This is a genomic window from Pontibacillus sp. ABV4_188, from assembly GCF_056311905.1.
The window spans coordinates 4032722-4079816 of the sequence record NZ_CM149975.1; the positions used below are offsets into that span (position 1 = coordinate 4032722).

Sequence of the window (47095 nt, forward strand, 5' to 3'; positions counted from 1 at the left end):
TACTTAACTTCTTAAAAATATCATAATTTCCCCAGTATTTTTTATGTTGTTTAAACTTATTCCCCCTTAAATAAATATCAAAATCCGAAATTAACTATAAAATAGCAATCATAGGTTCCCTTAGTAATTGATCAATCTTTCTTAAGCGTTGCCTTATTATCGTACTTTACTCGTAAAAAATGTTGAAACATCCGTCGATTTATTTGTATTTTCATTCTAACAATTTTCTTAATAGAATGTGGATACTAACTCTTGTTTCAAATATCATCATCCATTAAGTAAAATGGTTTTGGGGTAGCACATCTGTCGCATCGTTTTATTAACTCACTAATTTGGTGATTACAATTAGGACAACTCATTGGATATAAATCCTTTTTCCAAGGAGGAGTATTATTATTAAATAATTCCCAGCTTGTATAAACCCCAGCTTCTAGATTTCTGTTGAAAGTACACTTTCCTTCCCAATTAAATAAAGCTAAGTTATTTCCCTGTCCATGATTACTTAAAAATTTAATACCATCAAACTTACCTACCATTTTAGACACATCAGCAACAAATCGGGGAATATAATACTCAGGTTTCCAAGTATTTGTTCTTTTTGAGTCCTGATCTATTACCTTTTATAAATTAACGCAGCAATGCAGTACACTTGATTATGCATTTGAACGCTTTTTACGATGTGGGGACCATAGATGGAAGAATAAGAAAACCTACCCAAATTGGTAGGTTTTCTTATTATATGCCCTGTTAGGTATCTATTACACTGAGGCTCCGTATGATAGCGGCAAACTTTGTATCTGAAGTTCTCAATATCTCACCAATAACCTATCTCTGTGGTTATTATAAGGCAGAAAAGTTAAAATCTCGTCTAACTTTTAACCCAAACTATCTTATTGATCCCTCAGCATTCTATTGCATTTCTCAATAATTTTATTTTTTACATTTAATACCATTCATGGAGGGAGATACTTCTTTCATTGTCCTACTCCAATTAATCATTAACTAAAGAGGCCTCTGCTCCATCATCCTTATAAGAAACTTTTCCATTTTCTATTTTATATACTTCATCGCACAACAGATTTATATCATCTTTGTTATGAGAGGTTAATAATATTGTTTTTCCTTCCATTTTTAAGTTCAAAATAATACTTCGAACATCTACTACCCCTTTTTCATCTAAACCGTTAAATGGTTCATCAAGAATAATCACATCAGGATTTTCCATAATGGCCTGTGCAATGGATAACCTCTGTTTCATTCCTAATGAATACTTCTTCACTGGATTTTTATTCTCAGGATCTAATCCTAACAGTTCTATATATTTTTTCACTTCATCAATGCCTATTTTTTTTTGAATCTTAGCTAAGTCTATTAGGTTTTTAAACCCGGATAAATTCTCTAAAAAACTTGGTTGTTCAATTACCATACCCAAATTAATTGGAAAAGAAATATCTTCGTGCAATTTATCTCCATTAACCCTAACCTCACCGGTGTTGGGTATGACAAGCCCAGCAATAACTCTCAATAACATCGTTTTCCCGCTGCCGTTTGTTCCAACAAAGCCATATGTATTACCACTATCCAAACTTAAGTTAATATCTTCTAAAATACTAATACCTTTATATTTTTTACTAATATTTTTTAATTCAATACTCATAACAAATCTGTCCTCTCAATTTTTTTGAAAATAATTACACCCAACACAAAATCCACAAATACCATACCCAACATACGAAGAATACTTTGATAGACATCAGTATAATCAATACCCATTCCTATGGGTAATACGAATAAATATTTGAAGACTGAGTCATTAATAAACGTTGATATGATAATGAAACCACTTGTTATCATAAATGATTGGTTAGTCTCCATGAATAAAGAGAGAGAGACTTGTATGGACGCAATCATAGTATATAATAAATATATAATAATTATTGATATGAAAAAATCAGGAGTATATAGTTTTCTCGTACTACCATTAGAAATAATAGTCGCTATAACAAACAATAGAGTTAGCATGGAACAAAATGAAAAAACTGAAAAATAAACTCCTATAATAAATTCTTTAGCTAGCTTCTTTCTGTAATGTAACCTTATAATGAAACTCCCTGAGTTTTCTCCTATGATGTCAGAGAAGTAATCAGAAATGATTACTAGTGAAAGTATGGCTGGCAAGAAGAATTTAGCCCGGTCGAAAAACGATAAAAACGGGTTGTTGCCAAGAAGACTGTTTATCAAATAACGATCAGGGACTTCTATTAAGGCGGCAATAAATAAAGCAAATAGTATTACCCCTGATATCATCAGTCTTTTGAAAGGAATTCTAATGAGATTCATAAGAAACAAACTCTCTTTTTAAACTTTGGTTATGGGCTTTGATGTAGACGAGTAAATTAATCATTAACAAAATGAATAAACGGAAAAACAAATTTTTATCACTGAAAACCCAAGTTAAAATAAAAGGAAAATCTCCAAGAAAGTTCTCGTATAAAACAAAGCTCTCTACGACAATCGTTAAATAAATGACAGTTATGATATTTACATGACTTAAACTACTAAATTGCTTTAGTAATAGGATGAATCCATTAACCACAAGTAATCCTACTATCTGAACTAATAATAAAAGTAAAAAGTAATTAAAGGATTTAATAACGAAAAGTGAATAGATGTGGTTAAAACAAAGAATACAAATTGTGAAGTTAATAGTCATAAAAGCTGCAGCGTGAACTCCAGCCTTTTTGTATTGTCTAATAAAAATCTTATCACGGTATTTCAGTCTATAATTATAATAAGCATAATCTTCTTTCCCTAATAAATAGAGACCAACCAAATAAAAAGGTAGTAATTCCATAATATAATAACTAGCACCTTCAAAATTATTAATGTAATCGGTGGGTCCTATATTGAATTGATAAAAAAGTACACTTCTTAAGAATATATATACACAGTAGAACAGATAAAGAAATACGATCTTTGTATACTTCCTCATATGAGATCCCTTTCTTTATAATATCCAATTAAAAATAGAACAGAAGAACCAAGTAGCCATGCTGATAAACTCATCAGTACATGATTTACATTTATTGGATCAACCATAGCATACCTGGAGAAAGGTTGAATAATAGTCGTTATATCAAAATGAGGCTTGATAAAGTATAAAGCTACCCCTTGAACTGTAACGATAATAAAAGGAACCGCAATAACTAAAAAGTTATTTTGATAGTTCACTATCATACTCAATGATAGTGCTAATACAGACAATATCCCCCCGATTATAGAATTGAGTAATATGTATAGGAATTCATAAAGGTATATGTTGTTATGGAAAATCCCTTCTAAGAAAGCACCATGATCTGGCTGTATAAATGTTCCCCCTATAATAAAGTTGTTGGGATAAATGAACATAACCAAAAAATAATTAATTGTTAAAAACACAAGAATTGTAGTGAACCCAGCAACAAAACTTATAATAAGTTTTGATAAGTAGTAAGAAATTCTATTTCCTCTACTGATTAAATACTCGCGGTATTTGCTCTTCTTTTCAAAGTAATATTGTAGTCCAAAAGGTAATATCGCTAGAAACGGGAAAAACAGAAAATAAACTCCTCTAACTGCACTGTGACTATTCTCTAAAAACAAATACCAATAGGCACTCATCTCCGCATTTACATCAAAGAAGGCAGTTTGAGACCAATAGGTATACACAGTGTCTAATAACATTAATAGTAACAATAGTAGATAATAGTATTTATTCACTCTACTATTCAACCATTTCCCAAAATCATATTTGATATATAAGCTTAGTGCTTTATTCATATAAATCCCCTTATCTAATTGTTTAGGCTAACTAGTTTTATATAGCAATCGGTTTACTTTGTAAATAGAATTGGAACCTACTATACTAGTAGATTCCAATTTTTTAAAAATAATTATTATTTTGGTGACCAATAACCACTAGATTCCACTGTCACTGTAGTATTTATTGGATTTTTAACATTCAATGTAATCTTATCTCCAATTCCGGCTGAGGAAGAAGGGTTGTCATACATGCCCTCTTTCGTAATAGTATGACCACTATAATTTCCTCCCCAACTGCCTTCAATCCAGTGCTGAACGGAATCATAGTGAGAACCGACATAATGAACGTTCATGTAGTAACTACTATCATAGGTTGTCTTGTTTAAAGTAGAAATTTCACTAGCGTTTGACCATCTTTTTAGATTCGTACTCCAATCTCCAGCAAAAGCTGTGGTAGAAGAACCTAGAATCAATGCAGCACTCAAAACGCCAACTGCTAATCTTGAACTTTTTTTCTTCAAAGTATAAAACTCCTTTTTTCATTTTTTTAATAGGCCTATTAATTTATGTATACAAAAAAAAAGTTTATTACATTATATTACATTAGTAAACATGTTTTTCTATATTTTTGTAAAATTATATACAAAGTGTAAATATTACCTATGTAAGCGTTTGGTAATTTCCCTACACCGCTTAATAAAATACGTTTACACACTAATATTAAGAGCAACAAAAAAACACTCACAAAATGAGTGCCTAATTTCATCTATATTTATTAATACCAATTACATCTAATGTAATCAGAAAACAAAGAAACTCTTTCCTGTTGCTATTCTGCAAGAAAGGTTACAAAAGGTCTCAAACCAAAAAAATGAATTACAACGAAAGAAAAATGAACTTAACGCCTTTCCCCTCTGCATATAATCTAAAGATAAATTGAACAGTTTCTGCTTCCTTACGATTAATCACAAGTTCTTTTTCAGACTCTATAATGATCCCGCAAGAATTGGTAAGGGTTTTATTAGAAAAGTACATTCAAGTATATCAACAGTCATCTAGAGAAAGGAAAAAGTAGCTAATTCAGCTCCTGCTAAACACTGTGACCATAAAACAATCTTATGGTTGCTCTCGCACTATTGATAAAGTTGAACTTGATTTCGACTTTTCCGATGTTAACCTTTCTAAGACGTTTACTCTAATTCATAATTTTTATTTCGAAGAGCTTAAAAAAGAAGAAATACCCGTAGCTAACCCTAGTTCAAGCGATCATTTACCGCCTTATCTCCAGCATTTTTTGCCTCTATTTATGGTACGGTTCACCTCGATTAATCCTAAATGCACGATAAATCTGTTCTAATAACACGAGGCGCATCAACTGATGAGGTAGAGTCATTTTAGAAAAGGATAAGGCAAAGTCAGAACGATTCATGACCTCATCACTTAACCCTAAAGACCCTCCTATAATAAAGGTCACTTTGCTTTTCCCGTAAGTAGCAAGCTGGTCTAACTCTTTGGCTAATTTTTCTGAGGTGAGCATTTTCCCTTCAATCTCAAGCGTAACGACATGGGCGTCGGGATTGACCTTAGCCAGAATCCGATCTCCTTCTTTTTGCTTCACTTCTTCCATCTGCGCTTCACTTAAGTTTTCTGGAGCTTTCTCATCTGGTACTTCGATTAAATCAATAGAGGCATAGGAACCTAGTCGTTTCTCATACTCTTGAATCCCTTGTTTTAAGTATTTTTCTTTAAGTTTTCCAACAGAAATAATAGTGATCTTCATCGCTTTACTCCTTCATTCCATTTCTTATTTGTATCGTATCATGAAACGGCGTAAGAGTATAAAAAACCCCAAAGCCTTAATGAGCTTTGGGGGGGGAATTTACTTATTCATAGAGGAAAAGAAGTCTGCTAGTGGGTCATCTTCGTCAAACTCCACTTTTTCTTCCTTCTTATGAATCTCCTCTTGCAAGTGATCAAGATTGATATCATCAAGATCATCATCTGTTGTCCAGTTTACCTCAGTGGTGGATGCCGCTTCATTCGCTTGCCAATTGCGTTGATCATGTGGCAAAGCTTCACTCTGACCAGAGGCTATCGATTGGGACTTTGTTTGAATAGCGGCCTCTACTTGTTCTTGGAGTTCTAACACATCATCAAAATCATAAGCATTGTTGTGTAACGATGCATATAAAGAGGTAGCGCGAATAGGGTCCATAAGCAGCTGATAGAGAATACTTCCGATTAAAGCCTCAGAATGCTCGTGCTTAAGCCAATTGCGCTGCTCTTTCGTTAATGATTTTGGTAAAGAAACTGTTACCGTCTCTTTCTCCCTCGAACGTGTCTCTGATACGCCTTGTAATACATACTGAGCGATTCGACTGGAGAAGTTTCGCTTTTCTGTTTCCTTCAGATGTTGGAGTTGTTTTAAAACGTAATCTGGTGTATCTGAGGGAATGCGAAACGTAATTGCCTGGCCTCGTTGAACACCCTTTTTAGAATCTCCCATGAAATCTCCCTATCTACTTAGCAGAAGTTGCTTCTTGTTTTTGCTTCTCCTGTTTTTTATCTTTGTTCGTCTTTCGCACGAAATCTGACACTAGCTTGTAATATGCATTGGCCATCATCCAGATGCTCTCGTTTTCGTCTTCAAAGAATTCAATATTAAATCCATCAAGACTATTATTCAGCGATTTTAAGTACTCTTTTAATACGGCAGAACCGCCTCCAACAAAATAGCAGATCTCAGATTGAGAGTTTCGTTGCCATACGTTACGAAGGTAGCGATATTGTTTTTTGGCTAATTCTAAAAGGATGCGGTCTGTAATATCATGAACGCTTGTCCGACTTCCTTTTACCATGATGTGATGGCGATCATTTTTACGCGTAATGATATCTACAACATCGCGACGACTATCTAACTCTACTCCATGTTTTGTACGGATTTCGTCCCGAATGGCTTCTAATGACTCTGCTACACCTAGATTGAATCCTTGAGCTTTATCGTCATCGACGTTGCGGTTACGAATCACAGCAATATCTGTTGATAGACCACCAATATCCTGAATCAGGATTTGTTTATCAATTAAATCTTTATTAATGACATTTAAATCATTATCCATTACTAGATTCACAAATGCCGCAAATCCTTCTGGATAGACTTTCACTTCGTCAAACTTGATATTGACTTTCATCCCTTGATATTTAGGCGTTACAAGGAATTCTACTTGGTGCACCGACCCTAGTAGTTGAGAGCGGTAGCCTACGTCTTTACCTTCTTTTACTTCTCTAAGGGGTAATCCAGTTCCAAGCGTGTAATTAGCTTCTACTACATTACGATTATTTCCATGGTGCTTCCGTGAGCCATCTTCTCTTGACACTGCATCAAGTGCTAAGGAAGCAAATAGCATCACAAGGGTTTGGTCTTCTTCAGATTTACTACTTCCTGGGTCTAGCTCAGTAGGGTTACTCCCTTTCGTTGCTAGATTACCTACACGATAAATCGCATTATTATCCTTTAGTGCAGGTGAATGCACCCGGATATGTAGGTTATCCACCGGATTTTTTTCGTCCAATTCTTCTATTCCAATTACAGGACGATCTTCAATATCTCGAGCGATAACATTTGGAATGTAAAGCTCCGAATCTAATTTACCAAACAATGCCTTAAGGGCATCATTACCAACATCTACAGCAGCAATTCTTGAATTTGTCATGAAACTAGCTCCCCTTCTTTTTTTGAAGTTAATGACTAGAGTCTCTCTTCCGTTAATTAAAAGATATAGAAGATTTAAACAACAGTCAATGTCTTCTTTTGTCGACAATTCTGTGTACATGTGTACATTTTTTTGTTTACATGTATACGCAATATGTACACATAGCTTTATACCAGTATGTTTACGCGTTTGTACACATGTAAACAATATTGTGTACTTTATGTTTACAGTTTTGTATACATGCTTTCTAATTTGTATACAAGTAAACATATTTGTATACAAACTAAAAAAAGAGAGAAGATGAACCACCTCTCTCTCCATTTCATATCTATTCGTTTAACGTATTCAAATTGTGACCACGTTTACAATTTTGAAAGATCTCCATTTTGGATCCATCCTCTAGCTTGAAGAGCCAATACGAGGTGTCGAATACCAACCATATAAGCAGCTTCACGCATTTCACAGCCTTTATTTTCTTTCATTTTATATACACGCTTAAAGGCAGCAATCATTTTTTCTTCAAGCTCATTATTTACCCTTTCTTCCTTCCAGTAGTAGTTCATTGTATTCTGTACCCATTCAAAATACGATACCGTTACACCACCAGCGTTACATAAGATATCTGGGATTATAAAAGTCCCCTTTTCCTCTAGGATCTTGTTCCCTTCTGGAGTTGTTGGCCCGTTAGCTGCTTCTGCTACAATCTTTGCTTGTATAGAAGGAGCCGTTTCGCTTGTAATTTGATTTTCTAATGCGGCTGGCACAAGAATGTCTACAGGAAGAGCAAACATCTCTTCATTTGAGATAGATTCGCACTCTTTGAAGTCGGCAATGACATTCCCCTCCCCTATGAATTCTAATAAGGCTGGTATGTTCAATCCATCTTCCTTATAGATTCCGCCTGATACATCCGTAACAGCTACAACTTTAACACCAGAATCATGCAAGAATTTCGCCGTTGCGCTCCCTACATTTCCAAATCCCTGCAGGGCAGCCGTAGCCCTAGATAAGTCTATATTTAAAGCGTTTGCCGCTTCTCGTATGTGAATAACAACACCTCGCCCTGTGGCATCCAAACGTCCTTCAGAACCTCCTATAATAATAGGCTTTCCTGTAATAAGCCCTGGTATATTATAGCCTCGAAGTTTGTCGTATTCGTCAATCATCCAAGCCATAATTTCAGGAGTTGTGTTCATATCAGGGGCAGGGATATCCTTTTCAGGGCCAATGACTGGCGTTATTTTTCGGATGTAGCTTCTGCTTAACTCTTCTAATTCTCTTTGATTCAGGTCTTTTGGATTTACAATGACGCCTCCCTTTCCACCTCCAAGTGGTAATTCAATAATAGCTGACTTAAGAGACATCCAAATAGAAAGAGCTTTTACTTCATCCAAGGTAACGGAAGGGTGAAAACGAATTCCTCCCTTACAAGGGCCTAGTACATCCAAATGCTGAGAACGGTATCCAGTGTAATTCTCAACGGATCCATCCTCTTTTCGTATAGGGATGGAGACTTCCATCACTCTCATGGGTTTCTTTAATATGTGGTATATACTTTCATCCAAGCCTAACTGCTTTACTGATTCATTTAGTAATTGTTTTACGATTTTATAAGGATTTTGATCATGCGTAGCGATATCTGCTTCTGCTTTATGCTTTTCCATAGCTTTCCCTACCTCTCGTACGTTTACATACTCCTAATGTGTCACTGAAACTGCTTCGTTATGTAAGATCCGTTATATTTCTTTACTCATTTGGAAAGATAAGAACACTATTGTTAAAGAAGGGACATCTTCAATATGAGTAAAGTAAGCATGAGCTTTATATTAAGACTAAAGTTAGACAAACAGACGGCTTCTTTTGGACAAATTGCAACTGTTATTAGCTCAAACAGTGGGGATTTAGTTGCTATAGACGTTATAAAGGAAAACAAAAATACGACCGTTCGAGATTTAAGTATTAACGTTAATCAAGAAAATACTCAAGATCTTATTATAAGCGAATTAAGAAAGTTAGATGGAATTTCTATTCAACATACAACAGATCAAACGTTCCTGGCCCACTCCGGAGGTAAAATACATGTCGTTCCTAAAATCAAAATTGATAACCGAGACGATATGTCTAGAGTTTACACACCGGAAGTCGCCAGAGTATGCGAGGCCATTAATCAGGACGTGGAACTTGCTCACGAGTATACAGTTAAGAAGAATTGTGTCGCTGTCATTTCAGATGGAACAGCCGTACTTGGTCTGGGGAAAATCAAGCCAGAGGCCGCCATGCCTGTTATGGAAGGCAAAGCTATGCTCTTTAAACAGTTTGCTGATATTGATGCTTACCCTATTTGCTTAGACACACAAGACCCTGAAGAGATTATTACCATCGTTAAAGCCCTCAGACCTACATTTGGCGGAATTAATTTAGAAGACATTGCTTCTCCAAACTGTTTCTCCATTGAACAACGTCTTAAGCAGGAATTAAATATCCCTGTATTTCATGACGATCAACACGGGACAGCAATTGTTGCACTTGCAGGCTTATTAAACGCTCTTACACTTGTTTCTAAACCTATTGAGACTTGTAAGATCATCGTGTGTGGTATTGGGGCTGCTGGGATGGCAATCACGAATATGCTCTTAAAAGCTGGCGCTACTAATATCATCGGTGTTGACGTTGAGGGGGCCCTTCATTGCCGTAAAAAGTATGACAGACCCGGATGGAACGAATTCGCTAATAAAACAAATCCAAACCAAGAAGAAGGAGAATTATGCGAGGTTATTAAAGAAGCCGATGTGTTTATTGGCGTGTCTGCCCCTGGACTTTTAACGCAAGCTGACATTAAACAAATGGCTACGTCACCTATTGTTTTTGCCCTAGCTAATCCAGACCCTGAAATTCGACCTGAAGAGGCTAAACCCTATGCAGCCGTCATTGCTACAGGAAGATCTGATTATCCCAATCAAGTGAATAACGTCTTGTGTTTTCCAGGTATCTTTAGAGGAGCATTGGACTGCCGTGCTAAAGAGATTAATGATGAAATGAAGCTTGCCGCAGCTAAAGCCATTGCTTCCACCATTCAAGAAGATGAGTTAGACGCAGAGTATATCATTCCAAGTGTTTTCAACAAAGAAGTAGTACCTACTATTCGACAAGCAGTCATAAACGCCGCGATTACAACAGGAGTAGCCCAAATCGAGCTTGATTGAAACCACTGAAAGGAGAACACATATGAAAGAAGATGAGAAAAAACAACAGCAGGATGCAGAGGAGGCTATAGGGAAAAAAGACATTGAATATTTAGCGTTCCGTGGTGGCCCCTTCACCGCCACACTCCCCCTCGTGTTCTTTATTGTTTGGGCCATTTCTTTAAGCGTAACAAAGTTAGTAACAGAGGAGGCCCTTGTTTTAGGTATGGTCATTGGTGTAGCGCTTGGACTTTTTTTCTGTAAATCTATTTGGAAAGATTACGCTCAAGGGCTCGTCGAAGGTATGGCCCAACCAATCGGTATTATTGCAGTGATTGCTTGGTTTTGGGCGGGAATGTTTGCTAAACTCCTTGCAGCAGGAGGGCTAGTAGAAGGACTAATATGGGTTGGATTTGAAACAGGACTTGAGGGTGGGTATATCACAGGACTGACTTTCCTATTAGCTGGTGTTTTCTCAACAGCGGTTGGAACAGGATATGGAACCGTTGCGACGTTTGGTATTCTGATGTTCCCTGCTGGTATTATATTGGGAGCTGATCCGGTTATACTGCTAGCTGCAATATTAAGCGGAGCTGTGTTCGGCGATAACTTAGCCCCTGTTTCAGATACTACAATTGTATCTGCTACAACCCAAGAAGCTGATGTCCCAGGTGTCGTTCGGTCTCGCTTTAAGTACTCCATCACGGCAGCTATACCGGCTCTTATTTTATTCGTAATCTTTGGAGGTGGAGAGCAGTCAGGAAATGAAGAGGCCTTTAAGCAACTACAAGAGCAAGTTACTCCTACAGGATTACTCATGCTCATTCCATTTGCTATCGTATTAACCCTTGCTCTTTCAGGGCGTCATTTATTAACCTCCTTAACGATTGGCATTGTGTCATCTATACTCATGATCATTGTAATAGGTGTACCGCTTCGCAAGGTTTTACACATTTATCGTAATGATGCAGGGGAAGCCGCGATTGGGGGAGCATTAATGAATGGGATAGGGGGATATTTTAACATGGCAATCCTTATACTCTTTATATTGGCAGCGGCTCACCTAATGGAACTGGCAGGTACCATGGAAGCCATAAAGAATTTCTTCCTTAAGGTCATTAATGGCGTCGTGAAACGAGCTGAACTCTCGATTTTCGCCATTGTTGCTTTTTTAAATGTTTTTATTACCATTAATACGGCCGCAGAAATTACAGCAGGCCCTTTTGTAAGGAAAATTGGTAAAGAATTTAATATCCACCCTTATAGAAGAGCAAACTTCCTCGACACTGTATCTTCTTCTCTAGGGTATATCTTCCCCTGGAGCGGGGGCGTATTACTTGCATGGGCAACAATTAAAGGGGCAGCGAAGGATTATGATTTCTTACCAGTGGTTGGACCCACAGAAGTATTCCCTTTCGTTTTTCAAGGGTGGTTTCTGTTACTGGTCATGTTCATATCAGCCATAACGGGCTGGGGGCTCAGGTATACAGGGAAAAACGGTGAAGAAATAAAACCAGAAAAATGACAAACGAGGATTCCTAATTAGGAGTCCTCGTTTGTCATTCACATTGTTCTTTAACGATCATATGCAGAGATTTATCCACAGCCACATTTCAAATTTTAAGAGGGTGTGTTTCATATCCTTCATCACCTGGAATTAAAAATGAACCATGTTGCAGTATTAGTATATTAGACATATACCCTCCTTACTTTAATTTAATTTATAGTACATTATATGTATGTTATTAAATATATTATTAAAAAAATTATTAGTTTGGATTAAATTATTTTAAATGCTTTTACACCTAGCCCTTAAGAATTATGTCTAAAGGAACACAAAAAAGCCGCCCGTTTCTTTTAAAGAAACGAGCGGCTTTTTACCATAATTAATTAAAATTGTATGACTATTCAAACTTATCAACATAATTATCCACAGCCCTCTTCTCTTAACAGCATTCACAAGAAAAGGAAGTGAATAACAAGTTATTCACAAAGTTATCCACATATACACAGAAACATTCCCTTATTTGGTGGAAGAACCTGCGTTCGCTACTATATATGTAGCTAATCCACTGCAATACTCACAGGTTGTGGATAAATCGTTTGATCCTTCTATCTTATCTAAATTAGGGAACGTTTCACATTCATCCACAATTACATCAATGCCACGGTCGACATGGTCCTGACAGACAAACAATTTCATATTTACACCCCGCTCTCTAAAACATAGGAAAAGCAGGAACTGGTTGTTCCCGCTTCTTTTAATAACTTTGATTGGATAACTTCATCGTTACATCTTGCTTTTGGCCATCTCGATAAAACGTCACCGACATTTCATCACCAACGTTTTTATTCTTATATAAATGCTTTCGTAAATCAACAATACTTAAAATTTCTTTGCCATCTAGCTCTGTGATAACATCATATTGTTGAAGTCCAATCTGATCAGCTGGGGAAGCAGTTTCAACGTTATCAATGACAACGCCCCCCTTAACATCACTAGGAAGACCTAAAATTTCTTTTTGTTGAGAACGAGGAACTTCCGATAACGACACGGCTCCAATTCCCATAAACGGTCTTGTAACCTCACCATCTTCTTCAATATCCTCCATAATCGGGACAGCATTATTAATCGGGATAGCAAAACCAATTCCCTCAACAGCTGACTTGGCAATTTTCATGGAATTGATACCGATCAATTGACCTTTAATATTAATGAGTGCTCCCCCACTATTTCCAGGATTGATCGCTGCATCTGTTTGCATGACTTCAGCTTGCCAGTCCATTCGTCCATCTCCGTTAAAATCTTGCGGAATAGCTCGCTGTTTTCCACTTATAATCCCTTTCGTCACAGACCCAGCAAACATTAACCCAAGTGGACTACCAATAGCCATAGCTGGTTCCCCTACTTTAACCTTTGAGGAATCGCCAATATCTATAACTTTATTTACTTTAGATCCATCCACTGTTAATACCGCTAAGTCTGTATATGGATCAGCCCCAACTAGTTCTGCTTCAATACGGGCTCCATCAATTAAGGAAACCTCTATTCGGTCAGCTCCCTGCACAACATGGTTATTCGTTACAATATAAGCCTTGTCTTTTTCCCTTTTATAAATGACTCCTGATCCTGTTCCTGCCTCTCCGCCACTAGATGGTTGTTGCTGAAATAAGCCGGAAGATTCACGTATTTTAACAACGCCTACAACCGCTTCTTGGACCTCGCTCACAACTTCTGTTACTTGGGTTGTAACATCAAGGTTTACGCTGTCCGTAGTGGGTGTCTCTTCCTCTTCATTTGCTTGAACCTGGTCATCATTATCTTGTGACGAAAGATCATATGGCAAGATATTCGATTGAATGAGTGCGGGCAACGCCAGCACGATTAACACAGCACCCAAAATTAGACCCACAAAAGTTGGCATAATCCATCCCGGACGCTTGTGTCTGTTACTAGAAGAGGTTTGATCATCATAATAGCCCATTGAACCCTCAATCCTTTCTGAACCAGTCTACATCGTATACTAGTCCCCCGTTACCTCACTACACATTTCTTAAACGTCATTCAGCGTATAAATCGGTGTAGCATGGTTTGGGTCTGTATCAAATAAGTCAATTGTATCCCCTAAAGGTATACCGCGTTCTGTTAACATGTTCCCAACAGACATACGGGCGAGGTCTTTCATGTTATTATCTTGACTTAAATGGGCTAAATAAATACGTTTTGTTGAGTTTCCAATAATATCTGTTAAAGCAAGTGCACTATCCTCATTAGAAACGTGCCCTTTATCCCCTAAGATGCGACGTTTGACATTCCAAGGATAACGTCCCATTCGTAGCATTTCTACATCATGATTCGACTCGAATATATAAGCATCAGCATCTTCTACTGTCTTCTTCATTCTTTCTGAAACATACCCAGTATCCGTCACTAATGCTACCTTCTTTCCGTTATGACGGAATACATAAAACATAGGCTCAGCCGCATCATGTGATACACCGAAAGACTCCACTTCTAAATCTCCAAACGCTTTGACTGTTTCCATTTGGAAGTCAAACTTTTGGTCAGTCGTTAGCTTTCCAATGTGGCCTTCCATAGCCTTCCATGTTTTTTCGTTAGCATAGATTGGTAAGTTGTAACGTCTAGCTACTATACCTAGTCCCTTAATGTGATCACTGTGTTCATGAGTGACAAGGATTCCATTTAGGTCGTTAGGGTCTAGATCAACTTGCGACATAACTCGCTCTAATTGTTTTCCGCTTAACCCTGCATCCACTAATAATTTTTGTTTTTCCGTACCTATATAAAAAGCATTGCCGGTACTTCCTGATGCCAGGACGCTAAAGTGCATACTCATGATTCTCCACCCCGTATTGGTTGTTCCAGATCACTCTTTTTTTCGTTCATTTGCTTTAAAAATTCATCTTCTTCTTTAGCAATATATTGTCCTTCTAGTCCATTCACAAAGTAATTGCGGTTTTCATTTACGTGTATATTCCATGTAGGAGAGAAACTCTGCACACCATTACCTACTTCTTGAAGGGGTACTAATGTAAAATATCCTATATCGAATTCGGTAACAGTATCTTGATTATAAATTTTATTCTTATTAAACAACGTGCTAATCGCTTGAATCGGTTTGATCAATTCCTGTTCTTCACCTCTACTTTTAACTTCATCCAAACGCGTTTGCAAGTAACCTTGAATACCGGTCTTCTCCTCATTTAAGGATACTAGGACAACCCCGCTTTCATTAAAGTAAATCGGACTCTCCTCATGGAGCTGGAAGAATATTAACACATTCCACTTTTCATTGTATCCCCAGTATTCATACTCATCTCCAAAAAGAATTTCTTCCTTCACAATACTAGAGATCTTACTATCATCAGATTCTAAATCAATTTCCACAGGTTCTTTAAACTTCGAAGTCAATATTTTACCGTTCTCTCCAATTGTTGAGATTTGATTCTCTCTTTCCTCTAATTTTTCTTCGTCTTCTTCGTTAAAGTCGTACCTTTTTGCAGATATCCGCGTCTTTTTTGGGGAATCTTTAGGTATATTTTGAAGTTGAATATCTTCTGCTTCCAGCTGCTCTTCTATACTTGTATCAGGCAAAAGCACATATTGTGCTTGCTCAGTCTTGTTTATGAATTGATTTACCAAAAAGACATCTAATATTAAGAAGCATAGAATAAAAAGTGTTTTAATTTGACCCCACTGCATTATTCATTGCCCCCTCAAAATCGATTTCTTTCCATTCTCCGCCCTCTTTAATAAACCAAGCAGGTGTCATATATATAACAAGGAAACTTTTCACTTTCATTGTATATCCAATCTTAATATCCTCAATTAAATATACAGATCGGTCTCTGTTCTCTTCAATATAAGATAGAACATCTCTCCCTGAGGGGAGTGACTTTTGTTCAGAACCTAAATTATACTTCACACGAACTAAAGGTCTTCTGTATTCTATTAAATCCTGATTGCTCCACATCTGTGTAATATGACCCAACTCATTTTGGTCTAGCACAGGGTAACCATTTTTATAATCTCTAAAGTCAATCGTATTGTCACTCGAATCAATATTAAACAACCTGTAAGATTCATCGGTCCAACCGTTATGGTCATTTATATCATCTATGCTTTGCTTAATAATATCTCCGCGTGACAAAGGTTGAGAGTCTTCTGATTGGAATTGCTGAAATCTCATATGCATATCGCCCGGACCAATTTGCAACAATCGATTATCACTATTATAAAAGGTACCATTAGTCGTTGCATTCCTCTTAACTAGCTGAGGGTTATTAAACAAAATATTCTTCATCGTATCTACTTCAATATTCCCGCCTTGTAGTTGTTCCTTAGGCAAGGTTACTTGAGCTTCAGGTAAATAGATAGGTACTTCACGATCTTCAAACGCATTAAAGTATTCCCTTTGGACTTCAGAATCCACCAAGTATTTATCGACATTGTCATAAACGTTATAACGCAGCATTGCTCTCACTTGAATATTTGAATTGTCATCTGATACAAAATAAACATAGTTATTGGATTCGTTAGGAGCTAAAGAAATAAATATACGGTCTACAATAAACGAAGAATCAAGTATTTCTTCAATCTCCTCATTTAATGTAAACGTATTAGCTAATGTACTTAGCGGGATACCAGTGGGATAAATGATTTCTATAGCAGAATCTTTTTCTATCCCACTTCCCCTTTCTATTTCACTAAAATCCGTTAATGGCCAAGTTAAAATATTGTCATATAACGTCTTCGATTTACTCCATTCATCTAATGTAAAGTGCCTTCCATTCTGGTGAAATAAAAGGAGTTCGGGATTAATAATAGACGTTAAACTTTGTTGCATACCATTCGTTAACTTCGTTTCAACTTCTAAAATGTTCTCGCCGTTATTCAATTCATCGTATTCAGGCTGATATGTCCAAAGAGCGAACGTAACCAGTAAGCTAATGGTTACGAGGAGCCCTAACACGATCGACTTTAAGTACTCCCACATCATTCCTCATCCCCTTGCGGTTGTTTCAGTAAAGGAAGTGTGAAAGTAACCTTAGTCCCTTCTCCTTCTTTACTATCGGCCCATACTTCGCCACCATGTGCATCAATCATTTCCCTGGAAATTGCTAAACCAAGCCCAGTACCACCTAAGTTACGAGATCGAGCTCGATCCACCCGATAGAAGCGTTCAAATATCTTTTCTAACTTCTCTTTAGGGATACCGACGCCTTCATCAGAGATAGATACATGGAGCTTTTGTTGCTGCTTCTTCACCTCTAAATGGAAAGTAATCGTTCCTCCTTCTGGAGAATACTTAATCGCATTAGAGATGATGTTATCTAACACTTGAGTCATCTTATCCTTATCGATCCAAACTAGCACTTCTTTGTCTGGTAAATGATGCTTAAAGTTAATGTGATCATCTTGATTGATTTCAAAACGTTCGGCTACTGTTTTAAAGAATCCAATAAAGTTGACTTTCTCTTTATGCAATTTGTAATCTTTATTATCCATTTTGGATAACTGAAGCAGATCGTTAACAAGACGAATCATTCGCTCTGTTTCATTTTGAGTAACGTCTAAGAAGCGTGGAGCAATCTCTTTGTCTTCCCAGGCGCCTTCGGTTAATGTTTCCAAATAACTCTTCATTGTCGTTAGAGGCGTCCGCAATTCGTGGGATACGTTTGCCACAAATTCTCTTCGTTCCCGCTCAATCTTCTCTTGTTCAGTCACATCGCTTAGCACAGTGATGTACCCATTCATTTCTTCCATTTCATATTGAACCACAGTAAAACTCGCCTTTAGTAAAAGTTGTTGATCGCCCTCACTAAAGTCGATAATAATAGATTCCTTGTCATGTAAGTCTGCAATGTTATCAAGACGGTCGTTGATACTTAGAACGCTTAAAAGCGACTCTCCTTGAACATCTTCAATCTCTTGGCCAAGTAACCTTGAAGCCGGTTCATTCATGAGAATGATTGCCCCAGTGTGGTCTGTCGCAATAACTCCTTCTGTCATATTTGATAATACGGAACTAAGCTTCCGCCTCTCACCTTCAGTAGTAGCTTGGGCAATTTTTAATTTGTCATTTAGCTCATTAAAAGAAACAGCAAGCTGTCCAATTTCATCCCTTCCATACACATTAACCTTTTGGGAAAAATCTCCCGCTCCCATAATCTTGGCATGCTTTCGCATTTCTGTAATAGGCTTTGTTATGGTTCTCGCTATGACAATCCCTAACAAGACGGAAATCGAAACGCCTAAAAACGTACCATTAGCAAAAATTCTGTTAATGTCTTGGAGTTGCCCATATACACCTTCAAGAGAAGCTTTAATATAAATAGCCCCAATAACTACTTCTTGTTGCTCATTTTGAGCCTGATCTTGCTCATTTTCCTCTTGGTATATAGGATAGGTCCTCACCATAATACGATGACCTTTTTGGTCTACTTTGGCATCGGGTTCCATTACCCTTCCAAGCAAGAGCGTACGTTGTATTTCAGGGAGAGGTAACCTTTTCCCTACTTTACTTTGATCAGAATCCTCCGTTGCCCCTAATACACGACTCTTACTATTCACCACAAGAAGTTCTGTTATATTCTCCGCATTAAAATCGTTTAGAATGGACTGTACTTCCTCTTCTAAGGTTTGACCATCTTCTGATGTCTGACCATCTCCTGAGCGTTCCTTTGAGAAGGCTTGCTCCAGTTGTATATTCAATATATCAATGTTATTTGTAATAGACTCTTCAAAATTCTCGTTCAACTTTTGCTCAAGCTGCTGTGAGAAATAGGCACCGATTACTTGGATCGGAAACAAAAGCAAAAGAGTAATAATGATAATAAACTTCAAACGAATGGATTGAAAAAACCCCACCTTCTTCATATCCAATTACTCCTGTTCAGGATTTCGCAGGTAGTATCCTACACCCCGGCGTGTTACAATCCACATCGGCGTACTCGGGTTCTCTTCAATCTTCTCGCGCAGCCTTCTTACCGTTACGTCTACTGTACGAACATCACCATAATAATCATATCCCCATACAGTCTCTAAGAGATGTTCACGCGTCATCACCTGTCCAATATTTTTGGCTAAGTAGTGAAGAAGTTCAAATTCTCGATGAGTCAGCTCAATCTGTTCCCCATCTCTTGTTACTGTATAGGCATCAGGATGAATAACAAGCTTCCCAATTTGAATGTCATTATTTGCTCTGCCACTTTCTTCAACTGGCTGCTGCTGGCGTCGAAGATTCGCCTTAACACGGGCAATAACTTCGCGATTACTAAATGGCTTGGTTACATAATCATCCGCTCCAAGCTCAAGACCGAGCACTTTATCAATTTCTGAATCTTTAGCTGTAAGCATAATAATCGGCATACTTTTCGTCTTTCGAATTTCTCGGCATACTTCCATACCATCTTTTCCAGGAAGCATGATATCAAGAAGAATAATATCCGGATCTTCTTGGAGCCCAAGTTGAATTGCCTCATCCCCGTCATAAGCACAAACAACCTCGTATCCTTCTTTTTCTAAGTTAAATTTCAGTATATCTGCAATCGGTTTTTCATCATCTACTACTAACACTTTAAAACTCATATATATCCCTACTTTCATATTAGGTTTTCATGTAGTTCTTTAATTCTTAATTCTAACGCATTTTCATGTAAATGTCTTTTTCAATGGGATGACAATGCTTATGCTACTATTTAATATCAAGGCTCTGTTAGTGTTTAGTGTTGATTTTGTTCCATATAAGCCCCCTTATATGGAACACTGGAAGTTGAGAGAATGCTTCCGTTTGCTCAAATTGAGAGTAAGGTGGTTCGGGAAATCACTCGCTTTCCGCGGCGAGCTGGGAAGTCTCCTCGTTCGCTACGCTCTCTGCGGGGTCTCCCCTAGGCTCCTACTGCCGCAGGAGTCTCGCAATTTCCCGAACCACCTTTGTCATATATAGAGAACGGAAGCATGCCACATAAGGGAATGAATTATTGATAACCCGTCATACTCGAGGTGAGGGGACGTTATACATATTCTGATAAGGGGTGTCTGAGGAACGGGAAGACCCCTGCAGGAGAAAGAGGTCGACGAGACCCCGGAGCGAACGAAGTGAGTGAGGAGGCTGTTAAAAAGATAGAGGAAGTTCGACTAAGACCGTCACGTCCTGTGACAACGTCGAACGGCCCCACACATAACATTGTGTTTCAACTTCGAGTATTCAATAATCCTTCCCTATTCTTGTACAAGCTTGTTATAAAGATTAACAACACCAAACTTTTACAGAACCAAAATAAAAATCCTGCAACGCAATTGCTGCAGGATTCAATCATTATATTATTGGCTTACGTGTGAAAGAGGGTTTTCCAAATTACCATCTTTGTAAACTTCAAAGTGTAAATGGATGCCAGTTGAATGACCGGTTGTTCCCATTTCACCAATGGTTTGACCACTTTTCACCGTTTGACCAGTACTTACTTTAATTGATGAAAGGTGGGCGTAAATGGTTTTATATCCGTTGTTATGATCAATAACAACTTTATTCCCATATCCACCGTCACGGCCAGCCTCTGTTACAACTCCATTATCTGCTGCAAGAATTGAACGGTCGCTCACTCCTGCAATATCAATCCCCTTATGATAGGAGCCCCATCTTGGACCTTGCTTACTCGTAATGACGCCGCCAACAGCAGGCCATTTAAAGTTTCCTGTTCCTCGTGATGGAATTACTTTCGTCCCCTTGACAACCACCTCTGTTACAGGTTCTTTCGTTGTCTCTTCGTTTATAACCGTTTCGCTCATAACCTTACCGTTCGTTTTACTTATTTTGTATTCAATGTTTTTTGAGCCGTCTTGACCTTCTTGTTTAACTTCCTGCTCACCTTTATACAGCTCGTCTGATTCACGGATTTCAGTATCATACTCAAGCGTTTTTTCTACACGCTTTCTTTCCGTTACAAGTATATCCACATAAGGCTCGTAGTCTGTTACGTTTAGTTCTTGGTCAATTTGAAGCGGTTCATTGTCTTTTAGCTCAGGATTTAACTCCTTGATTTCTTCAGAAGATAAATTGTACGAAGAAGCAATCCCTCCTAGTACTTCACCTTCTTTAACCTTATGAACTCGGTCGGTTAATACGCCTTGCTTAAGAAGTTTAACCATATCGTTTACCGTTAATATATCTTTAGGAGCTATTTTTTCATTAGAAAGCGAAACTTTTTCCGATAAAGAAACGTCTACAATACTAGACTCGCCAATCTTTACTGGCTGCTCTTTTTGCTCTATCGACATTTCTTCAAATGCTTTTAACTTTTCTGAAGATACATATTGTGTTTTAATTTTTTCTAGAGCTTGATCAGCTTGATCTTTTGAGGCCATAAACCCTACAGCCTTACCAGCAATTTCAACTTGCACTCCATCAACTTTAATAGATAATTCATCTTCTAATGACTGAACAAGTTGTTGGTTATTAAAGGTGGGCCGAAACATTTTCTCTGGTACATATGTAACTTCCTCACCTACCGTTAATGGCAGGTCTTCATGCTTTTCTTCAGCTTTATCTACTTTTTCTTCAACATGTTCTTTAACTACTTTCTTATCATCTACAATACCTAAGTGCTCGCCATCAACATAAACGTGATACACAGTCGGAATCTGACTCTCAATGTTATCAGCATACACAGAGCCAAACGTAATCCCTACACCTAAACAAGTCGTTAACGCTATCTTCTTCCACAAAGAACTCTTTCTAGGTTGGTGATCAGCATTTTTGTTGAGAGCAGCGCTGGCTTTTTTAAACCACACAGCTTTTTCCCCCTACAATTATTGCTTTTTTATATTAGTTAAGTTTATTTTCTTACTTTAGCACTCTATCAATCTACCATATCTCCTACTATCAAATAAATAGAATTCGAGACGATGTAATATACTTGTATTATAGTTAGAAAATTAATCCGAAAATTCCAGTGCAACTAGAATAAATTTGTGTAATTTGTTCCTTTTAATGAAATAGTAATTCACAAATAATGGGTATAATGTTTCGCTTTCGTTACATTTAAAAACAAGCAAAGCAAGACAAAAGTCCTAAATTAAGAGCAATAAAAAACAGGGCTCTCTACAGAGAGTCCTGTTTATCAAAAGTGGCTCGGGACGGAATCGAACCGCCGACACACGGATTTTCAGTCCGTTGCTCTACCGACTGAGCTACCGAGCCAAGTAGTTAATCACTTCCTTTAGTAGGAAGCTAACTATATAGGAATAAATAGTGGCGGTCCGGACGGGACTCGAACCCGCGACCTCCTGCGTGACAGGCAGGCATTCTAACCAACTGAACTACCGGACCTCAAAATAAAGTAGAGGAATCTGAATCGATCAGGACCCCTCTATCAGGCAATGACCCGTACGGGATTCGAACCCGTGTTACCGCCGTGAAAGGGCGGTGTCTTAACCACTTGACCAACGGGCCAACATAGAATGTCGAGACGATCTGTCTAACTGACAGCGATATTAATAATAGCAGGATATCCTCTCTTTGGCAATAGGTTTTCTATAAAAAATAATAATATTATATTTTTAGTGACTTACTATACCCTTCCCACTACGTATTAACTGAGAGAATGTTTCCGTTAACGTTAGTGTAGTGTAAGGTGGTCCTGGAAACAACTCGCTTTCCAGCTCCCCGCAGGAAAGCGAGTTGTCCCCGAGCAAGCCCAAGCACTCATAAACGTAACGGTCCCTTTCAGCTACAACACCTCAACTTGGCGTCATCCGTATAAGGGAGCTATTGGGAGTGGTTACCCTATAAAAAACGCCTGGTGTATAAATTATACTCCAGGCGTTTTAAACATTTAGTAAAGACTATTAATAGCAGTCCATTTACTAACATGCTCTATTTGGCTATTTAAGCTTCGTAGACATCTTTTAAGACGTTCGTTTGGTTTCTGTCTGGGCCGACAGAGAAAACGTTCAGAGGGATTCCTGTGAGCTCAGAAACTCTATTCACATAGTGCTGTGCGTTTGTTGGAAGGTCTTCGAAGTTTTTGACACTTGTGATGTCTTCTGTCCATCCTGGCATTTCCTCATATACAGGTTCACAATCAGCTAAGATGTTTAGGTTTGCCGGATACTCTTCCAAACGTTCACCTTTATACTGATAAGCCACACAGATCTTAAGCGTATCAATTCCTGTTAGCACATCAATGGAGTTAAGAGATAGAGCAGTTATTCCACTTACACGTCTTGCGTGACTGACGACAACACTGTCAAACCAGCCTACACGACGAGGGCGGCCTGTAGTTGTACCATATTCACGACCTACCTCACGAATCCGATCGCCTATTTCATCGTGTAATTCTGTCGGGAAGGGACCGTCTCCAACACGGGATGTATAGGCCTTAGAAACGCCCACAACGTGATCAATCTTTGTCGGGCCAACGCCAGAACCAATGGCTACACCACCTGCTGTTGGATTAGAAGACGTTACAAACGGGTAAGTCCCTTGGTCAACATCAAGCATAACGCCTTGAGCGCCTTCAAATAGCACAGGTTGATCTGAATCAATCGCATCATTAAGAAGTTTAGAAGTATCACAAACGTATTGGGCAATTTGTTGACCATATTCAAAGTACTCATTAAAGATTTCATCAACTGCCATTGAGTCAGACTCGTAAACTTTTTCGAAAAACTTGTTTTTTTCAATCAAGTTTTGCGTAAGCTTCTCACGGAACGCGTCTGCATCTAATAAATCAGCAATGCGGATACCCATGCGGCCTGCTTTATCCATATAAGCCGGTCCAATCCCTTTATTCGTTGTGCCGATCTTGTTATCTCCTTTGCTCTCTTCCTGAAGAGCATCCAATTTAATGTGATAAGGAAGAATCACATGAGCACGGTTGCTAATACGCAAGTTACTAGTTGATACATTTCGTTCGTGTAAGTATGCAAGTTCTTTTACAAGTGCTTTTGGGTTAATAACCATACCGTTCCCAATTACACATTCTTTATCATTATAAAAAATACCTGAAGGGATTAAGTGAAGCTTGTACGTCTCCCCTTCAAACTGTATCGTGTGACCAGCATTGTCACCGCCTTGATAACGTGCGACAACTTTTGCTTTCTCGGATAAGAAGTCAGTAATTTTACCTTTCCCCTCATCTCCCCATTGTGTTCCAACTACTACTACTGAAGACATATATATGGCACCTCCGCCGAATTTCATTTCCGTAAAATTGACAACATGAGTAGCTTATCAGCTAGAAAAGGAAAAGTCAAACCAAAACACGAACAATATCATTTTTAATTCATTATACGTTCGTGATAACAAATCTTTTAGGGCTTGCTATTCCTTTTATTCTCATAAAAAAGAGGGAATCCCAATCAAGTGTGGGAAACCCTCTTTAAGCAGGAGGAATATCACTTTCGTCGTAACGGTGCTCTAGATCAACGAACTTGTTATACTCCTTCACAAACATTAACTCAACGGTTCCAACTGGACCATTACGCTGTTTGGCTAATATAATCTCAATGATATTCTCTTTTTCAGATTCTTGGTCGTAGTAATCATCACGGTATAAGAACCCCACAATATCGGCATCCTGCTCAATACTCCCTGACTCACGAATATCAGACATCATCGGACGTTTATCTTGGCGGCCTTCAACGCCACGAGATAACTGTGATAGAGCTATAAGAGGTACATTCAGTTCTCGGGCTAACCCTTTAAGAGCACGCGAAATTTCGGATACCTCTTGCTGACGGTTCTCTTTGGAATTCCCGCTTCCTTGTATCAACTGAAGATAGTCAATAAGAATCATACCAAGGCCATGTTCTTGGGCAAGGCGTCTGCATTTTGAGCGAATTTCGTTTACTCGAATACCAGGTGTATCGTCAATGAATATACCAGCATTGGATAAGCTACCCATAGCCATCGTCAATTTACCCCAGTCTTCTGTTTCAAGCTTACCTGTTCTTAATCTTGTAGCATCAATATTTCCTTCCGCACAAAGCATACGCATGACTAGCTGGTCTGCTCCCATCTCCAGGGAAAAGATTGCTACGTTCTCATCTGTATGAGCGGCAACGTTCTGAGCAATATTTAAGGCAAACGCCGTTTTTCCTACAGAAGGACGGGCGGCAATGATAATAAGATCATTTCGTTGGAAACCCGCTGTCATACCATCAAGATCCCTAAATCCTGTCGGTAATCCTGTTACTTCAGCTGACGTATTGTGAAGTTGCTCAATATTATCATACACATCAATTAATACGTCTTTGATATTTTTAAATTTACCGGAATCTTTCTGCTGAGCTACTTCTAATATGGACTTCTCCGCATCATTCAAGACACCTTCAATGTCCTCTTCGTTCGAGTAACCATTTGTCACAATGGTTGTTGCAGTCTTAATGAGACGACGCAATATAGCTTTTTCTTCTACTATACGAGCGTAATATTCAATATTGGCTGCTGTTGGGACTGAGTTAGCTAAGTCACTAAGATACGAAACGCCACCAATTTCATCTAGTGTTTTCGCATTGGAAAGAGAAGTAGTTACGGTTACTAAATCAATAGGTTCTCCCTTTTCAGAAAGATGGGACATTGCTTCATATATGCGCTGGTGACTAGCGCGGTAAAAATCCTCAGGTTGGAGCAGCTCTGTTGCTGTTGCAATCGATTGTGGTTCCAAAAAAATAGCGCCGAGCACCGCCTGCTCGGCCTCTATATTATGGGGCGGTGTTCGGTCATTTAAAAAATCGCTCAAATCATCTTCCCCCTTTTCAGTTAAGAGGATGGATTAATTATTTCTCTGTAACATGAACTTTAATCGTAGCTGTTACCTCATGATGAAGTTTAACAGGTACATTTGTATATCCAAGAGAACGAATTGGTGAATCCATCTCTATTTTACGTTTGTCAATTTTAATGTCATGAGATTTCTTCAGTTCTTCAGCAATTTGCTTATTCGTAATAGATCCAAATAAACTACCCTTATCACCTGATTTAGCTTGTAGCTCAACCGTAAGATTTTCAAGAGTCTCTTTTAGGCGCTTCGCTTCTTCAAGTTCTTCTTGAGCTTCTTTTTCTTTTTTGTGATCAATTGCTTCTTGGGCTTTTAAATTCCCTTTAGTAGCTTCGACAGCCAAATTATTTTTTAGAAGGTAGTTACGAGCATATCCTTCTGAAACGTTCTTTACTTCGCCTTTTTTACCTTTACCTTTTACATCCTTTGTGAAAATTACCTTCATGATTCATTACCTCCTTCAAAATACTCATCTATAATTTCTTTTAGTTGTTCTTCAGCTTGTTCAATTGTAGTATCGTCAAGCTGGGTAGCAGCATTGGTTAAATGGCCACCACCATTCATACTTTCCATTAAAATTTGCACGTTAACATCACCTAGCGAGCGGGCACTAATACCAATCCGTCCATCTGAACGTTCGGATATAACAAAGGAGGCTACAACTCCACTCATGGTTAACAATGTATCAGCTGCTTGTGCAATGATCACAGGGCCGAATGTGTCTCCCTCATCTGCCTTGGATATGGCAATGCCATCGCGGTAAATCTTAGCGCTCTCAATAAGCTTACTCCGTCTCACGTAAACATCTAAGTCTTCTTTCATGAATTTCTGCACAAGCACCGTATCTGCGCCTTTAGAGCGTAAATAACTAGCGGCATCAAACGTTCTAGAACCAGTACGAAGTGTAAAGCTCTTCGTGTCTACAATGATTCCAGCTAAAAGAGCAGTAGATTCAAGCATATTCAACTTTAATTTCTTCGGTTGATATTCTAACATTTCTGTTACTAGTTCTGCAGTTGAAGAGGCATATGGTTCCATATAGACAAGTGTAGGGTCCTGTATAAACTCTTCCGCTCTTCTGTGGTGGTCAATAACCACTACGTGTTCTGTTTTGTTTAAGAGTTTCTCTTCAATGACAAGAGAAGGTTTGTGGGTGTCGACTACAACAATTAACGTTTTCTTAGTCACAACCTCATGGGCTTCTTCTGGGTCGATAAACCTCGACCATAATTGTTCACTTTGCTGAATCTCATCAAACAAACGTTGAACTCCTGTATTGGCCTCATCGGGATCATATACAATAAATCCGTCTTTATCATTGGCCTGAGCCATTTTCAAGATACCAATACAAGCACCTATCGAGTCCATATCAGGGTTCTTATGTCCCATTACAATAACTTTATCAGCTTCTTGAACAAGTCCCTTCAGGGCATGGGAAATAACGCGTGCACGCACACGGGTACGTTTTTCCATTGGATTTGTCTTACCTCCATAGAAACGAACCTTCCCATTTTCATCCTTAATCGCTACTTGGTCTCCTCCTCGGCCGAGAGCTAAATCGAGACTAGACTGTGCCAACTCACCCAGGTCAGGGAGAGAAGCTTCGCCGACACCAATACCAAAACTCAGTGTAAGAGGAACATTTTTATCCGTAATTAGTTCACGCACATCGTCCAAAATATCAAATTTAGATCGTTCTAAGTTTTTCAGGATACGTTGATTTAAAACCGCGAAAAACTTATCCTGTGAGGAGCGTTTTAAATAGACTCCATTTTCTTGTGACCATTGATTAAGGATAGATGTAACTTGTGAATTAATATGGCTTTTGGCTGTATCATCCATGGCTTGTGTAATCTCTTCATAGTTATCCAGGAAAATAATCGCCAAGATCGTTCGATCATTTTGATATAGATTCTGGACTAATGTTTGTTGAGTTCGGTCAAATAGATACAACAATCGTTCATCTTTTTTTACAACCGTTTGCAATTCATAGTCGTCCATAGAGATCCATACATCATTCTTACCTTCTTTAATTGCTGATACTAGCGTGTCCGAAATCTGATTAAGAGGTTCTCCGACCAATGTTTCCTGAGGAAAAAAGTGATTCATATATGGATTCGCCCATTCGATCTTATAGTCCTCACTAAATAGGACAATCCCTATAGGCATCTCCATTAAGGCTTCTTCTCCTACTTTTTTTACACGGTACGAAAGGGTTGAGATATACTCTTCTGTTTCGTTAATTAGAAACTGTTCGGTTCGAACGCTATAGTAAATAGAAGCAATCAGCAGTGCGGTCATAACTAAACCGAGCTTCCATTCATAATAAAAAATCAGCGCTAATAGAAGAATGGATAATGTATAAATCACCCATAAATGACTACTCAACCTTGGTTTTTTAAAGAAATTCGGCATGACCGTCATCTCCTAAACATAAAGTCGATCCTCATTGCTTTCCTAATCGTTCTCTTAATGAGAAACCTAAATCAATTATACCTAAAATTCGCATCGGAAACACTAATAGGTACGGGAAAAGTAAAGTTAATACTACTGCCGTTATAGGGAGAGCATTGGAACGTTTTTTGTGGTGGGTCAAGGCAAACAAATAAGAAAGGCCCTGCAGAATCATAAAGAAACCGGTGAGCGTATACATATTCTGCGCCACAACACCCATATACTCTTCTGTCGTCGGGAATACCCAAGTCAATACAACGGCGATGAAATAATACCATAATACTGATTTCGGAAAGGTAAACTGATGGACCGGCGGAAATCGTAACGTTTTCTTTTCAATCTTACTCTGTATTCTAAACCCAAGCCATAAGGTAATTAACGAGAAAACTATAGACGAAATTGCCATGACGCTTGGTAACATAGAGGGGAGGTTTTCAAATTGGTTCTGCACAATTGAAAGTTGTTCTTCAGAGATACCCATATCTGAAACCATGCTTTCCGTTGACTGAAAAGCTTCATCGAGCATCGATTGGAAAGCCTCTACTAAATTTAAATTAAATAGAAAGATCATACTTAAATAGAAACTTACAATTCCAATGAGGTACCCAACGGCCCCTTGAGCCCATGCTTCATATGGACTTTTTTCATGGTGTAAAGCAGCTCCTAAAAAGATTCCACCTACTCCTATGGAAAGGGTAACAGGGATCGCTATAAACCCTAAAATCAACATCGAAATAATCGATAGTAGTACTATAAATAACAATGATTGTTTCCAGCCATGTTTAGCAGCAAACAAGAAAAAAGGCAGAGCTAATACTACCATTGAAAAAATAGATAACACAGGAATCACAATGGTAAGTAGAAGGAGGAGGATATAAACCCCACCATACAAAAGGCTCTGACGTAACATACTTGAAGATTTCATTTTCGTTTACTCTCCTCTAAACCATCTATTGAATAGAATTAGATTAACATAAAACGTATATGTGTTCATTAATAGTGTCGCCATCGTTCTATGTACTAAATCAATTGTTAAGGTTAACTTTACAATGCTTTATAGGAGAACGCAAAAGTTCTAATTCTTTTCGGAAGTTCATTGAACTTTTGTTTTACTTAATACTATAAAAACACAAAGTTAAAAGGAAAACTAAGTTTACAGAAAACCCGCCATTAAACGAGCCTTCTGTAAACTGTTTTTATTGTTGCAAAAAAAGCACAGCGTTATATGCTGTGCTTTTAAAAGTCTTACGAAAGAATATTAGTCGTTAACGTAAGGCAATAGTGCCATTTGACGAGAACGTTTAATCGCTCTTGTAAGTTTACGTTGGTATTTAGCAGAAGTTCCTGTTACACGACGAGGAAGAATCTTTCCACGCTCAGAAACAAAACGCTTAAGAAGTTCAACATCTTTATAATCGATGTGTGTAATTCCGTTTGCTGTGAAATAACACACTTTTCTACGCTTCGCGCGACCACGACGAGCCATAATTGAAAACCTCCTTATAATTTAATTAAAATGGTAAATCGTCATCTGAAATATCAATCGGTTCCCCATTATCAGCGAATGGGTCATCCTGTTTAGGTTGATTATTGTTGTTATTGTTGTTTGGATTATATCCAGATTGGTTCTGATTAGATTGGTATCCTTGTGAACCTGCACCACCTGAAGACGAGCCTTTTGATTCTAAGAATTGTACACTATCAGCAACAACTTCTGTCACAAAAACGCGTTTGCCTTCTTGGTTATCGAAGCTTCGGGATTGTAAACGTCCATCAACACCGACTAAGCTTCCTTTACTCATAAAGTTTGCTAGGTTCTCTGCGGCACGACGCCACACGACACAGTTAATGAAATCTGCATCACGGCTACCTTGTTGGCTTGTAAACGGGCGGTTTACAGCAATCGTAAAGTTCGCAACGGCTACTCCGTTGGGTGTATAGCGCAAATCAGGATCCTTGGTTAATCTGCCGGCAAGAACGACACGATTTAACACAGAACCACTCCTTATTGATCGTCTTCGCGTACAGCGATGTGACGAATAATATCATCAGAATACTTAGCAAGGCGATCAAATTCGTTAACAGCTTGGCTGTCACCGTTGAATTTGATTACCATGTAGTAACCATCACGGAAATCGTTAATTTCATAAGCTAAGCGACGCTTGCCTACTTCTTTAGTTTCAGTAATTTCCGCACCATTATCAGTAAGAACCGTGTTGAAACGCTCTACCACTGATTTTTGAGTTTCCTCATCTACGTTTGGGCGGATGATATACATGATCTCGTAATTTCTCATCCGACTTCACCTCCTTTTGGACTTAGCGGCCCTTTTACGGGCAAGGAGTAATTTCTCGTACAATTACTCACAATGTTGTATTATATCAAAGTTAATAAAAAAGCACAACCAAGTTTCCAATTTTACGCTTATACATTAAAGCGGAAATGAATGACATCTCCATCTTTAACGATATATTCTTTGCCCTCTAAACGAACTTTACCATTTTCTTTTGCGACTGACATTTTTCCAGCCTCTACAAGGTCATCATAAGCTACCGTCTCAGCACGGATAAACCCTCTTTCGAAGTCACTGTGAATAATTCCTGCCGCTTGAGGAGCTGTCATTCCTTCTTTAAAGGTCCAAGCGCGAACTTCCTGCTCACCTGCTGTGAAGTACGTAGCCAAACCAAGAAGATTATAGGACGCTTTAATAAGCTGATCAAGACCTGACTCTGCAATGCCTAAATCATCTAAGAATTCTTCTTTTTCTTCTCCTTCAAGCTCAGCAATTTCAGACTCAATCTTTGCACAAACAACAATTACCTGCGCATTCTCTTTTTCAGCAAACTCACGTACAGCTTGTACGTGTTCGTTGCCACTTGGGTCTGCAATTTCATCTTCACCAACATTAGCCACATATAAAACCGGCTTAGATGTTAGTAAATGAAGTCCTTTAACGATTTTTTGTTGATCATCACTATACTCCAAAGCTCTTGCTGGCACTTCTTCTTCAAGGCCTTCTTTAATCTTTTCAAGAACAGCTTGTTCTGCAAGAGCCTCTTTGTCTTTCTGACGAGCCATTTTAGCAACTCGATCAAGACGCTTATTGACTGTTTCTAAGTCAGCCAAGATCAATTCTAAATTGATGGTTTCAATATCCGCAATTGGATCGACTCCACCAGAAACGTGTGTGATGTTATCATCCTGGAAACAACGAACAACGTGACTGATCGCATCTACTTGGCGAATATGAGATAGGAATTGGTTTCCTAACCCTTCACCTTTACTTGCACCCTTCACAATACCTGCGATATCTGTAAATTCAAATGCTGTAGGAACTGTTTTCTTAGGATTTACTAATTCTGTAAGCTTCTCTAATCTTTCATCTGGAACTTCAACAATACCAACGTTAGGATCAATCGTACAGAACGGGTAGTTAGCCGATTCTGCACCTGCCTGCGTAATTGCATTGAATAGAGTTGATTTCCCAACGTTAGGCAAACCTACAATTCCTGTTGTTAATGACATTAACTTTCCACTCCTTAAGGATTACCGTCCATATGAACGTCTGCAGTAACCCAATTATATTGCTCGTCTATACATATGACAAGTAAGCACATTAGAAAAACAAGGGGAAATTCGCCCTTGTTTTTCCATTTATACACTCGTAATTTTTATTTTTTAAGGTGTTCACTAATGATGGTTTTTGATTTTCTACTATACAACATAACATATACAAGGATTAACGTGAAACAACCTTCAAAAGCTCACTACACGCTCTTAGTCTTCTTTTTCTTCGTGTTTCTCAAGGACCTTCTTCATCTTACTTTCAAAGCGCCTTCTTGGTATGAGGACACTATGCCCGCACCCTTCGCACTTTATACGTATATCTGCCCCTAAACGAATAATCTTCCATCTATTCTCACCGCATGGGTGCGACTTCTTCATCTGAACAATATCGTTTAAAGAATATAGTTGATCTGCCATTTGTGATCCTCCTTACGATGTTGTCTCAACGACTTCATGTTCTTCTTGCCTAGAATACATAACTAAACGAGGGAACGGTATTTCAATCCCTTGTTCGTCTAACTTGTTCTTCAATTCCTTGCGAAGCACCCGAGCAATTGGCCAATGCTCCATTGGGTCTGTCTCAGCTATAATTCTTAGCACAACATCAGATGATCCTAAACTTTGTACGCCCAGAAGTTCAGGTGTACCTCTTAACTCCTGATACCGCTTAGGTAACTCTTGGAGCAAGTCTTCTATAACCGCTTCTGCCCGTACAATGTCTCCCTCATAAGCAATGCTGACATCAACAACAGCAATACTGTTATGAACCGAGAAGTTTGTGACTTCATTAATACTGCCATTCGGTATAATGTGGAGTTTGCCTGTCCAATGTTTAATTTTCGTTGTGCGAAGTCCGATCTCTTCAACAAATCCTTCTGAACTTGACGTTTGAACATAGTCGCCTACTGAAAATTGATCTTCAAAGATAATAAAAAATCCAGTAATGATGTCTTTCACCAGGTTTTGGGCTCCAAAACCAATAGCCAATCCAGCAATCCCGGCACCAGCTAACAAAGTTCTCACATCAATACTAATAGTGTCTAAAACCATGATCGCCGCCGTGAAATACACCATATATGTGAGCGTATTTTCCAATAGCTTGACGAGGGTAAGCTCACGCCGTTGAGTAATTTTAAAGGGACCTTTTCTTCTTCGTTTAAAAATGTTTTGGATGACTTGTTTACCAAACTTAATAATAAAATAAGAAAGTAGTAATATGACGATTATATTTAAAACGCCTTTTCCAAGCATCACCCATAAATCAGGACCAGTTACATAATCAACAGAGCTCGCCCATTTACCTTTTAACCAATTCCACAATGTGCTACGCCCCCTCCCCCATTAAACCTTCATAATAAACTATTGTATCAGCTTTTCAACTGATTTTGTATCGATTTAGAAAGGGGTATAACAAAATAGCCGAAAGCACATAAAGGTTTAACAAACCATACAGTGGATATAAATACTTTATCAATGTAGAAAAACCAATACTAGTTAGAGGAAGCATAAGAAACAGTGTAATCGCAGCTAAAAGCCAAAGGGGCCCTTTCAATCGATTCCTAAACCTTGTAATTAATCCAAGAACACCAGAAGCTGCCGTTGTAAAAATGGCAATCCATAACAGAAAAGATATAAATAGAAACATCTCATAAGGGTAATGTTTAAGGATAGCAAACAAGGGAATTTCATAAAGTAAAATATCATCCGCTATTTGAATAAGACTACTATTATAAATAAATGATATAGAGCCTAGCACAAGACCACTCCCAATACTTGCAATCCATATTTCTCCCTTATACCGAACTTCACTTCCCACCGCACCTAGAACAGCAATAAGAGGAAGAATATTAAGCGCAGTAAAAGGGAATGCTGCTGGCCAGTTACTTTGTTCTCCAATATGAGAGAACAGAGAGAGTTCTTGCTGAACGGAGAATAAAATTAACACATACAACAGGCCCCCTATTAGTAAAGGCAGGATAATACTATTCATAGATAAGATTCCTTTAATATCCCACACAAACACTAGAATAAGAGGAACAATAATAGCAATGATTCCTAACCAATAAGAGAAATGAAATGCCTGCCATGTGGCTCCACTACCAGCTAGCATAATAACAGTTGTAGTGAAAAGGTATAGAATGATCATTCCATCGTACAGAAGAGTTAAGTGGTCGCCTACGATTGTACGAAGAACAGGAAGGTAATGCTTCGACTTCTTCTCGAAACTAATCCTCAAGATTACGTAACAGGAAATTGTAAAGAGTATGGTGAAAATCAGAATAGCCAGTCCACTCTCATGACCAAAAAACTGCCATAACTCCCTACCTGAGGCGTATCCTGCTCCAATCATAGTTCCAATGATCAAAAACATCCATTTCACACCAGATCGAATCATATTTTTCCTCCTACCTTCTTTCTTCGTCTATGTATAGAATTCGATAAATCGCTGTATACTAATAACAATATGACTACGGAGGAAAAGCTATGAATCTAAAGCAAAGACTTTTTTCTCAGAAAACAGAACATCGCTACCATTTTGAAGATGAGCAGTTAATGTTGGGAATAACTCAGACGCTTAAAGAGTGGGTGCCTGCTAATCGAGAAATTGTCATTGTCTGTATTGGTACTGACCGTTCTACCGGTGATTCTCTCGGCCCCTTAATTGGGACACTTCTAGAAGAGAGTCACCTTCAACGTATTCACGTGTACGGAACACTTAATGAACCTGTTCATGCCGTTAACCTCAATGAAAAACTTGAATTGATTCAAAAGCGCTATCATCGTCCATACATTATAGGGATCGATGCATGTTTAGGTAAATTATCATCTGTTGGGAATATCATTTTAGGTCAAGGACCTGTAAAACCAGGAGCAGCCGTTAAAAAACAACTCCCTGATGTAGGAGAGATTCACCTTACAGGCGTAGTAAATGTTAGTGGTTTTATGGAGTATTTTGTCTTGCAGAACACACGGTTAAATATTGTCATGCAAATGGCTAAGAAAATGGCCAAAGCACTCCAAACCTTTGACGAAGATATGGGGAAGACTGAGGTGGCAAAGCCTATTCCAACTGATCCTCTCACAACAAAAAGAAAACGCTGGTTACCGATTAAAGAATAGAGTCCATAAAAAAGAGCAAAAACCCGAGAAGGTTTTTGCTCTTTTTTATATTTTGGTCCTTTTTAGGGCTGCGATAAGGAGGATCCACTGAAACTCCTTACGCCCTTACAATTCAATCGGTCCATTCATCTAACCGTTATATTCCTAACTCCAACCATCCATAAAGGATGAAGCCGATAAACAGTAAACTGGGCAACAAATTGGCCACCCGTACTTTCGTTATATGAAGTATATTAAGTCCGATTGCAACGATTAAAATTCCGCCAGTAGCTGTCATTTCAACAATAAAGATATCCATAAAGTCTTGAGGGATCCAATTGTGAATTTGAGTAGATAACAGCGTGATTCCTCCCTCATATAAGAGAACCGGTATAACTGAAAGCATGACGCCCCATCCTAACGTCGTCGTTAAAACAAGGGCAACGAATGAATCTATAATTGCTTTTGTGACTAATACGTCGTGGTCTCCCCTTATGCCACTATCAAGAGCTCCTACTACAGCCATTGCCCCAATAACAAAAATTAAGGAGGCGGTTATAAACCCTTCTGAAACAGAGGATTGTTCACCTTTACTAAATCTTAATTCTAAGAAAGCACCAAGTTTCTCAAACCGCTCCTCAAGTTGGAGCCATTCTCCAGCAAAAGCTCCAAACAGTAAACTGAGTAACATGACAATAATTTGATCGGTCTCTATTGCCATCCGTAAACCAATGAGGGTTACAGCTAATCCAATGCCATTCATAGTTGTTTCTTTCGTTCTTTCAGGTATTTTATGAAAGAATAACCCTATTAAACTACCTATTAAAATACCAATGCCATTTACAAGTGTCCCAAATAAAATCATCTATCGTTTTCCCCCAACAAGCTTATCCTTGTTTCATGTGAAACAGTTTGGTAAACATCTGCTTTAAATATGAAAAAAGCCTGATGCTTGCATGACCAAGCATCAGGTATGGGACTTTATTCTTCAAAGTAGTGTAGAATACGATCCAGGTCCTCTTCAGAGAAAAATTCAATTTCAATTTTCCCTTTTCGTTTCCCTTTTTGAATGGATACCCCTGTTCCTAACCGTTCTTGAAGAAGGGATTCCCTCTCTTGAATGAAGATATCTTTCTTTACTTTTTTCTTCTTATTTTTTTGCATGTTCTTTTCATTTAATTGAAGAATGTACTGCTCTACCTGACGTACATTTAATCCTTCTTTTCGAATCTTTTCAACGAGAGGTAGGAGTTGGTTTTTATCCTTCAACCCTAACAAAGCTCTCCCTTGTCCCATAGAAAGTTCTCCGTTATTAATAAGCTCTCCAACAGGTTTAGGAAGCGACAAAAGACGAACTAAATTCGCAATATGAGGGCGACTTTTCCCAAGACGTTTTGCTAACTGTTCCTGCGTTAAATTTAGCTCTTTCATTAAGTTTGAATAGGCATGTGCCTCTTCAATCGGTGTAAGGTCCTCTCGCTGAAGATTTTCTAGTAAAGCCAATTCCATCATATTTTGTTCGGAAAGATCACGAATAACAGCCGGGACAGTACTCAGCCCCGCTTCCGTAGCTGCCCTATATCGTCTTTCTCCTACTACAATGTCATATCCTTTTATACTTTTCCGTACAATAATGGGTTGAAGAATTCCATATTGAAGAATTGATTCTTTCAGTTCCTCAATCGCTTTTGGATCAAAAACCTTTCTTGGCTGATAAGGATTCGGGCGACATTCTTGAACAGAAACTTCTTGTACCTTTTCCTCTTCTGTTACTTCTACTTCCGGAAAGAAGGAGCCTAGTCCCTTACCTAACCCTCTGGCCATTCGTCATCACTTCCTTTGCTAATTCTAAGTATACTTCTGCACCACGGGATTTTGGATCGTAAAGAATAATGGGCTGTCCATGACTTGGAGCTTCACCTAAACGAACGTTACGAGGTATAACAGATCCATACACTTTGTCTTGGAAGTACTTCTTAACTTCATCAATAACTTGTATTCCTAAATTGGTACGGGCATCTAGCATTGTAAGTAATACGCCTTCAATCATAAGTTGCTTATTCAAGTGCTTCTGCACGAGGCGTACAGTATTTAACAGCTGACTCAATCCTTCTAATGCATAGTACTCACATTGCACAGGTATCAAAACAGCATCTGAAGCCGTCAAAGCATTGATCGTAAGTAACCCTAAGGATGGAGGGCAGTCAATAATAACGTAATCATATTCATCCTTTACCGAATCAATCGCTTTCTTTAAGCGGACTTCACGTGAGATCGTTGGAACAAGTTCAATTTCTGCACCTGCTAACTGAATCGTTGCAGGTATTGCGTCTAAATTTTCCACCATCGTAGGAACCTTCACATACTTTGCTTCTAAGTCTTCAACTAGCACATTGTATACACATTGATCCATATCAGCTTTCTCAATCCCCACTCCACTTGTTGCGTTACCTTGTGGATCGATATCAACTAATAGAACCTTGTGGTTTAAATAAGCTAAGCTAGCACTTAGACTAACAGCTGTAGTGGTCTTTCCCACACCGCCTTTTTGATTAGCAACGGCGATTACTTTACCCATGATGTCACCTACCTCTAATCTGTCAAATCTTTCATGTTTATTCTATCATCTTTTAAACCCATTAGATGAAATAAATCAGATAAAATTCTAATCTTAAGCCTCTAAACTAGTGCTTTACAGATTCTTTATTGTTTCTAGAGATACAAAATTTAAGTGAAAAAAACCCACCTTATGTGCGTCACAAAAGATGGGAAGTACTAGCATCATGATTGTTTTTTAGGAATCTTAATAGTGATTTGATAGTAATCATCATAATCTTCTTCATCCGTTTCAAGATCAATACCTGTGTCTGAAACCATCGTAAGCGATTGTTTTATTGTGTTCATCGCAATGCGCATATCTTTACTGATCCCTTTTAACTGTGGCTTACGCTTTTTGGGCTTGTGTTCCCCTTCACGCATCTTAGCTATTTTTTCTTCTGTTTGCTTTACATTAAGGGACTTTTCAATAATTTCTTCTAACAACTGCTCCTGCTTCTCAGGATCTTTCAGCGCAATAAGAGCACGGGCGTGTCGTTCTGTAATTTTCTTCTCAAGGATGGCTTGTTGAACTACATCCGGCAGCTTTAATAACCGTAATTTATTTGCAATTGTCGATTGGCTTTTTCCAAGCCGCTGCGCTAAAGCCTCTTGTGTTAAGTTATGAATTTCTAGCAACTTAGCATAAGCCATTGCCTCTTCAATAACCGTTAACTCTTCTCGTTGTAAATTTTCAATTAGAGCAACAGAAGCAGTTTGTGCTTCATCCATTTCTCTAATGATCGCTGAAACATTCTCCCACCCTAAATGCTGGACAGCTCTCCAACGACGCTCACCAGCTATTAATTCATAACCAGCATCTTCACCTTGCATCTTGCGAACCACAATAGGTTGAATCATACCATGTGTTTGAATGGTCTGAGCCAACTCTTCAATCTTGTCATGATTGAAGATAGTACGCGGCTGATAGCGGTTTGGTTGGATATTGTTCACTGGTAATTGAATAACTTCATCAGGATGATAGTCTTGTCGTTCTTGATCTTTCTCTTCCGCTTCGGACTTATCCCCTATTCCAAATAAGCGGCTGAATGGGTGTTTCATCCTTTGACACCACCTTTTCTACTTTCACCCTTTATGGGTACCCTTCGTGTTATCATCTAAGGAATGTTTCACGTGAAACAGTAAAAGAAACCATTATAGAAAACATCTCTTTTCGATAGAGATGCGAGGATCCAAGTATTGTTCTCTTCTTTTATCCTTGAGGAAGGAAGGACAAAATTTTGAAAGTGCAAAAAAGCGCTGCAGCGGAGGCTGCCGCGCATATAACGTTCATTTGCGATTTTATAGAAGCAGTCTTCTTCTATCATCGTATAATTCTATCTATATTTTAGCACATAATCTATGAAATGAGCAGGGAGAGCTTGAAAATCTTTTCAAATATTCCTGACTCAGAAGACAACTATAGAGCCTCTACTCCTATTTGTAATATGTATATATTCTCCACTTATTGACATAAATCCTTCTAACTCATCAACTCCCTTACACAATTCGATGAAATTTAAGATTTTCGTAGGTCGTTCATATGCCCCGCGCATAAGTGTTGCTCTAAGAAAGGTATCCAAAAAGCTTTTATAATCGACGCGTTGAGCTATTCAACAGTTGGAACGAATTCAATAGGCTCCCATTCATATTTGTATCATGAAAGACTTATGACAGATTAACAGAATTCTTACCTAATCTACAAATAAAACCTTTAAGTTAGAATTCTATTAAAAGGAAATACAAAAAAACACATGAGCTTTCTTATCCAGAAAACCCATGTGTTTACTATTTTTGTACCCTGATTCTTTATTGTGTCAAAGGGCTTTTATTAGGAAGACCCGCTTTACGTGGATATTTCTTAGGTGTTTTACGACGCTTGTGATAGATTCCAATATTACGTTCGCTATCCTCTTCCGGTAAATAGAAAGTGTGATGTTTCTCTAGTTCAGCACCAAGGAGACTTGTCGCAAAAGCTGCATCCTCCAGTTCATCTTTAAAAGATGCGCCCTTCATTGCAACGAACTTACCTCCTACCTTCGTGAGAGGCAGACACAATTCGCTTAAAACAGATAGTCTTGCTACAGCGCGGGCCGTTACCATATCGTACTGTTCCCTAAACTGTTGGTTCTTACCGAAGTTCTCAGCACGATCGTGATAAAAAGCGACATCATCGAGTTCAAGTTTTGTAGCTAAATGATTTAAGAATGTAATACGTTTCTTTAACGAATCGACAATCGTTACCTTTAGTTGCGGAAAGACGATTTTTAAAGGGAGACTAGGGAATCCTGCCCCAGCCCCCACATCACATATCGATAAAGGTTGATTGAAATCTAAATAAAAAGCTGCTGTTATTGAATCGTAAAAGTGCTTTAGATATACACTCTCTTCATCTGTAATAGCCGTTAGGTTCATTTTTTCGTTCCACTCTACGAGAGCTTCAAAATAATCATGGAACTGCTTCTTTTGTTTCTCATTTAGTTCAATCCCTTGATCTTGTAAAGCTTTAAGAAAGGTTTCTTTGTTCATGACACCGGTCCTTTCTGCTTAGGCTTCATCTCCAGAGACCTTAGCAATTTTTCCTTGTTCTATATAGACAAGTAAGATTGATACATCTGCTGGGTTCACACCAGAAACACGAGAAGCCTGACCTACCGATAAAGGACGCACCTCTTTCAGGCGATCCCTTGCTTCAGAAGCGATACCATGGATATCATCATAATCAATGTCCTCTGGAATCTTCTTGTTTTCCATTTTTCTCATACGTTCAATTTGCTGCTCTGACTTTTGAATATAGCCAGCATATTTCGTATGGATCTCCACTTGTTCCTCTACTGCTTCTGGAAGATCTTTTTTCTCTTCAAGGAGACTTGCAACCATTTCATATTTCATTTCAGGTCGTTTAAGCAAGTCATACGCGTTAACAGCATCTTTAAGAGGCGAACCGCCCGCTTGTTGAATAACCTCTTGAACTTCATCTGTTGCTTTAATCGTAATACCTTTTAGACGTTCAATTTCTTCGTTAATCATACGTTTCTTATCTTGGAAGCGAGCATAACGATCTTCAGAGATCATTCCAATTTCGTAACCAATATCCGTAAGACGAAGGTCTGCGTTATCATGACGCAAGATCAGGCGGTATTCAGCGCGAGAAGTAAGAAGACGATACGGTTCGTCCGTTCCTTTCGTTACTAAATCATCAATAAGAACACCGATATAAGCTTGAGAACGATCTAAAATAACCGGTTCTTTGCCTAGTACTTTAGAAGCTGCATTAATACCTGCCATTAAACCTTGGGCCGCGGCTTCTTCATATCCAGAAGTACCGTTTATTTGACCAGCTGTAAACAAACCTTCAACTGCTTTTAATTCGAGTGTTGGCCAAAGTTGGGTTGGGATGACAGAATCATACTCAATCGCATACCCAGCTCGCATGATTTCAGCTTTTTCAAGACCTGGTACCGTCTCGATCATTTGCTTTTGAATGTTTTCAGGTAGGGAAGTAGATAGGCCTTGTACATAAACCTCTTCTGTATTTCTACCTTCAGGTTCTAAAAAGACCTGGTGACGAGGTTTATCATGGAAGCGAACGATTTTGTCTTCAACAGAAGGGCAGTAACGTGGCCCTGTACCTTTCACCATTCCTGAATACATTGCAGATGAACTTAAGTTGTCATCAATAATCTGATGAGTAAATTCATTCGTATACGTTAACCAACATGGGATTTGATCCATGATATATTCTGTTGTCTCATAGGAAAATGCACGTGGAACTTCATCCCCTGGCTGAATTTCTGTTTTTGAATAGTCAATGGAATGACTGTTTACGCGCATTGGAGTTCCTGTCTTAAAGCGAACCATCTTAATACCAAGTTCTTCAAGCTGAACAGATAAATCTGTGGAAGCACGTTGGTTATTAGGCCCGCTCTCATAGGCTAAATCTCCAATGAGTACTTTACTACGCATGAATGTTCCGGTTGTCACAATGACAGAGTCTGCTGTATAAGCGGCCTTTGTCTCTGTTACGACACCTTTACATACCCCATCTTCTACCATAAGTTCTTTTACCATTCCCTGGCGAATTGTTAGGTTTGGTTCATTCTCAATAACTTTTTTCATTTCTTGAATATACAGATGTTTGTCAGCTTGTGCACGAAGAGCACGCACAGCTGGTCCTTTTCTTGTATTTAATAAACGCATTTGAATATACGTTTTATCAATTACTTTGGCCATTTCTCCGCCTAAGGCATCAATTTCACGTACGACGACACCTTTTGCCGGTCCTCCAATTGAAGGGTTACAAGGCATAAAGGCAATCATATCTAAATTTAACGTTAGCATTAATGTCTTCGCTCCGCGACGGGCAGCTGCTAACCCAGCTTCCACACCTGCATGACCAGCACCAACAACAATAACGTCATAATGTCCTGCATCAAAAGTATTCATGACTCTCTCTCCTTAACTCACTTTTATTTCCCTAAACAAAACTGAGAGAATAACTGATCAATTAAGCTTTCTTGAACCGTATCACCGACGATTTCACCAAGAAGTTCCCATGTTCTAGTTACATCGATTTGAACCATATCAATCGGCATCCCCGCATTCATTCCATCCATTGCATCTTCTAACGTTTCTTTAGCTTGATTCAACAGTTGGACGTGGCGAACATTCGAAAGGTAAGTCATATCGCCTGTATCGATATCTCCTTCAAAGAAAATATCTGATATAGATGTTTCTAATTGATCAATACCTTGCTCTTCAATTAACGACGTCGTCACAATTGGATGATCACCCGCAACTTCGCGTAATTCATCCATATCTATTTGTTGAGGCAAATCTGTCTTATTTACAATAACAATGACATCCATGCCTTCAACCGCTTCAAACAATTTTTTGTCTTCTTGCGTAATTGTGTCTCCATTATTCAAGACAAGCAAGATTAAATCCGCTTCTTGTAAAACTTGGCGGGACCTCTCCACACCAATCTTCTCAACTAAATCTTCTGTTTCACGAATTCCTGCGGTGTCAATGAGACGAAGTGGAACTCCTCTGACGTTTACATACTCTTCAATGACATCACGAGTTGTTCCAGGAACTTCTGTAACAATCGCTTTATTCTCATGAACTAATGCATTCATTAGAGAAGACTTCCCTACGTTCGGACGCCCAACAATAGCTGTTCCGAGACCTTCGCGAAGTATTTTCCCTTGTTTAGCCGTTCTTAACAGTCGTTCAATCTCTTGGTGAACCTGTCTGGTGTTTTGAATCATTAAATCGTTCGTCATTTCTTCAACGTCATCATATTCCGGATAATCAATATTAACTTCTACTTGAGCTAATACCTCCAGTAGTTCTTGTCTTAATTTCTGAATTAAATGGGATAGACGACCATCCATTTGCTTTAAAGCAACATTCATAGCCCGGTCCGTCTTAGCACGGATTAAATCCATAACTGCTTCGGCCTGGGATAGATCGATACGTCCATTTAAAAAAGCACGCTTAGTAAATTCGCCCGGCTCAGCTAAACGGGCTCCTTGTGACAAAGTTAACTCTAAAACACGGTTTACAGAAACAAGACCACCATGACAGTTGATCTCTACTATATCTTCACGAGTGAACGTTTTAGGAGCACGCATGACAGAAACCATGACTTCTTCTACCATTTCATTCGTTTTAGGGTCCAGTAACTTCCCATAATGAATCGTATGAGTGCCAACCTCGTTTAAATCTTTACCCTGAAACATTCCGTTTGCTACCGAAACCGCTTCTGGACCACTTAAACGAACAATCGCGATCGCTCCTTCCCCAACGGGGGTCGATATCGCACTTATAGTATCTGTGTCCATGCTCTCACCTCTTTCCTCATCCTTAATTATATTTTATCCACAATTGTTTGATTTATATAGTCACTAACTTATTAGATTAGCACATAACACAATTCTTTGAAAAGCTTTTACTTCAAACTATTTATATAAGCAGAGCTTTATCCACATGTGGATAACTTATATTGCTTATTTCCCTTCTTTTCATTGTCACATGGAATGCGACTCAACCACAAGAAATGCCCCCGGTCCTCGACCAGGGGCATCTAAAACGTTATTCGGGTTTGATCACAACATGACGATGCGGTTCTGAACCATCAGAGTACGTCGAAACTTGTTTGTTATGCTGAAGAGCAGCGTGAATAATTTTTCTCTCATAAGAAGGCATTGATTCAAGCGCAATCTCAGTCTTCGTTCGGACGGCTTTGTCAGCCAGACGATTTGCTAAACCTGAAAGTGTCTCTTTCCTTCTTTCTCTATATCCTTCGGCATCTACCATTGCCGTAAGATACTGATGACCATCCTTGTTTATGACCAACTGAGCTAACGACTGCAAAGCATTTAGTGTTTGACCCCGCTTACCAATAAGTAAAGCAATTTTATCGCCTTGGAGCTCAAATATAACTTCTTTACTCTTTTTCTGAACGGTTACATGAATCGGAGCCCCCATTTGGTTACCGACTTCTTCTAAATACTCCTTCGTTGCCTCAATCGCACCTTCCACATCAGATGTTTTCTTCACTTCTTCTTCCGTTACACTATAACTTACGTGAGTTTCTGTACTTTCTTTTTGGTCAACAGGTTCTTCAGTTGGTTCTGGTGCGGTCGAAACCGTCTCATCTTTAGTGGTTATCATCATAACTTTTACAATAGCTTTCTTAGCACCAAACACACCGAAGAATCCTTTTTTGCCTTCGTCAATTATTTCTACATTAACTTGGTCCCTCGAGGTGTTTAACTGCTCTAACGCTGAACGGACCGCGTCCTCAACTGTTTGTCCAGTAGCAGTTACTTGTCTCACTTACTTCGCTCCCTCTGTTTCTTTATCCTTCATCATTGGCTTACGAATAAAAACAGTTTGTGCAATCATAAATAAGTTACCTACTACCCAGTAAAGTGCTAATGCTGCTGGGAAGTTTAATGCAAAAATACCAATCATAACCGGCATAATGTAAAGCATCATTTTCATTTGTGGATTCTGATCCATCGTGCCAGCCATCATTAACTTTTGCTGAATAAATGTTGTTGCTGCTGCAACGAGTGGCATAATGAAGAATGGATCTGGTGCACCTAATTCAAACCATAAGAAACTATGTGTTTCAATTTCCTGCGTACGAACAATTGCATGGTAAAAGGCAATTAAGATCGGCATTTGTAAAAGAATTGGGAAACAACCAGCTAACGGGTTAACCCCATTTTTCTGGAACAATTGCATTGTTTCTTGTTGTAGCTGTTGCTGTGTCTTCTGATCTTTTGAGCTATACTTTTGTCTTAGCTCTTGTAACTGTGGTTGTATTTCCTGCATAGCTTTAGAGCTTTTTAACTGTTTTACGTTTAACGGCAACAGAATCAAGCGAATGATCAGTGTTACAACTACAATAGATAAACCGTAGCTTTCACTAAACAAGCCTGCGAAATACTTAATTAACAATGACAGTGGATAGACGAAATACTCATTCCAAAATCCTGTACTTTCAGATGTGATGTTTTGATCAATTTGAGTACAACCTGAGAGTACAACAAGAAGTCCTGTCAGAGTTAATAAAAAAAGGACCTTCTTTCGCAACGTTTCTTCCTCCTTATTATCCCAAACGGTAATATTCCAGTAATACATGTATTCTATCATTAGTGACTGGCAAGCTTCTATATCAAATCTTAAGCTTTTACTGATTTCGCTAAAAGATTTGTTTTCTTTAAAACGTGAGACAAACTTTTCTTGATCTCTTGGAAATTCATTTGATTGGTTGGCTTTCTAGCAATGACAACTATATCGTAATTTTGCTCCATTCGTGGCTCAAGTTCAAGAAAGGCTTGTCTCAAGTAACGCTTTATTTGATTTCTCATAACGGCGTTTCCGATCTTTTTGCTTACTGAAAGGCCAATTCGGAAGTGAGGTTGTTCCTCTTTTTTTACGTAGTAGAGCACCAGTTGTCTATTTGCAAATGAAGAACCCTTTTTAAAAACATGTTGAAATTCTTCATTTTTTTTAATGCGGTATTGTTTCTTCATAATTTCATCCTCACTCTTAAAAAAAAGCGTAGTGCGCCTTTAGATACACGAGTTTCCAATCTTCAAGATGTGCAAAGTCGCTAGTAAATTAAGTTACGACCATCATATGTCGTTTCTTCTTTTATTCTCAACATAAAAAACGTATTCCCCCTGCTTACAGCATATCCCCTACAGAAAAAAGTTATATCATACGAAACAGCATTTTCTTAAAGAAATATTAGATCAGCACCACCATAAATGGTTTAGTGAGGAATACGTTTTATTTACGTTCAAACTAGAAAAAAGACCACTGACATATGTTCAGTGGCCTATGCAGATAATGTTTTTCTACCTTTGCGACGACGGCGCGCTAGTACTTTACGTCCGTTTGCAGAACTCATACGATTACGGAAGCCGTGCACTTTTTTACGTTTACGGTTATTTGGTTGAAATGTACGTTTCATTGTATAGACACCTCCCTGAGGATTGAATAAATTCAAAAACTAAAAAGACAGTCCAATTCATTATAAGAAGGATAGGCATAAAAAGTCAACTTTTCTTTTAGGTTTCTAATGAATGTAGCCCATCGTTAGAACGCATACGCTTGTCATGTCACCTTTACTGCTCATTATAACCTTTTTATATTTTTTAAATTCTTACTCAATGTTTCCTACCGTAATGTTCACGTGGCCAAACTATAAAGCAGGATCTGTTTTCACTAACTATCTTCCTCCACCCAAAACCAATTTAATTTTACCTCTACTGGAACTTAGCAATGATCCCCATCCATTTTAGCTAACAACATTAGCTATTCATTACACGTTAAATAGTGTGTTTAATCAGGGCATTATTTTCTGTACACTTTGTCTGTGAATAACTTTATTATTGATTTTCGACTATCCACACCAATTATCGACAAGTTAATCACAAAATATAGTGTTGTGGATAAACATTATCTACAAGCAGTAGATTGTGTGGATAACCAACCAAAAACCATTGCAACTCGGGGATTTATTTGGTATTATATTTGTGTTTTAGTAATGAACAACAAAACACACCTAATATTCTTTTCCACAGACTGTGGATAAGTTGTGGACATCTATTCACAGTGGTGTGCACTTACTTATCAACAATATTGTGGATTGTGCTTATAAGTTTACTACAGACTGTTATAGTAACAGTTATGCTTCCACAGAATTATAAGTCCTGAAGATTGCACAAAAGTTGTACAACCCACCTCCGGATCTCCTTTCTTTATGTATATTTACCAAGAAAGGTAGGATACGTGAGGTTTTTTGTTTCATAAACTCTTCTTTACTATATTAATGCTCGAAAGGGGTGAAATTTG

At 38.4% G+C, this 47095-nt stretch carries 44 protein-coding genes and 3 tRNA genes; 3 read left to right on the plus strand and 44 right to left on the minus strand.

Annotation, left to right across the window (positions count from 1 at the left end; genetic code table 11):
• Positions 1-257 precede the first annotated feature (257 nt).
• The 10 genes from ACYX4O_RS20110 to ACYX4O_RS20155 all read right to left on the minus strand — a co-directional run bounded on the left by ACYX4O_RS20110 (position 258) and on the right by ACYX4O_RS20155 (position 9178).
• Positions 258-545 carry a hypothetical protein gene (locus ACYX4O_RS20110; protein WP_476353522.1) on the minus strand — a complete coding sequence of 96 codons (288 nt, stop codon included), beginning with the start codon at positions 543-545 and terminating at the stop codon, positions 258-260.
• Positions 546-991: 446 nt separating this feature from the next.
• On the minus strand, positions 992-1657 hold the full coding sequence (locus ACYX4O_RS20115; protein WP_476353524.1) for an ABC transporter ATP-binding protein: 666 nt from the start codon (positions 1655-1657) through the stop codon (positions 992-994).
• Complete coding sequence (locus ACYX4O_RS20120) at positions 1654-2340, minus strand: DUF2705 family protein (protein WP_476353526.1); 687 nt, start codon at positions 2338-2340, stop codon at positions 1654-1656. Before ACYX4O_RS20120 ends, ACYX4O_RS20115 begins: the two co-directional genes overlap by 4 nt.
• The gene (locus ACYX4O_RS20125) at positions 2327-2713 is read right to left on the minus strand and encodes a hypothetical protein (protein WP_476353527.1); all 387 of its coding nucleotides are present in this window, start codon (positions 2711-2713) and stop codon (positions 2327-2329) included. Before ACYX4O_RS20125 ends, ACYX4O_RS20120 begins: the two co-directional genes overlap by 14 nt.
• 275 nt (positions 2714-2988) lie before the next feature.
• Positions 2989-3759, minus strand: coding sequence for a hypothetical protein (locus tag ACYX4O_RS20130; RefSeq protein WP_476353529.1), 771 nt, complete (start codon positions 3757-3759; stop codon positions 2989-2991).
• A gap of 176 nt (positions 3760-3935) precedes the next feature.
• The gene (locus ACYX4O_RS20135; protein WP_476353531.1) at positions 3936-4322 is read right to left on the minus strand and encodes a hypothetical protein; all 387 of its coding nucleotides are present in this window, start codon (positions 4320-4322) and stop codon (positions 3936-3938) included.
• A gap of 779 nt (positions 4323-5101) precedes the next feature.
• Positions 5102-5581, minus strand: coding sequence for a 23S rRNA (pseudouridine(1915)-N(3))-methyltransferase RlmH (gene rlmH / locus ACYX4O_RS20140; protein WP_476353533.1), 480 nt, complete (start codon positions 5579-5581; stop codon positions 5102-5104).
• A gap of 99 nt (positions 5582-5680) precedes the next feature.
• A complete protein-coding gene (locus ACYX4O_RS20145; protein ID WP_476353535.1) occupies positions 5681-6307 on the minus strand; it encodes a hypothetical protein in 627 nt (208 codons plus the stop codon).
• A gap of 13 nt (positions 6308-6320) precedes the next feature.
• Positions 6321-7514 carry an Alp7A family actin-like protein gene (locus ACYX4O_RS20150; protein WP_476353537.1) on the minus strand — a complete coding sequence of 398 codons (1194 nt, stop codon included), beginning with the start codon at positions 7512-7514 and terminating at the stop codon, positions 6321-6323.
• A 362-nt stretch (positions 7515-7876) separates the two neighbouring features.
• On the minus strand, positions 7877-9178 hold the full coding sequence (locus ACYX4O_RS20155) for a Glu/Leu/Phe/Val family dehydrogenase (RefSeq protein ID WP_476353539.1): 1302 nt from the start codon (positions 9176-9178) through the stop codon (positions 7877-7879).
• 135 nt (positions 9179-9313) lie between these two features.
• Here ACYX4O_RS20155 and ACYX4O_RS20160 point away from each other — a divergent pair, with 135 nt between their 5' ends.
• Positions 9314-10717: an NAD-dependent malic enzyme gene (locus ACYX4O_RS20160; protein ID WP_476353541.1), complete on the plus strand. Its 1404-nt coding sequence runs from the start codon at positions 9314-9316 to the stop codon at positions 10715-10717.
• A gap of 22 nt (positions 10718-10739) precedes the next feature.
• The gene (locus ACYX4O_RS20165; protein ID WP_476353543.1) at positions 10740-12221 is read left to right on the plus strand and encodes a Na+/H+ antiporter NhaC family protein; all 1482 of its coding nucleotides are present in this window, start codon (positions 10740-10742) and stop codon (positions 12219-12221) included.
• A gap of 498 nt (positions 12222-12719) precedes the next feature.
• Here the strand turns inward: ACYX4O_RS20165 and ACYX4O_RS20170 are convergent, their stop codons facing one another.
• From ACYX4O_RS20170 to ACYX4O_RS20280, 23 genes are all read right to left on the minus strand, one after another.
• Positions 12720-12899 carry a CxxH/CxxC protein gene (locus ACYX4O_RS20170; protein WP_476353545.1) on the minus strand — a complete coding sequence of 60 codons (180 nt, stop codon included), beginning with the start codon at positions 12897-12899 and terminating at the stop codon, positions 12720-12722.
• A 58-nt stretch (positions 12900-12957) separates the two neighbouring features.
• Positions 12958-14181 carry a S1C family serine protease gene (locus ACYX4O_RS20175; RefSeq protein WP_476353547.1) on the minus strand — a complete coding sequence of 408 codons (1224 nt, stop codon included), beginning with the start codon at positions 14179-14181 and terminating at the stop codon, positions 12958-12960.
• 69 nt (positions 14182-14250) lie between these two features.
• On the minus strand, positions 14251-15054 hold the full coding sequence (locus tag ACYX4O_RS20180; protein WP_476353549.1) for an MBL fold metallo-hydrolase: 804 nt from the start codon (positions 15052-15054) through the stop codon (positions 14251-14253).
• Positions 15051-15920: a two-component system regulatory protein YycI gene (locus ACYX4O_RS20185; RefSeq protein WP_476353551.1), complete on the minus strand. Its 870-nt coding sequence runs from the start codon at positions 15918-15920 to the stop codon at positions 15051-15053. The genes ACYX4O_RS20180 and ACYX4O_RS20185 overlap by 4 nt, the downstream gene beginning before the upstream one ends.
• Positions 15901-17217: a YycH family regulatory protein gene (locus tag ACYX4O_RS20190; RefSeq protein ID WP_476353553.1), complete on the minus strand. Its 1317-nt coding sequence runs from the start codon at positions 17215-17217 to the stop codon at positions 15901-15903. The genes ACYX4O_RS20185 and ACYX4O_RS20190 overlap by 20 nt, the downstream gene beginning before the upstream one ends.
• Positions 17214-19097, minus strand: a complete 1884-nt coding sequence (gene walK / locus ACYX4O_RS20195) for a cell wall metabolism sensor histidine kinase WalK (protein ID WP_476353555.1) — start codon at positions 19095-19097, stop codon at positions 17214-17216. Before walK ends, ACYX4O_RS20190 begins: the two co-directional genes overlap by 4 nt.
• A gap of 6 nt (positions 19098-19103) precedes the next feature.
• The gene (gene yycF / locus ACYX4O_RS20200; protein ID WP_476353557.1) at positions 19104-19808 is read right to left on the minus strand and encodes a response regulator YycF; all 705 of its coding nucleotides are present in this window, start codon (positions 19806-19808) and stop codon (positions 19104-19106) included.
• Between the two features lie 735 nt (positions 19809-20543).
• On the minus strand, positions 20544-22010 hold the full coding sequence (locus ACYX4O_RS20205; RefSeq protein WP_476353559.1) for a peptidoglycan DD-metalloendopeptidase family protein: 1467 nt from the start codon (positions 22008-22010) through the stop codon (positions 20544-20546).
• A 336-nt stretch (positions 22011-22346) separates the two neighbouring features.
• Positions 22347-22419: transfer RNA gene (locus ACYX4O_RS20210), tRNA-Phe, on the minus strand.
• 52 nt (positions 22420-22471) lie between these two features.
• Positions 22472-22548: transfer RNA gene (locus ACYX4O_RS20215), tRNA-Asp, on the minus strand.
• 51 nt (positions 22549-22599) lie between these two features.
• Positions 22600-22671 (minus strand) — tRNA-Glu (locus ACYX4O_RS20220).
• A 435-nt stretch (positions 22672-23106) separates the two neighbouring features.
• On the minus strand, positions 23107-24396 hold the full coding sequence (locus ACYX4O_RS20225; RefSeq protein ID WP_476353561.1) for an adenylosuccinate synthase: 1290 nt from the start codon (positions 24394-24396) through the stop codon (positions 23107-23109).
• Between the two features lie 205 nt (positions 24397-24601).
• Entirely contained in the window at positions 24602-25963 is a 1362-nt protein-coding gene (gene dnaB / locus ACYX4O_RS20230) for a replicative DNA helicase (protein ID WP_036780507.1), read from the minus strand.
• 37 nt (positions 25964-26000) lie between these two features.
• A complete protein-coding gene (gene rplI, locus ACYX4O_RS20235) occupies positions 26001-26447 on the minus strand; it encodes a 50S ribosomal protein L9 (protein WP_476353563.1) in 447 nt (148 codons plus the stop codon).
• On the minus strand, positions 26444-28417 hold the full coding sequence (locus ACYX4O_RS20240; protein WP_476353565.1) for a DHH family phosphoesterase: 1974 nt from the start codon (positions 28415-28417) through the stop codon (positions 26444-26446). Before ACYX4O_RS20240 ends, rplI begins: the two co-directional genes overlap by 4 nt.
• 31 nt (positions 28418-28448) lie before the next feature.
• A complete protein-coding gene (locus ACYX4O_RS20245) occupies positions 28449-29381 on the minus strand; it encodes a YybS family protein (protein WP_476353567.1) in 933 nt (310 codons plus the stop codon).
• A gap of 333 nt (positions 29382-29714) precedes the next feature.
• Positions 29715-29942, minus strand: a complete 228-nt coding sequence (rpsR, locus tag ACYX4O_RS20250; protein ID WP_036780513.1) for a 30S ribosomal protein S18 — start codon at positions 29940-29942, stop codon at positions 29715-29717.
• A 25-nt stretch (positions 29943-29967) separates the two neighbouring features.
• Entirely contained in the window at positions 29968-30450 is a 483-nt protein-coding gene (gene ssb, locus ACYX4O_RS20255) for a single-stranded DNA-binding protein (RefSeq protein ID WP_476353569.1), read from the minus strand.
• 11 nt (positions 30451-30461) lie between these two features.
• Positions 30462-30752: a 30S ribosomal protein S6 gene (rpsF, locus tag ACYX4O_RS20260; protein WP_476353571.1), complete on the minus strand. Its 291-nt coding sequence runs from the start codon at positions 30750-30752 to the stop codon at positions 30462-30464.
• A gap of 128 nt (positions 30753-30880) precedes the next feature.
• The gene (gene ychF / locus ACYX4O_RS20265; RefSeq protein WP_476353573.1) at positions 30881-31981 is read right to left on the minus strand and encodes a redox-regulated ATPase YchF; all 1101 of its coding nucleotides are present in this window, start codon (positions 31979-31981) and stop codon (positions 30881-30883) included.
• 252 nt (positions 31982-32233) lie between these two features.
• Complete coding sequence (locus tag ACYX4O_RS20270; RefSeq protein WP_476353574.1) at positions 32234-32440, minus strand: DUF951 domain-containing protein; 207 nt, start codon at positions 32438-32440, stop codon at positions 32234-32236.
• 12 nt (positions 32441-32452) lie between these two features.
• The gene (locus ACYX4O_RS20275; protein ID WP_476357218.1) at positions 32453-33274 is read right to left on the minus strand and encodes a mechanosensitive ion channel family protein; all 822 of its coding nucleotides are present in this window, start codon (positions 33272-33274) and stop codon (positions 32453-32455) included.
• Positions 33275-33398: 124 nt separating this feature from the next.
• Positions 33399-34418, minus strand: a complete 1020-nt coding sequence (locus tag ACYX4O_RS20280) for a YkvI family membrane protein (protein ID WP_476353576.1) — start codon at positions 34416-34418, stop codon at positions 33399-33401.
• 89 nt (positions 34419-34507) lie between these two features.
• Here ACYX4O_RS20280 and yyaC point away from each other — a divergent pair, with 89 nt between their 5' ends.
• Positions 34508-35143, plus strand: coding sequence for a spore protease YyaC (gene yyaC / locus ACYX4O_RS20285; RefSeq protein WP_476353578.1), 636 nt, complete (start codon positions 34508-34510; stop codon positions 35141-35143).
• Between the two features lie 136 nt (positions 35144-35279).
• Here yyaC and ACYX4O_RS20290 read toward each other — a convergent pair whose 3' ends face one another.
• The 11 genes from ACYX4O_RS20290 to rpmH all read right to left on the minus strand — a co-directional run bounded on the left by ACYX4O_RS20290 (position 35280) and on the right by rpmH (position 46211).
• Entirely contained in the window at positions 35280-35987 is a 708-nt protein-coding gene (locus ACYX4O_RS20290) for a DUF554 domain-containing protein (RefSeq protein WP_476353580.1), read from the minus strand.
• Between the two features lie 116 nt (positions 35988-36103).
• Positions 36104-36946 carry a ParB/RepB/Spo0J family partition protein gene (locus ACYX4O_RS20295; protein WP_476353582.1) on the minus strand — a complete coding sequence of 281 codons (843 nt, stop codon included), beginning with the start codon at positions 36944-36946 and terminating at the stop codon, positions 36104-36106.
• On the minus strand, positions 36927-37700 hold the full coding sequence (locus ACYX4O_RS20300) for a ParA family protein (RefSeq protein ID WP_188651035.1): 774 nt from the start codon (positions 37698-37700) through the stop codon (positions 36927-36929). Before ACYX4O_RS20300 ends, ACYX4O_RS20295 begins: the two co-directional genes overlap by 20 nt.
• Positions 37701-37903: 203 nt before the next feature.
• Complete coding sequence (gene noc, locus ACYX4O_RS20305; RefSeq protein WP_476353584.1) at positions 37904-38779, minus strand: nucleoid occlusion protein; 876 nt, start codon at positions 38777-38779, stop codon at positions 37904-37906.
• A 747-nt stretch (positions 38780-39526) separates the two neighbouring features.
• Positions 39527-40246 carry a 16S rRNA (guanine(527)-N(7))-methyltransferase RsmG gene (gene rsmG / locus ACYX4O_RS20310; RefSeq protein ID WP_188651039.1) on the minus strand — a complete coding sequence of 240 codons (720 nt, stop codon included), beginning with the start codon at positions 40244-40246 and terminating at the stop codon, positions 39527-39529.
• 18 nt (positions 40247-40264) lie between these two features.
• Positions 40265-42163 carry a tRNA uridine-5-carboxymethylaminomethyl(34) synthesis enzyme MnmG gene (gene mnmG, locus ACYX4O_RS20315; protein WP_476353586.1) on the minus strand — a complete coding sequence of 633 codons (1899 nt, stop codon included), beginning with the start codon at positions 42161-42163 and terminating at the stop codon, positions 40265-40267.
• Positions 42164-42186: 23 nt separating this feature from the next.
• Entirely contained in the window at positions 42187-43563 is a 1377-nt protein-coding gene (mnmE, locus tag ACYX4O_RS20320) for a tRNA uridine-5-carboxymethylaminomethyl(34) synthesis GTPase MnmE (RefSeq protein WP_476353588.1), read from the minus strand.
• A gap of 250 nt (positions 43564-43813) precedes the next feature.
• Positions 43814-44560, minus strand: a complete 747-nt coding sequence (gene jag / locus ACYX4O_RS20325) for an RNA-binding cell elongation regulator Jag/EloR (protein ID WP_476353589.1) — start codon at positions 44558-44560, stop codon at positions 43814-43816.
• Positions 44561-45325 carry a YidC family membrane integrase SpoIIIJ gene (gene spoIIIJ, locus ACYX4O_RS20330; protein WP_476353591.1) on the minus strand — a complete coding sequence of 255 codons (765 nt, stop codon included), beginning with the start codon at positions 45323-45325 and terminating at the stop codon, positions 44561-44563.
• An 89-nt stretch (positions 45326-45414) separates the two neighbouring features.
• Positions 45415-45768 (minus strand): ribonuclease P protein component, encoded by a 354-nt coding sequence (gene rnpA / locus ACYX4O_RS20335; protein WP_036780565.1) that lies wholly within the window; start codon positions 45766-45768, stop codon positions 45415-45417.
• 308 nt (positions 45769-46076) lie between these two features.
• A complete protein-coding gene (rpmH, locus tag ACYX4O_RS20340; protein ID WP_036780566.1) occupies positions 46077-46211 on the minus strand; it encodes a 50S ribosomal protein L34 in 135 nt (44 codons plus the stop codon).
• Positions 46212-47095: the final 884 nt, after the last annotated feature.

Excerpts from the sequence above, each read along its gene's own strand:
- ACYX4O_RS20150 (WP_476353537.1), bottom strand. The coding sequence starts at position 7,514 with ATGACAAATTCAAGAATTGCTGCTGTAGATGTTGGTAATGATGCCCTT.
- ACYX4O_RS20175 (WP_476353547.1), bottom strand. The coding sequence starts at position 14,181 with ATGGGCTATTATGATGATCAAACCTCTTCTAGTAACAGACACAAGCGT.
- ACYX4O_RS20270 (WP_476353574.1), bottom strand. The coding sequence starts at position 32,440 with ATGGCAGATCAACTATATTCTTTAAACGATATTGTTCAGATGAAGAAG.
- ychF (WP_476353573.1), bottom strand. The coding sequence starts at position 31,981 with ATGTCATTAACAACAGGAATTGTAGGTTTGCCTAACGTTGGGAAATCA.
- ACYX4O_RS20190 (WP_476353553.1), bottom strand. The coding sequence starts at position 17,217 with ATGATGTGGGAGTACTTAAAGTCGATCGTGTTAGGGCTCCTCGTAACC.
- ACYX4O_RS20185 (WP_476353551.1), bottom strand. The coding sequence starts at position 15,920 with ATGCAGTGGGGTCAAATTAAAACACTTTTTATTCTATGCTTCTTAATA.
- rnpA (WP_036780565.1), bottom strand. The coding sequence starts at position 45,768 with ATGAAGAAACAATACCGCATTAAAAAAAATGAAGAATTTCAACATGTT.
- rlmH (WP_476353533.1), bottom strand. The coding sequence starts at position 5,581 with ATGAAGATCACTATTATTTCTGTTGGAAAACTTAAAGAAAAATACTTA.
- ACYX4O_RS20275 (WP_476357218.1), bottom strand. The coding sequence starts at position 33,274 with ATGCTTGGAAAAGGCGTTTTAAATATAATCGTCATATTACTACTTTCT.
- rplI (WP_476353563.1), bottom strand. The coding sequence starts at position 26,447 with ATGAAGGTAATTTTCACAAAGGATGTAAAAGGTAAAGGTAAAAAAGGC.
- ACYX4O_RS20240 (WP_476353565.1), bottom strand. The coding sequence starts at position 28,417 with ATGCCGAATTTCTTTAAAAAACCAAGGTTGAGTAGTCATTTATGGGTG.
- rpsF (WP_476353571.1), bottom strand. The coding sequence starts at position 30,752 with ATGAGAAATTACGAGATCATGTATATCATCCGCCCAAACGTAGATGAG.
- ACYX4O_RS20125 (WP_476353527.1), bottom strand. The coding sequence starts at position 2,713 with ATGACTATTAACTTCACAATTTGTATTCTTTGTTTTAACCACATCTAT.
- noc (WP_476353584.1), bottom strand. The coding sequence starts at position 38,779 with ATGAAACACCCATTCAGCCGCTTATTTGGAATAGGGGATAAGTCCGAA.
- rsmG (WP_188651039.1), bottom strand. The coding sequence starts at position 40,246 with ATGAACAAAGAAACCTTTCTTAAAGCTTTACAAGATCAAGGGATTGAA.
- ACYX4O_RS20115 (WP_476353524.1), bottom strand. The coding sequence starts at position 1,657 with ATGAGTATTGAATTAAAAAATATTAGTAAAAAATATAAAGGTATTAGT.
- mnmE (WP_476353588.1), bottom strand. The coding sequence starts at position 43,563 with ATGGACACAGATACTATAAGTGCGATATCGACCCCCGTTGGGGAAGGA.
- rpsR (WP_036780513.1), bottom strand. The coding sequence starts at position 29,942 with ATGGCTCGTCGTGGTCGCGCGAAGCGTAGAAAAGTGTGTTATTTCACA.
- ACYX4O_RS20300 (WP_188651035.1), bottom strand. The coding sequence starts at position 37,700 with ATGGGTAAAGTAATCGCCGTTGCTAATCAAAAAGGCGGTGTGGGAAAG.
- ACYX4O_RS20165 (WP_476353543.1), top strand. The coding sequence starts at position 10,740 with ATGAAAGAAGATGAGAAAAAACAACAGCAGGATGCAGAGGAGGCTATA.
- ACYX4O_RS20280 (WP_476353576.1), bottom strand. The coding sequence starts at position 34,418 with ATGATTCGATCTGGTGTGAAATGGATGTTTTTGATCATTGGAACTATG.
- ACYX4O_RS20145 (WP_476353535.1), bottom strand. The coding sequence starts at position 6,307 with ATGGGAGATTCTAAAAAGGGTGTTCAACGAGGCCAGGCAATTACGTTT.
- ACYX4O_RS20180 (WP_476353549.1), bottom strand. The coding sequence starts at position 15,054 with ATGAGTATGCACTTTAGCGTCCTGGCATCAGGAAGTACCGGCAATGCT.
- ACYX4O_RS20245 (WP_476353567.1), bottom strand. The coding sequence starts at position 29,381 with ATGAAATCTTCAAGTATGTTACGTCAGAGCCTTTTGTATGGTGGGGTT.
- yyaC (WP_476353578.1), top strand. The coding sequence starts at position 34,508 with ATGAATCTAAAGCAAAGACTTTTTTCTCAGAAAACAGAACATCGCTAC.
- rpmH (WP_036780566.1), bottom strand. The coding sequence starts at position 46,211 with ATGAAACGTACATTTCAACCAAATAACCGTAAACGTAAAAAAGTGCAC.
- ACYX4O_RS20295 (WP_476353582.1), bottom strand. The coding sequence starts at position 36,946 with ATGGCCAGAGGGTTAGGTAAGGGACTAGGCTCCTTCTTTCCGGAAGTA.
- yycF (WP_476353557.1), bottom strand. The coding sequence starts at position 19,808 with ATGAGTTTTAAAGTGTTAGTAGTAGATGATGAAAAACCGATTGCAGAT.
- ACYX4O_RS20160 (WP_476353541.1), top strand. The coding sequence starts at position 9,314 with ATGAGTAAAGTAAGCATGAGCTTTATATTAAGACTAAAGTTAGACAAA.
- ACYX4O_RS20170 (WP_476353545.1), bottom strand. The coding sequence starts at position 12,899 with ATGAAATTGTTTGTCTGTCAGGACCATGTCGACCGTGGCATTGATGTA.
- walK (WP_476353555.1), bottom strand. The coding sequence starts at position 19,097 with ATGAAGAAGGTGGGGTTTTTTCAATCCATTCGTTTGAAGTTTATTATC.
- ACYX4O_RS20155 (WP_476353539.1), bottom strand. The coding sequence starts at position 9,178 with ATGGAAAAGCATAAAGCAGAAGCAGATATCGCTACGCATGATCAAAAT.
- ACYX4O_RS20225 (WP_476353561.1), bottom strand. The coding sequence starts at position 24,396 with ATGTCTTCAGTAGTAGTAGTTGGAACACAATGGGGAGATGAGGGGAAA.
- ACYX4O_RS20120 (WP_476353526.1), bottom strand. The coding sequence starts at position 2,340 with ATGAATCTCATTAGAATTCCTTTCAAAAGACTGATGATATCAGGGGTA.
- ACYX4O_RS20290 (WP_476353580.1), bottom strand. The coding sequence starts at position 35,987 with ATGATTTTATTTGGGACACTTGTAAATGGCATTGGTATTTTAATAGGT.
- mnmG (WP_476353586.1), bottom strand. The coding sequence starts at position 42,163 with ATGAATACTTTTGATGCAGGACATTATGACGTTATTGTTGTTGGTGCT.